This window comes from Ruegeria sp. AK11 (genome assembly GCF_056541095.1).
In genome coordinates this window covers 1-54,959 of record NZ_JBQFXU010000012.1, presented here as the reverse complement: position 1 = coordinate 54,959, position 54,959 = coordinate 1, and the positions used below count along the sequence as shown (strand labels likewise).

The window sequence follows — 54,959 nt, the reverse complement described above, 5'->3', positions numbered from 1 at the left end:
TCGGCATGACGGGCAGCATCCAGTCTCACACGCTGATCTACACGGTCGTGATTGCGGGCCTGCTTGCGGTGTTGTTCGACCTGTCTCGCATCGCCTCGTTGGGGGCGTTCTTTTACCTGGTGATGGACATGGCGGTGCATTGGGGTGTCTGGCGACGCTTGCGCGGTCAGATCAAAGCCCGTGGATGGGTCTTGCTGACCGCCCTGGCGCTGGACTGCGTAGTCCTGACCGCGTTCACAATACTCAAGCTGCGCTCCGACCCGATGATCGTAGTATATGCCGTTGCTGGCATCGGCTTGGTCTTCGTCTATGAGCGCATCTTTCTCAAACAATGGATCATCGAAAAGGAGACAAATCAGCTATGACCCAATCAAATTTCGACGAAACCCGCGCCACACAGGAGACGACCGAAAGGGTCAGCTCTGACGTAACGGCCGAAGCGCCCAAAACCGAAGATCAGACGGCCAACGGTGCCAAGCGTAATTGGCTCCCGGTTGTCATTGCGATCGCGTTGGGCGCCGCTGTTCTGGGCTGGGAATACCGCGAGACACTCTATCCTTTGCTCAGTTCTCCGTTGCTGTTCTTGCTGGTCTGCGTGGGCATGCATTTCTTAATGCATCGCGGCCACGGCAAACACTGAGAACGGCGCCCTGTATGGCTGGCGGCTTTGCGGCAAGAACACTGCGCAACAAGGAGCAGCAACGGCCAACTGATCAGAACAAATTTGTAACCCAATAAGGAAGGGAAATTGCCATGTTAGCAAATCCAATTCGGAGAGCAGCAACTGAACTGCACCTGACGGCCGGTGCACTAACTGTAAAGGCATTGCACGGTGACACCGACGAAGATCACTCTGATGAATAGGGAATGGGGCATCGCGGTGAAGAAGAGGACCAAGGCGACTGATCCACCTCGTCCGAGTCCTATCATTCGATGAACCCGTCCTGACGCACAGGAGGAACAATATGTCTGAATTTTCTGAAAGACAGGCACCTTCAGAGCCTGAAACTCGGCGCGATTTCTTATACTTCGTCACCGGCGGTGCCGCCATCGTGGCCACGGGCGCGGCGGTCTGGCCACTTGTTAACAGCATGAACCCCAGTGCAGACATCTCCGCCCAAGCCGTTGTCGACATAGATCTTGAAGGTGTCGGACCAGGAACGAGGATCACTGTTAAATGGAAAGGCAAGCCGATCTTTATCGACCACCGGACTAAAGAGCGGATCGCGCTGGCGATAGCAGAAGACGATGCACCAATGATCGACCCGCAACCTGACGCCGAGCGCGTACAGCGACCGGAATGGCTGGTAGTTATTGGCGTTTGCACCCATCTGGGATGCATACCACTCGGGCAGGGCGGCAGCGAACCCACCGGAGACTGGGACGGTTGGTTCTGTCCGTGTCACGGTTCACATTACGACACGTCTGGCAGAATTCGGAAAGGCCCCGCGCCCCGCAACCTCGATCTGCCCCCTTACGAGTTCGTCACCGACACACGGGTCAAAATTGGGTGACGGCGCGGTGAACTTTGTTCAGAGGCGCGTGCCTCACCAAGTTCGTTTGTCAGTCCTCGAATATCCCTCGATCAGCGCCGCGATGCTATGTGGCGGAATTCGACATGTACCCCGCTTTCTGGAGTTTTCGAGAAGAGACCTCGCCGTCATGTTCTGAACGGAACAATTCTAATCGCTGCGCTCAACGTTTTCTGCTTCGCCCATGTTTAGACATGCCATCTTGCCTTTTGACAGGATCGCATCTGAATTGCGGGTTGAGAGGAAACGCTTTGGTCCTGAACAAGGTGCTATTTCAACCCCGTGTCAGCCGCGCGGCGATCGCGACCTGTCCCAGCGCGGCCAGGATCGCAGCGATGAACACGGCTTCGATGGCGATCATGCTGACCACCACACCGCCCACAAGCGGCGCCAGCGCCGCCGGGGCCGCAAAGCTGTTGAACCACGCGGAATAGGCCGGGCGGCGGTCGTCGGGCGAGATCTCCAGCAAATAGCCGAGATAGCCGATGGTCACCCCGTTCATCATCGCGCCGATCAGGAAGAACAGCACCGCGAAACCGGTCAGCCCCGAACCCGTGACCACAAGCAGCAAAACCAGCACCGGAGGTCCGAGACGCACCAGTGCCACTATCCCCAGCAGGCGCAATTTGCCCGCCTGGTCTCCGATGTGGCCCCAGAGCGGATTCGAGGCCAGCGCGCCGACAGTCTGCGCCGCCAACAGCGTTCCGACATCCGCCGCCCCGAGGCCGCTGCGGCTGGCGGCAACGACATAGAACGGCAACGCCATCAGCGTCGCTGCACCAAGCCATTGGAAGATCAGGAACAGCCGGAACCGGTGGTCCTGCCGCAGCGTCGAGAAACCTTCGCGCAGAAATCCAGGCAGATTGGCAGGACGGTCCCGTGGCGCCCTTGCAGCGGTAGCGGCCTCACCCGCGGAGACAAAAAGCGTCGCAGAGACGATCATCAGCACCGCGCCGAGCCAGAATATCAGCGCATAGGCCCTGAGCGGCGGCATCACGTCGAGCGCGAGTCGCAGAACGCCCGCCACCAGAACCGCCAGAACACCGCCGCCGAAAAAGCGCCAGGCCAACATCCGGCTGCGGCGCTCGGACGGGATCGCCCGGCCGACGATGTCGTTGTAGGGCACCGCGACCACGCCGCTGGCAAAGGCATAGACCGTCCACAATCCCAGCATCCCGAGCGCCAGCGGAACCGGAGGCCAATCGACCTGAGGCCAGTCGGCCCCCCACCACAGAAGAATACCAATCATCGCGACCGTGATCGCCCGCCCATAGGCACCAAGGGCGTAGAACGGCATCCGCCGATCGGTGCGCTCGGCGAGGTAGCCCACCGCGAACTGGGGCAGCAGCCAGCCAAGACGCAGGACCGTGCTGGCATAGCCCACGGCCAGCGCGCTACCGGTCAGCATATGCACCAGACTGGCCACTACCGTCGCGCTGTCCACCGCCGCCGACCCGCCCTGAAACACCGCACCAGCACCGGCGATCCGCCAAAATCTCGTGTCTTCGGGATTACGCCTTGCCATTCGCCGCCTCTGCCTCCGCCCGGGCGCGGCGGATGTCGATGCCGCTCTGCCACAACACCGTCAGGCCGATCCCGACCACCAGAAGGATCGTCAGCACATAGTTGAACAGGATCATCAGAAGGGCGGTTTCGTCCGGAACGCCAAGCACCTTGAGCGCGAACCCCGCCCCAAAGACAAAGCTCGCCGGGATGCGCACGAAACGACCCAGAACCATGGCGAACCCGGCAAACACCATCAGGAACAGGTAATCCCACGCGCTCAGCACCACGCCAACCGCCAGCCCGGCCCACAGGAAATGGGTTGTCGCCACCAGCTTACCCGCAATGGCTGCGGCAATGGCGGCGATGCGGCGGGCCCGTGCCTGTGGCCAGACAATCCCTTCACCGAGCGCGGTGCGCAGATACGCGCCATCGGCCCCGATGCGGGCGGCAGCCCAGTCGAAGAGTCGGCAGACCAGAGGGTCTTCGCTCAGAAGTGACGCGCGGAACCGGAACAGAACCCAAAGCAGGCTGCCGAAAAGCATCAGGTTCAACAGGCCCGCAACGCTCAATCCCAGCCGCAGGTCACCCTCGATCTGTGGAATCTGGCCGGCGGCGGCCACCGCTCCGGCAAAAAGGGCGAAAACGACGCCGTCGAGGAACCGGGCGATGATCGCGGTTGCAAGCACGGTCGCCATCTTCAAGCGGTCGAGCCGGGCAACCAGCCAGGCCCGGACCAGCGGGCTGATGCCGAGCGGGACAAGGACATTTGCGCCATAACCTGCCAGTAGCGCCCCCGTCAGCCGCAGGGTGCCGACCGGTTTCACGTCGAACAGGATCTGCCGCCACTTCCAGCCGCTCATCAGCTGCTCCAGCAGGATGGTGGCGGCAAGAATCGCGATCCAGAACATGTTGGCTCCGCGCAGGCCCTGCAGAAACAGCGCAAAATCGAGGCTGCCGTAGAGCGCAAACACCAGATAGAGCGCCAGGGCGGAGCCGAATATCGGCAGCAGCCACCGTTTCAGGAAGATCCGCATATGACATCCTCGCAAGCACCAAGACCCCAATGTTTTAACCTCCGTATCATGATACGGTGTCAAGATGCCGGTGAAGGAGGGAGACCGCGATGCAACCACTTAAGATCGGCCAGGCCGCGCGCGAGACCGGGATAGGCGTCGAGACGATCCGATTTTATGAAAGGAAGGGCCTTGTCACTCAGCCGCCGCGCCCAATTGACGGCGGCGCGCGGGACTATGGTGGTGACACGCTTTGGCGGCTGAAATTCATATCCGGCGCTAAGAAGCTCGGATTTTCGCTGGCAGAAATCGCGGAAATTCTGGAGTTGCGCACGGTACCAAATACCGAGTGCGTCGCGATGCAGGCCAGAGCGCGCAAAAAGCGGGACGAAATTCAGGAACGGATCGACGGGCTTGTACGGTTGAGGAACAATCTGGACGAGCTGATAGCGGCGTGTCCGGGGCGTGGTGGAATTCAGAACTGTTCGATCGTGGGTGCCATAGAACGCAGCAGTGAGAAATAGGCGCAATTCCGGCCTTGATCGGAGGGTAGCGGAGTTGCTTGCGAACCGGGTTATTGCCAAGCAAGACCCAGAGTGGCTGGTGCAGCGAAAAAAGGAGAGCGAGGGTTCCGTCTCCGAGCAGAGTTTGCGCCAGATCATTGTGAGAAATCCCTCCGTCGCCCAGAAAGCCATATCTGATGAGTATCCGAGGGTAACGAATATGGCAGTCTCGTATCTGCGATCCGCATTCAACCCTGCCGGTGCGCTTTCACATCGGTTCAAGACAAGTTTTCCCCGGAGGGAACATGACGACGAATAACCTGAGCCGCCGCCGCGTGATGCAAGGAGCCGCGGCCCTTGCGGGAAGCGCGGCGCTTCCCGCCTTCGCGAAAACCGACCGTTTCATCCATGTCCTGAAGGATCCGAATTGCGGATGCTGCGGCTCGTGGATCAAAATCATGCGGGCGGAAGGCTTTGAATTAAGCGTGGAAAACAGTGCCTGGGAGGCCTTGAACGCTTACAAAACCGCCAACGGTATTCCAGAGGGCATGATGTCATGCCACACGGGCCGCGCGGAGGGCTACATGATCGAAGGACACGTCCCGCCCGCTGACATCCGGCGCCTGCTGGGCGAACACCCGGATGCTGTCGGACTGTCGGTTCCCGGAATGCCGTTCGGCTCGCCAGGCATGGGGCCGGAAAGCGAACGCGAAGCCTTTGACGTCTTCCTGATCCGCAAGGATGGAACCACAGAGGTGTTTGCCAGCTACCCGGCCGTATGAAGTCCCGACGGCGCTGGCAAGATCCTGAAAAACACGGCGCTCGCTTGTTCTGCCCGGTTTACGTGACATTCTTCACGGCAAACCAGTTGATCCGTGACTTCACGCCTGCCTTGTCCTACCGGGCAAGTTCCAGCCTACGGTGAAAAAATACCTGCGTCCGCCAAGCCTGATGACCGGCTTTGCGGACAAAACCGACATCCCGGTCGCCGTATCAACCGCAGCATTTGTCGCCCGCCTGAATTGGCGGGCATGGGGCCGATCCGTAGGAACAGTAGACGCAGCAATCGCCGGGAAGTGGCTTCAGGACTTTTCCGCAAGATGTGCATTCGTAGAACCACTGGCACGCATCTGTTGGCATCGTTTCAGGTCTTGAATGTCCACATTCCGGGCAGATGATCGTGCTGACAAGGTTCGGGCGTTCTTCACTCATGGCGTCACATTAAGGTTATCAGGAAATCATTTATTCGGATTTCGTTGAGTACGATAACCCAAGCGATGGTCGTTAACGCAAAACTGCCTGTCAGCCACCATTTGAGGCGGTCGAGTGAACCATGGCGGTACGCGACGATGCCAGAGAGAAACAGCAGGGCCGTCGAACCGCCGAGCACGTAATAACTCGCGGCGGCAATCTTGCCAAATACGGCCAGCCAGCCCCCTCCCAAGCCAAGTAAAATCAAGGCCATCGGCAAGATGCAGCAGGTCGCAACGCCAAATGCGGTAAACGATCCAAGAAAACTCGCCCCTACAAACTTGCTCATAGTCTGCTTTCTCCGACTTTGACGATCTTGAGCGGAAGCCGGTTCGGCTTCCTCGATTTTTGCTTCGTGCGGTTTGCGAAATTCGACATCATGACCGACAATATGCATCCTGTAGTGGCTACAGGTTCAAGGGAAAGGTCATCACATGATTGCGATTGGCGAAGTGGCGAGATTGACCGGCCTGTCGGTCGAGACGATCCGCTACTACGAACGGGAAGGCATAGTCGAGAAAACCGGTCGAACCGCCTCGGGGCGCCGCGCTTACACGGAACGGGAAATATCCGAGCTCAGATTCATCAAACGCTGCCGCGATCTTGGCTTCACTATTCAGGATGCATGCGCACTTCGCGAATTGTCCAAAGCGCCGGAGCAAGCCTGTCGTGACGCCGAAGACGTCGCAACAAAACATCTCGACAAGGTCAGGTCAAAGATCGCCGCTCTCCAACGGCTGGAGCAAGCATTGGTAGAACTTGTGCAGACCTGTACTGAAGGAGCAGCATGCCCCCTGCTAACGGCGTTGCTCAACGAGCCTGTCGTCAAAGATGTCATTAGCGGTCACTAATTGCAGCGCCCGGAAAAACCGAAACTGCCTGTCTCAGTTTGGGGAGGAGCGGCTTCATTGTCCCAGTATTTCGTAACCTTAAGCGATGACGGCCGATCTGTGTTGTATTTTTGTTGAATGAGAGAATTGCGATCAGCTTACCCTCTAGTTCGCGCTGTTAGCTATGCCGGACTGGTGATGGCGTGGATGCTCTGATGCTGTCAACTAAGGAAGAAATACCAAAGAATCTGCAAATTTTTGCCGCTTTACCCCTAGAGGCTAAGAAGCAGTTGCAATGCCTCAAGGCACATGAAGGCTTGGAATAAAATACATTGGCCCCGGAAGTTTGGATACCTTCGAGGAACGAGCATGGAGAAGGCAGATATGACAAATCCCACGTTAGTTCAGAGAATGTTATCGAAAAACCTGCTGGGTTATCTCCCAATGATCTGTTTTATATGCAGCTTTTTTGTGTCTGCCGCTACATTACAAGCCTCTGAGCTTCCCTCGATCGGTCTTGACAGAAAGATTGAAGCGCCATCCGGTGCCAAAACACTATGCAAAGATTACTCTTGGGCGTGCGCGAGCGCTCGTAGTTCTGGTCTGTCCGTGGCACAAGAAAATCAGATCGTTAAAACGATCAACACGCGCGTCAATCGGAGAATCCGTGCCGTTTCGGATCAAAGCCAATACGGGACAAAGGAATACTGGACACTGCCGACGCAAGGGTCAGGAGATTGCGAAGACTTCGCTTTGCAAAAGAAGTTTGAACTTGTGCAGAACGGTGTGGATCCTACGAAGCTACTAATCGCGACCGTCTTGGACACCAATCGCAATGGCCATGCTGTTCTAGTCTATCGCTCGAGTGAAGGCGATTTGGTTCTGGACAATGTTACCAACAGGATCAAAACGTGGAAGGAAACAAGGTATCTTTTCCTACGAATACAGGACCCGATTCACCCTGATCGTTGGGTACAGGTTTCTAGCGGCTAAACCATTGGGTAGACATTGGTTGCCTCTCGCAATTGATGTCACGACCTGCATTGTTCTGGGCGCATAGTTGAGTTTCGATGCTCAGTCCGACTCGTCCATCTGCTTGTGTTTGCACCATTGCGTGTGAACGAATTCGATCCGCGCGCCAGATATCTCGGAGGTGTCGTATTGGCCTACTGTTGGGATTCCGCAAGCCATACACGTAGACAATGGGCGCGTTTCCGCAGCGAAACCTTCCATTTGACCCGCTCAGATTGGAGTATCTCCGTCAAGTAAAGGCCACCGGGTCGAGCGCGTTACGGCGAAGATATCGAACGCCTGATTAGGACGACCATGGAGGCCGTTCATCTACTTTAGGGAAGAACGCAATTATCCCCCAAGGATAAGGGGAAATGCGACGGCTCCGGCACTGCGTCGATGACATTGGAGGAGTTCGAAGACTGGCTGCACCCGGAGATATGCCGTTATCACAACACCCATCACACCGGGTTGCGGCGAGAACCGATGGCGGCATGGGCGATCCTCGGTTGTAGTGACGCAGACAGAAAAGTTGTTAATGCCGAGGCGTTTCGCATCAGCGTACTTCCTTTTGAATGTCGTCGGTTGTCGCTACGCATTCAGTCCCATGATCGGTCGTGGTAACCGAAAGGTAACCATCAAGCACGAACCCCGCTATATGTCCCGGATCTAGACTGTAATTGACGATAGAACGAACCTAGTTACGCGCAACAAGAACCTGTCGCGTCTCGGAATTCGCCTTGGGAGGCGCGGTGCGCGCGGACCTGAAAATAGGCGTGTCATGGCGAGCCGATCCCGGAGGCAATGCTGTTTCAGATTATTGAAGAACAAAGATGTTTCGCGTGAGCTGTTTCCACTTCATCGCCTACCACCTGCTTCAGCTCAGTCTCACGTAGAAACTTAAAAATTTTTTCGTCTGATGGTTGCTTCTTCGCCCTGCCAAATCCCCGTCTCGCACTCGGTGTATTTGCAAAGTTTTCGAGGGCTAGGGCTCATGTGTCCTTCCTGCCTGAGTATGGACTCTTTTCCAGACTTAGAGTCAAAACACGTATTGAAACTGAGCTAACAACCGACCAGCAAATATGAAATCTCAGATGGAAGTTCTCGATCAAGGATCAGCCTGACGCATGTGCCTACCTAACCTCACGCTTTGCAGAACCTGCCGCGACGCGGATTCCACCCTTTATGATCAATTAGCCGCAACGCTGGAGGCATCGGGGGTGCAAGCCGAGTTGCAGCAAGTGGATTGCATGTCCGGTTGTCACCGACCACAGACGTTGGCGGTGCGACAAAGCGGCAAGACCGCCTATCTTTTCGGTGAGGTTACGGTTGTCGATCTTCCGGACATAATGATCTTCATGCGGATGTATGAGGACAGTACTGACGGCGACTTCGCTGACGCCAGGAAGCTAGGTAAGCTACGTTTCAAGGCGATTGCACGTATACCGGCACAAAAAAGATAGCCAACATGCAACTTGCCGACCAAAGCTCCGGTGTCGAGTTTTCAGCTTACAGTTTGTGTTTTTCGACTTAGCCTTCTGCACTGAACGGCTAAAATCTAAACCAAGCCTGCCATTACCTAAGATTGACCGCTGCAGAATACTATGATGTCGCTTTCGTACTTGACGGAACAAAGCACTATGGAACAATAAAGGCTTCTACGGTGTCCAAAGGTGCCTACGCACTGGGACTGAAACGGGAATGAGGACGGTGCACCAAACTACCGCACTGAAGCCTTGACCGCCCCCGCGACTGTGAGCGGCGAGCGGCCTTCCAATACCACTGGCGTAATGGCGCTGGGAAGGGGGAAGTCTGCTGTGACCTGCGAGTCAGGAGACCGGCCGTAGGATGGACACAACATATGCCGTCGGGTGTGACGGCGAGGAGGATTAAAATGACGACAAAAACGATCAAGGCATCCGCCGCTGGCGCATCCTTTCTGCCTGCAGTATTCGCCGTGGTTCTGGGTCTAGGGATCATTACCGTGACTGGCCATGTTCAGGCTTCTGGCCTGCATGACGCGGCTCATGATGTGCGCCACGCAACTGGCTTCCCCTGCCACTAAAACAATGTTCAGTCGTATTCTGACCAGCGGCTTGTTCGCTGGTGCAGCAGCGGGGCTGATTGCCGCCCTTCTGCAGTTGTATTTCGTGCAGCCAGTGCTACTTCACGCCGAGCTCTATGAGGGCGGCGACCTGGTGCATTTTGGCGCTGATCCCGTAACTGCGCATCCCGACCTGCCCGGCATGTTCGCCGAGCCGATGCGCGATGGTCTCAGCATTATCTTCACCATGCTTACCTACACCGGCTATGCGCTAGTCCTGGCGGCGCTGATGTCAGTAGCCGAACGTCAGGGGCATGAGATCAACGGCCGCACCGGCCTGCTTTGGGGTCTTGCGGGCTTTGTCGCCTTCCACTTTGCTCCTGGCTTGTCACTGGCTCCAGAAGTTCCCGGCGTAGCGGCAGCAGATGTGGGAGTGCGTCAGATCTGGTGGACGGTCACCGTTGCCGCAGCCGGCGTAGCCATGTGGCTGATTGCCTTTGGAGGTAACCTGGTAAGCTACCTGATTGCGGCCGTGCTGCTAATGGTACCGCATATTATCGGGGCCCCTGAGCCTGAGAGTTTCTCTGGGCCGGTTCCGACCGAGATCGGGGCGCTTTTTGCTGCCCGGGCCTTCGGCATCGGCATGGCCGCCTGGGCACTCTTAGGCAGTTTCACCGGCCACTTCTGGCAGACAGAAGGCAAGCGCGCAGGCGCTGCAGTCTGATCGCGCTCCTCCATTGCTACCCCGCTGGTTACACCGGCGGGTTTTTTTTATTGAGGATGACAAGATGTCCCGTTCTCTTGCTCTCTTTGCCATCGGACTTGTCTTTGGCGGCGGTGCTGGCTTTGTGATTGCCGCCAGCAGCGGTAGCACCTTTGAGAGCCATGACCATACTGACCCGGCCCAACACGGCGGCAACATGGAGATGGCAGCGCACGACCACTCCGCTGCCACTAATCTGCCTGCCGACAGCGACGCCCCCAGTGTGGCGATCCAGATGATTAAGGATCCTATGGCGGGCTGGAATCTGCGTGTGACACCGCAGAACTTTCGCTTTGCTCCGGAAAATGCCTCCACGGCTGACGTTCCAGGCGAAGGTCACGCGCATGTTTATATCAACGGCGAAAAGCTGGGCCGCCTTTATGCCAATTGGTTACACCTTCCGTCGCTCCCCGATGGCGATGTTGAAGTAAAAGTTTCTCTCAATGGCAACAGCCACAGCCCTCTGATGGTTGAGGGTGTGCCCGTGGAGGCCAAAGTGACCGTGCAGCCTGACGGCGATGACTCCTGATTGACATTCCTGGCTGAGAAGACAACTACGCGGATTCAGCGGGTCTAAGCGGCAAGTACAGCGTGCGCGCGGGTTTTTGCCGCTCTGTATCCAAGGACAGATAAGCTGTTGCAAAGCCGCGCCGAATTCCCGTCTTGTTCCTTTGGCTTGCATCGTCGGAAACCGAAAACATGAAGCAACTACAATGGGCATTTCGGTTCTTTCCATTGCTTTTTTGACCCAGTCCAAAGCAAACTCGATCAAATCAGAGTTCACGCCACCGCGCACCTGATCGACTGGATAAACTAAGCGTTACCTGAAACCTCTTGAAGCTCTAGCTGCTAGAGGCTTTAAGACTCGAATTTGATCGTGAAAATGCGATGCAAATACATTGAACTTGTGAACCAGGCTGAGATCTATGCTGACAAGGCGCTATTTCATTCAATCAACCACTGCGCTGTTTTCCGCGTCTGCGGCCAGTCCATTGATCGCCAAAACATGGCCAACCTCGTCGCAAAAGACCTATTGGGACAGCCAGGTCACGCCATTTGATTACGATCCAGCGACCTCAAATCCATGGGGCGTTCATGACCGTTTTTTACCACGACGTGTCGTAGCAAATGATGGTTTGGTTCCTGGTGACATCCATGTCGATGCGGTCGCGCGCTATCTTTACCATATCGAGGAAGGCGGGACCGCAATGCGCTATGGCGTTGCGATCGCGCGAGGGAACCTTTACGAGCCCGGAACCTATGCTATCCGGCGCAAGGTCGAGTGGCCACATTGGACGCCAACGGCTTCAATGATCGAGCGCAACCCCGAATACGCGGAATTTCGGGATGGTATGGAACCCGGGCCAAGTAATGCTCTCGGCTCTCGAGCCCTTTATCTATACGTTGGAAATCGAGATACATATCTCAGAATTCACGGCACGCCTCAGCCTAGAAGCATCGGTGGTCGCGCAAGTTCTGGATGTGTTAGAATGATCATGGCCCATATCAATGATCTCTACCCACATGTAAGAATCGGCTCGACCGCATATTTATACTCGGCCGAAGATAGCGTCACAGCCCGCTCATAAATTTTGGGCAGCGTAGGTGGACGTCGTCGCCCTCTTTTTTATCAGGCGTCTCGCGCGGCGCAGATCGGAGCGCCATTCGTCGCGCGCAATGGTACCAATGTCGTCTCGACAGGTCCGCTGTGCTCATACCAGAAGCAATTGTCTTCTGGCAAAAGGCGTGCCGTGGCCAGATCCTGCCCCGGCCCTGCCAGCGCAACGACTGAATCTGGCACGTTGCCTGGTTCAAGTGCTTTGCTTTTGGCCCCAGTGAACTGGGCTGAGCAACCGGCAGTAATCGAGACTAACGTGATGGTAATTGCGATCCGTTTCTGCATTGACCTGTTCCAGAATTTTTTGCGTCCTCTGCGACTAGATTGCATCCACGCGACCAGCCCGCAAGAAGGAATGGAGTGTCGGTATCACGCGCAAGGAACCCGGATGCTAAAAAATTCAGAAAGGTATTGAAGCTCTAGTTACTGTAGGAACTACTTACAAAGGACCATAGAGATTCTTGAGGTCCGATCATGTCATCCGATACCCATAGCCACGACCATGGCCACGAAAACAAACATGGTCACCACGCATGCAGTAGTGGCGGGTGTGGCGCCATCGCCCCCGCCGGTCCAATTCCTGACGGCGGTAGAAGCTTTCAGGTCTCTGGCCTCGATTGCGCCGAAGAGGTTGTGATCCTGAACCGGGTTATCGGCCCGAAAGTTGGTGGTGAAGAGCATCTCGCTTTTGATGTCATCAACAGTCGAATGACGCTTCTTGAAAGTGCTGCCAAGCTTTCTGACGAAGACGTCATGCTGCTGGTTGCCTGCACCGGTATGAACGCCAAACCTTGGGATGACGGAAATGCCGCCCTGGATCAGGCGGCGCATATTGCGCGTCAGCGACGGTTCACCACACTCAGCGGAGGTTTTTGGGCGGCAGGCTTTGGCTGGCACATCTTCGAAACAGGCATGGGCGGAGCGCTTGGACTGTTTTCGGGACATGGTGAGGTTCCGATGCCTTTGCCCGAGGCCACTTTGTTCGCGGTCGCGATCTTGTTTGGCGTCTGGCTGGTGGCCCCCAAGGCCTGGTCTTCGGCGCAGCGCCTTTCGCCGGATATGAACCTTTTGATGGTTGTTGCCGTCGCTGGTGCCATCGGTCTGGGTGAGTTTTTTGAAGCGGCAACTGTAGCATTTTTCTTTTCGCTCTCTCTTTATCTGGAAAGCTGGAGTGTCGGACGGGCTCGCAACGCAGTATCCGCGCTGCTTGATCTGGCCCCCCCGACGGTTCGGCTGGTTCGTGCTGACGGCTCAGAGGCAACGGTCCCGGCGGCGGATGTCTTTGTCGGCGACAGCTTCATCGTTCGGGGTGGGGATCGCATTCCACTTGACGGGGAAGTCATCGAAGGGGCCGGTGCCGTTGACCAGGCTCCAATCACAGGTGAAAGCGCACTGATCCCCAAAGAGCTGGGTGATGAGGTCTACGCCGGCACAATCAATGGTGAAGGCACCCTCAAAATACGTGCGACGAAAACAGCGTCCGATACCGTGCTTGCCAAGATCATCCGGATGGTCGGTGATGCTCATGCGCGCCGTGCGCCGGTTGAGCAGTGGGTAACAAAATTTGCGCGGATCTATACGCCCATCGTTATGGTCGTTGCAGTGGCCATCGCCCTGATCCCACCGCTTGCATTTGGCGCATCGTGGGGCTTTTGGTTTTACAATGCACTTGTTCTTCTGGTTATCGCCTGCCCCTGTGCACTCGTCATTTCCACGCCGGTTTCAATCGTTGCGGCTTTGACCGCTTCGGCCCGGGCCGGGGTTCTGATTAAGGGCGGTGCATATATCGAAGCCCCCGGGCGCACTACCGCACTGGCCATGGACAAGACCGGCACGATCACCATGGGCGAGCCTGAAGTGGCCAATGTCTATCCGCTGGGCGGCGCATCCGAGCGGGAACTGTTGGCAAGCGCTGCCAGCCTTGAGGTTCGATCTTCACACCCGTTGGCCCGCGCCATTCTCACCAGGGCAGAACAGACCGACATTTCGATATCTGCGGCTGAAGATATCCGAACCGTTCCCGGTCGGGGTCTTGAGGGCCGCACCGAGCGCGGAAATATCTGGCTTGGCTCTGACCGCTTCGCTGTAGAGAAGGGCTTTGGCGCGTCCATTCCTGCCGAATTGAGCAACCAGATCGAGAGCGCGGGAAGCACACTTGTGGTTGTCGGGGATGAGAACGGAGTCACCGGTTTGCTTGAGCTGCGGGACCGCATTCGCCCCGAAGCCAAGAACATCGTTGCCCGGCTTCACGCGCAGGGCGTGAAGTCAATCATCATGCTGACAGGTGACAACGAACAAACCGCGAGAGCGGTAGCAGCCGAAGTCGGCATCGACGAAGTCCGGGCCCAGCTTCTGCCGGAAGACAAGGTCGCTGCGATCGAAGAACTGGCAGAGCAACACGAGATGGTTGCGATGATCGGCGATGGCGTCAACGATGCACCTGCGATGGCTCGGGCACATTATGCGGTCGCGATGGGTGCAGTTGGGTCCGACGCTGCTATTGAGACCGCAGATATTGCTCTAATGACCGACGACATCGGTAAAGTACCCTGGCTGATCGACCATTCACGTCGAACCATGTCGATCATCCGTCAGAACATCGGCTTCTCACTTGCGACCAAAGCATTGTTTGTGACTCTGACGGGTTTTGGGCTGGCATCCATGTGGGGTGCAATCGCCGCGGATGTCGGAGTGTCCTTGCTGGTCGTGGCCAATGCCTTACGGCTTCTGAAAGCTCCGGAAGATCACACCGCCCAGACTGCGGCAAATACCCTTGGCTCGCACGGAACAGGCGCTGCGACCACATAAGAGTGGAAGCCGGACTTCAAGGTGTCCGGCTTTCGCCTCGCTTACTGGCGCGTTACATCAGGCGCACAACTGCGATCGAAAGAAAGAACGCCACCAGGCCAAAAGCGATGGCATATCCTGTAGCGTATTGAAGAATATCAAGGCTGTTGCCATTCCGGCGCTTTGCCAGGACCCCACCCCAAACGGCGCCAACCAAGGCCCCCGCGATTGCCATCATCTTACATCCTCTGATTTGGTTCTTCTGCAGTGCAGTTCGCTTCAGGTGCGCATACCCGCTAACTGATAGCCGCGCACCTGAAGCCGTTTTAAGAAACTCTCACGAACTAGATTCGCTTTTTTTGGCGACGGTATTGCCCAGCTGTTCCTCAAGCTGTGCCCGAGCATTTCTTAAGCGTTTTCGCGCTGCTTCGCTTTCAACCTCGTTGTTCGCAGCGGCAGCAAGTCGGTCGTCAGAAAGCGGGTCCGTTGGGCGCCCGTCAACCAATACTTCATAATGAAGATTGGGGCCGGTCGCGGTGCCGCTCGACCCGACACGGCCAACCATCTCGCCAGCCTCCACGCGCTGACCTTTGGCCAGACCATCGGCGGTTGCGCTAAGATGCGTATATCGCGTGACCGTATCCGATCCATGAGCGATTTCCACCACACGCCCATACCCCCCGCGCCAACCAACATAGGATACCCGGCCCGGAGCTGTCGCATGTACCGGCGTGCCGCGTGCAGCAGCAAAATCGACACCTGTATGCATCCGCACATTGCCGTAGACCGGGTGTTTTCGCCGACCAAAGACTGAACTCAGGCGCGCGCCTTCGACGGGTTGGGCAAAGACACGAAGAAGTTCACCATCAACATAGATCGTGGCGCGACCGTTGTCGTCGTCTGGCCATGCTATTTCGTAAAGCCGATCATCAACTTCCAGCGCCGCAAAAATGAGCTCGGACTGGCCCACCCTCTCGCCATCGATGCTCTTTTCGCGCCAGAGAAGACGGAGAGCTTCACCACCTGTCAGGTCCCTCCGAAAATCCACTGTCCCGCTCAGCATCTGAGCGAGATCCACCGCAAAACGAACCGGGATCTTTGCGCTACTCAGCGCATTTGAAATCGAAGTTTCGATCTCTGTTTTGCGGGCCAGAATGACAGTGTCGGGTTCCGGTGAGACCACGCGCGTGGACAACGTCTCGCTAAGTGTCACTTCAATTCTCACGCCATCTTCCACGGCGAGCTCCACACTCCACAGTTGATCCGCTGCCGTTGCAACGACTGTTATCGAGTGACCCGGCCGCAAGCGCCGCAAGTCGTATTCAGCGCCAAGTGCAAGTGCGATTTCGGCGCGATCGGTTGCGTCGATCCCCGCGTCAGACAGCATACTGTCGAGTGTGTCACCCACTGCAAGCTCGCGCGTCCATGTTCGTGAAGGTGGTTCAACAGGTGGCAAAGGTTCCTCTGCCTGAATGGGTTCCGGCTGAGCAGGTCGAAACGAAACGGGGCTTGGAGCGAGTTCTGCCGATGGTACATTCAGCAACGGAGCCGATGTGATCTGCGGTTCCGCAGGAAGTTTGGGCAGCTGAAAGACCGTGGGCGCAGGCGCCGTCATTTCAGACCTGTTCGAGGCAATGAACATGATCGAAGCAATCGAGACGCTGCTGATCGCGATCGCCGAGGTTGCTAGAAACCGTGCGTTCATGATGTTGTATCCGCTCCACTTTTCAAAGCGCGGCGGATCTTGGGTACAGCGAACTCTCTCTGCTCATGATAGTCGATGGTGCTGACAAATTCGCCTGTGGGGTTAAACAGAAAAACACTTGCGGTGTGGTTCATTGTGTAGTCGCCATCTTCCAGTGGAACTTTTTCATAATTGGCGCGAAAGTCGTCTGCGGCTTGCGCGATTTGGTCCGAAACGCCGACCCAACCGCGAATAGCCGGATGAAAGTAGCTGACATAATCGGCCATGGCATCGACCGTGTCCCTTTCAGAGTCTACGGTTATAAACACGACGTTCAACTCGTCCGCGTCATTGCCCAGATCATCCAGCCAGAGGGAAATATCCGAAAGAGTCGTCGGGCAAACATCCGGGCAGTAGGTAAAGCCGAAGAACACCATTGTTGCACGTCCGACCAGCGATTGCGGGGTGACGGTGATCCCTTCGTGATCAACCATGCGAAAGTTCATGTCCGACAACGCAAGGGGGCGAAGGCGATCGGATTGAGCCGCTCCCGGCCCATCCACTTGCCACCATCCGGCAAAGAGCGTCAGGCCGATTGCTCCAAGTCCAGCAGACCCGAATGTGAGAACGCGTCGCCGCTGCATCAGCTCTCGGGGCCTCGCGCCGCGATGCCAAATATCGGCACGTTGACGGTCTTTTCTGCGCCATCAGCAAAGATAAGAGTCAGCGTAAAGCGCTCGCCTTCGATCATAGGGCGTTGCAGCCGCATGAGCATTGCGTGGAGCCCGCCCGGCTCAAGCGCTACGAAACCACCCGGCGCAATTTCCAGCTCGCCAGCGGGTGCCATGGAACTGACGCCCTCTGCATTGGTCGATGTCTGATGGATCTCGGGCATCCTCGCAAGATCGGTGCGGATAGACGTCAGCGTGACGGCCTCATTGCCGGTGTTGCGGATCGTCATGTAAGCGACCCCAGGTCGGTTGGAGCCAATAGAAGCGCGCGACCAGGCATCTTCAACGACAACATCGTTGCCCCCTGCCAGAACCGGTGCCGAGAGAATGGCCGTCAGACCGAATGCACTCAGTACACCTGCCAGAAGAGTATTTTTTGCAGTGAGTCTCATAGTACCTCTCGCTACTGCTCAGCTTTGCAGTGCTGCAACTTCTGCAGCGACCAGGCGCCTCAATTCAGCCTCACCAAACGGATCCAGAGATTTGCCATTGACGAAGAATGTCGGAGTTTGCCTTATACCGGCCGCTTCGACATCAGCGCGATCCTGATTGAGAACACCAACTGTCTGGGGCGCAAGCATTTGTGCCTGCGCTGCCTCGGCATCCAGTCCCGCCGCTGCTGCAATTCGAATAATAAGACCAGGCTCAGGCGCACCATGCGCGGCCCATTTGGGCTGCTCTCGCAGCACGGCTTCCAGGACCGGTTCAAAGACCCCCTGCATGCGTGCCGCTTCAAGCACGCGGATCGCCTCCTCTGAGCCTTCGCCATGGAAAGGGGTGTACCGGATCACAACACGCACGGCGTCTCCATGCTGAGCCATTATGTCCTTCACGACCGGATGAAAGGCACGGCAGGCTTCACAAGCCGGATCGAAAAATTCGACAATTGTAACCGGTGCGTCTTTAGGGCCGAGAACAGGCGAGTAGGAACGGATAAGTGTTTCGGCGATTTCGGGTGCGACAGGCTCGGTGTTGCCTGAAGCAGTCGTTCGGTTCACGTACCAGGCGGCGGCCCCGAATCCGGCCCCACCGAGCGCGAGAACGGACAAGATCATGCCACGTCTGTTCATACTTGTTTCTCCTTGAGTGAAAGGGCGCACAGAACGCCGATCAGCGCGAATGAAACGAGCGCCATCAGCGGAATCGGGATGCCCAAAACAGATTGATTTGCGTCGGTGCAGGACGGACCACTTGCCGAGCATGGTTGGATTTTTTCCGGGATCAGACCAGCATACAGGCCCATGTGCCACAAGGCGACAACGGCGCCCCCCAATGCCAGTGCTATCCCGTATCGGCCCACGTTCTGGTCCTGCCACCACAGGCCAAGCCCCAGTACGATCGCCAATGGGAACATGAACGCGCGCTGGAACCAGCACAGCACACAGGGCGTCTGCCCCAGGATCTCTCCAATGAACAGAACAGAAAGAGAAGCAACCAAGGCAATCGCCCAGGCCAGGCCGAGAAGTGTATCTTTAGAAAACCGGGACATGGTGCTCAGAGTCTCTGTTTCAGATCCGCAAGAATTTCTTCGGCAGGCGTGCCATAGGACCAGGACTGGACGAATCCAGCGTCCTTGTTGAACAGAAACAGATGAGAGGTATGCCCCATCGTATATCCATCCGGCGCAGGGGTTTGTTCGATCCGTTCGTAGAATATCGGAAAGGTCTTGGACGTTTGCGCAATCTGTTCTGGCGTGCCTGTAAGCCCAATGATCCCCGCATCGAAAAGTGGCACATACTCGGCCAGGACGGCCGGAGTGTCGCGTTCGGGGTCAATTGAAATGAAGATAGGTTGCACTTGGTTTGATTGGTCGCCCAGCCCTTCCTGCACTGCTGCTACCTCAGACAGTGTTGTAGGGCATACGTCCGGGCAGTTGGTGAACCCAAAAAACACCAACATCCATTTGCCCGCAAAGTCGTTCTGAGTACGGACAACACCAGAGTGATCTGTCAGTTCGAACCTGGCTTCGAACGGGACAGACCCCTCCTCAATCCGCGCAGGTCTATATTCTGACCACAGCATCAGATAGGCAAATGCCGCCGTTGCGACACCAGCCATTACCCATAAGATTTTCTGAAACACGGTCAGTTTCAAAGTTAGCCGTCCGCCTGTGATTCTTGGTTCAGAACGGCATGTACACCCTCTACCTGCTAGAGGTTCAAAGGGGTTTTTGAGCCTGCGGCTGGGTGTCACAGGTCCACCGGCTGGAAGGTACTATTGTGCGGTGTCGACGCGAACCTACATAAGCTGTAACTTTGCAAGGAGACCCAGATGCTGACGATCGGAACGCTCGGAAAAAAGACCGGAACCAAGGTTCAGACGATCCGCTACTACGAGCAGATCGGACTTATGCCGGAACCGGGGCGCACCGAAGGTGGCCAGAGGCGTTACGGCCATGCCGAACTGGATCGCCTTGCATTCATCCGTCATTCCCGCCAATTGGGGTTTTCGCTTGAGGCGATACGCGAACTGCTTGATTTGTCCGACGATCCGGATCGCCCATGTCATGAAGCCGACAGTATCGCGCGCCGGCAACTCAAACAGATTGAGCAAAGAATGGCGCGGCTGGAAGCGTTGCGGACCGAGCTGGAGCGCATGGTGCATGAATGCAGTGGCGGCAACACCTCGGACTGTCGTGTTCTCGAAGTTCTGCGCGATCATTCCGAATGTCTTACTGATCACGAAGAAATCGGCGCGTAACCCCGGGCAGCGTTATTGCGAACTGGAATTAGCCTCTTGAAGCTATAGTCACTATAGCAGTTAAAAGTCTTTCTGAGTTGATTCGACGAGAGACCAAATGCTGAACCGAGACCCGTTGCTAACCGCCACACCTCTGCTTGATTTTGAAACACCCGCAATTTTGGGGCTCATAACGGAACGGAGCTGGCCCGATCTGCCTGTATTGGATCGAATTGGCGCTATTTATGATTTCGTGCGTAACGAGATTGCCTTTGGTTACAACCGTGCAGACGATATCCCGGCGTCAGAGGTACTCGCCAATGGCTATGGGCAATGCAATACCAAGGGCACTCTTCTGATGGCACTGTTTCGCGGCAGCGGTATCCGATGCCGTTTGCATGGCTTTACGATCCACAAAGAATTGCAGAGGGGTGTGGTTCCCGAGCTTTTCTATCCGATGGCGCCGATGGAGATTGTGCATTCATGGGTCGAAGTCGAAGCAGAGGGTACGTGGCTAAAGCTGGAAGGCTTTATTCTGGATGAGCTTTTCTTACGCGTGTTGCAGCAGACATTTCCCAAAACAGAAAGCCTGTGTGGGTATGGTGTGGGGACGGATTGCCTGAGCGATCCCCAGGTCGAATGGGAAGGCCGTGACACATACATTCAAAGAAACGGCATCGTGCAGGATTTTGGGGTCTTTGACTCCCCTGACTCCTTCTATGTCCGTCACAGGCAGAACTTTGGCTTTTTCCGTGAACTGATGTACCGAGTCGTCGTGAGGCATTGGATGAACGCACGTGTCAGAGCACTACGCACTGGCAGGCTGGTAGCAAATGTTTCGGCAACACATTCCCATGGAAACAGCGGTGAATCCGTTTGAACGCTAGATTGGCACCAAGAATTTTCCTCAACGCAGGCGACTTTCAATCTAGCAAGCTTGAGGCCTTAACAAACCAGCGTGAGGGGGTGTGTAGCAGACTACACCGGCCCGGTTTCAAGCGAAGCATCCAACCTTCAACCGCGATGGAAGAAAGGAAAGACACGAGCCTTTTCCTTGGAGAATTGGGAGATTCCGGCTTAGTTGAACCGTTTTTGCAAGGCCGTATTCAGCGCCTCTGACAATAAAACCAGAACAATGATTGCCAACGTCACGGTCGCAGCCTTTTCATACTGAAACGACCGTACATAGGTTTGCACATACAGCCCGATGCCACCGGCACCGACAATGCCCAGTATCAGGCTTTCGCGCAGATTTAGTTCAAACCGAAATACGGTATCGCGCATGATCACAGGCGCCATCTGCGGCCAGATCGCCCAACGCAACTGTTGAATTCTGTTGGCTCCCGCGCTTTCAAGCGCCGCCACAGGAGCGGTAGCAACGTTGTCGATGGCTTCCGCATAGAACTTTGCCAACATGCCAGTCGCGTGAAATGTGATTGCCAGAATACCGGGAAGTGGTCCCAACCCAACAGCGCCCACCATTAGCATGGCGACCAGGATCAGCGGGATCGACCGGATAACCGCCAGCAAGGCGCGGACGGGGCGCCAAATTGTTGGTGACACCATAGTTTCAGAGGCCAGAAGGGCCAGTCCCGAGGACAGGATTACAGCGAACAATGTTCCCAGAATGGCGATCCTCAGTGTCTCCGCCAGCCCTGTCAGAACCTCGCGCCAAACGGACAGGTCAGGTGGGATCATGCGCCCCATAAACTCTGCCAGACGGGGCCCTGCGCCTGGCAGCTTGCCCAATCCCATATCCCCGCTGGTCAGCGACCACAGGATCGCCAGAGCCAGCATGACCCAAATGACAGATCGGCCCATCAACTGACTACACGCAGCCCCGATGTGACACTGGCGCCGTGATACAGCTCGTCGATGTCCCCGCTGGTAAATTGAGCCGACGGTTTGTCGAACAATACCACGCCATCTCGCAGGCCTATGATGCGCTCGGCAAAGCGGCGCGACAGATCCGGCTGATGCGAGCTGAAAATGACGCCGATACCACGGCTACGTGCAGAGCTTGTGATCAGGCTCAGAATTCGTTCGGCGTGAGCAGGGTCCAAATTGCTGACGGGCTCATCCGCAAGGATCAACTCGGGTTCTTGTGCCAGACATCTGGCAATCGCAACGCGCTGCCGTTGCCCACCCGACAACTGATCGGCACGGCGGCTTGCCAGGTCTGACAGCCCCGTATCCTGAAGCGCCCGTGTCACGCACATGTGGTCCTCTTCCCGGAACCGCCCCCAAAGCGAAGACCAGATATTCATCCGGCCCATCCGACCGTTCATTACATTCTGATAAACACTCTGCCGATCAACCAGTGCGAATTCCTGAAAGATAAAGCCGGTATTGGCACGGTCCTCGCGGGATGGAACCCCAGTTGCCAAAAGTGGCTTGCCAAGCACCTGGGCTTCGCCGTGCCAACCACGCAAACGACCGTCCAACAAAGCCAGCATCGTTGATTTGCCCGCACCCGAAGGACCGAGTAGCGCGACGCTTTCACCGGGCTGCACTGATAGTGAAACTTCTGTAAGCGCCGCTGCACTGGCAAAGTGTTGCGATATCGCGTTGAGTGAAACTACAGGATTCATTTCAGAAACCCATACCGCCGCGCAGTCTCGCGCACGCCCTCGTAAACCGATGGATCAGCAGGAAGATAGCCATCCGGGCCATAGAGGTAGGCCAACAGATGACGGTTCTCACTCTCGTTGAGGCGCAGCATGGTTTCAATGAACTTTGCCTGCAGCCCGGCGTCCAGATCAGGGCGGGCAATGATTGCGTGGCTGGGAATTTGTTCTGATTCCGCCAGCACCTTGACCTCGGCCTGCTGATCCGGGGTCAGATAGAGATCGGCATACTGGCTTGCGCCTGCCGCATCGACCAGTCCGTTGGCCATGGCCTGCATCGCTTGCTGATATCCGCCAGCAAAGAATTTCTGCCCGAAAAAGCTGTCGGCATCGCCCGTGCCCGCGAACAGCCCGGCGCGCACAAACAGATCAAGCGGATAGATGTAACCGGATTCCGAGACCGGATCGGAAAAGGCGATGTCACGTCCCCGGAGATCGGCCAGCGCTTCGATTCCGCTGTCACGCCGCACGAAGACCCGGCCCGAATAGCTGGGTTGCCCGCGATAAACCTCGGACAATAGCGGTACGGCGCCGATCTGGTCTTCGGCCAACACAAAGGGCAACGCTCCCATGAACGAGATATCGGCATCACCGTTGCGCAGCGCCTCAACGGCAGCAGCGTGGTCGAACGTGACAAACCCCGTGACCGGGACGCCCATCTGCTCTGAAAGCCAGCCGGTGATGACGTTGATGTCACCCAACAGCTTTTCGGGGTTCTCCTGCGGGATGAAGGCCAGCTTCAGCCCCTGGTCAGTTGCAGCCATTACGGGCATGGCTGCAGATGCGGCTGCAGCGACCAGAAAATTGCGGCGCGACAACATCAGAACATCCTCTCGTCAATTTCGGCCTGCATGGACTTGAACAGTTCCCACTGGCGGATGGCTTCGGTCCAGTTTCCTTCGGCGCTGGCATCGCCAACCGCTCGCAGGATCGCGGCGAATTCGTAGATTTCGGGCTTGGCGTTCTGATTGACCATGACACTGGCATCCGCGGCCAGATCAGGAGCTACCGTGTCGATCAGAACCGCTATGTTTTCGGCATCCTGCATCGGCAGCAGGGTATCGAGCGTACTGGCGAATGTCGTCAGCTCTTCCCAGGACAAGCGGAATACGCTGTTGCGACCTTCGAATACTTGATAGGGGTCTTCACCGTCTCCAACAGCTTCGACGTAGGCCGTCAGATCTGCGCGCTGTGCTTCGTCCAAACCCAAATTTTTGGTATCATTGAACCAGTCAACAACGCTGGCCAGCGTCGGCAGCGATCCGTCATGCATGTAAGGTGCAGTGAAATTGACGTTGCGCAGCGTCGGGGTTTCGAACGCAGAAGCCGTGCCGCCGGGGAATGGTGGTTCAGCGCTGCCGATGTCGTAGGTCAGACCATCGCGGAACTGACGGTCAGGCGTGTGACACGAAGCGCAGGATTTGTCACCAAGTCCGGCAAATTTGGTGTTGAACAGCAACTCCCCGCGCTTGGCGGCATCTGACGCCAGATCGGTCAGCTTGCCGGACCGGTCGATCTTTGGGTTGGGAAGAAAGTCGAACTGTTTGACATAGGCTTCCAGCGCGTCCAGTTGGAACGGCGTTGGTTCCTTTCCCGCGAATTCGGTCACAATCACATTTCGGATGAACCGGCGCAGGCTGGGTTCGCGCCCGTCGCGGCCATAAGGTGCGGTAAAGCGGATGCCACGCATAGAAGGCGTGTCCAAGTGATCATCGGTCCGGTCATTGAACATTGGATTGAAAAACGATCCGTCCACATCCATCCCACCCGGATGGGATGAAAGGCCCGGAATGAAGAAATCCCGGTTCACGTCGGAGCGGTTGTGGCAGGTCGAGCAGGCGATGCCCAACTCACGCGCCGGGCCGCCGAAGATTTCGGGGCTGTCGAACAGCATGTCACCGTAGGCCACCAGCGGTAGATTAGCTTCATCCTCACCCGCCTCCTCAAACTGAAGAACCAGCCGCGGCAGCTGCGCCTGATCTCCGATGTTTGACCCTGGCGGCAGCGTGGCGGGCATTGTGATTTGTTCGCCGGAAAGCACAACTGTTTCAGGCAGCGGTGTTAACTTGTCGCGTTGGGCATACTCGGATGGCAGATAGTTGGCACGAATATAGGCAGCGACAATGGCCTGAGCTTCTGCAAATTGGTCGGCATCCACCGTTTGGGCGCCGTTGCCCAGTACTCCTGCGCTGCCAAGGGTGGAGTTCAGAACCAGCCATGCCCGGCCCAGGTCGCGAGCCGCCGACGTGTCCGCAGCCTTGATACCATCTTCGAATGCGCGGAACAGAGCAGCCGCTTGCGCGACCTCGCGGGCCGCCTCAGGCTGACCCAGCGCGGTCTTTGCGACATCCAGATGGCGCAGGATTCCCTCCGCAATGGCAGTTGTGCTTGCTTCGAACAGCGCCTGCCGATCTTCGGCTTGCATAGCTTGGTTGATCGCAAGCGCTTCGTTGTCGGAGACGCGTGATAGGGGAGCGACCTGAATGTCACTGCCAGGTGCGGGCGAAGTCCAACTCCTCTCAATTTCATCCCAGGGAACCGGGGTTAGATTTCCCATGAACAAGGTCAGTCGATACGCGGCAGCGCGCGGGGCCCAAGGAGATTCTTCAATCGCCGTGGCATCCGCGATCACTGGCAGTGCGCAAAGAAGTGTGGACGCTATCAGATGTTTCATAGCACTGTCTATTTAAGTTAGCCTTGTCTAATTTAAGGATGAAGGCATGCTCATTGTCAAGCTCGGCTTTCAGGTGCATACACTGGAGACTAGACCAGCGACGTAATCATGAGCCGATGACCGAAACAAAACCGGTAAATTCAGATCGTAGTATTGATACCCAGGCGAGCGGGTTTGAGGCTGTGCGACAGGCTCACCAAAGCGAAATGGTTGAAGACTACGTTGAACTTATCGCGGAGCTGATCCATCAGAATGGTGCAGCGCGCCCGGTCGAAATAGCCGAGCGATTGGGCGTGACCCAACCTACGGTTTCCAAAAATTTGACTCGTTTGAAACGAGAGGGTTTCATTGAGCAAATACCTTACCGCTCACTTCAGTTGACCGATGCCGGGCGTCAATTGGCGGAAGCTTGTAGAAGGCGTCACCGGATTGTCGTGGAGTTCCTGATCGCCTTGGGCGTTTCACCGGAAGTGGCAGAGCATGACGCTGAAGGTATTGAGCATCATGTAAGTGACGAAACTCTTGCAGTGTTTGAACGGTTCGTTGGGCGGGCCGATGAAGCAAAGTAGAAACAAATAGAGCCTCAAATATGTTTGCGAAATTTGGTAGATCTAATTTCAGATAGACAGAGATTGTCCTAAGTTGCAGCTAGACAGTGACGCTATCTGAGGGTGGGTGGCCCGGCGCGAAACTACGTGGTACCTGAAAATCGATACAGGTGCAGCGTAGTGAACGAACCCTTAGAACAAGAATCCAATTCGGTAGACGATCTGGCTCGCTTAATAATCGGCGTCAAGATTTCCAGCGGCAAAAAACCTGACTACAGCAGCGATCTCGATACTGAATAGGCGAAAACTGAAAGGTTGCGTAAGAATAACAAATGTCGAAATCAAAGTGTCACTCATTGCACTGCTGACGAGGTGGCCACAACTGATCACTTGGTTTTCGGTTCCTGTCCTAGTGAGATCCAATACACCTTTGTTCAACTGGCCTTTAGTGATATTCTTTTGAAAAAATCAAAATGAGCCGGGCAGTTCCTATGAAAAGACGTTTGTTTCTCTCTGGCTTCATAGCCGCCTTTTTGTCTGGCTGTGCAAACAAGTTCCGTACTTACAATGGGCCGGTTGTGACTCGGCTTCGGCTATACAAAGGGCAGCGCCTACTTATCCTCGATGGTAGTGAGCGTGTCTTGCGGACTTTTCCGATTGGACTCGGATTTGCCCCCGAAGGTCACAAGCAATTCGAAGGAGACGGGCGAACACCTGAAGGCTCCTATGTAATTGACCGTCGCAATCCCGAAAGCCTTTTCCATCTTTCAATCGGAATCTCTTATCCGAACGAGGCGGATTCTGCGTTTGCCCGAGCTCGGGGTCGTTCTCCGGGCGGTGATATTTTTATCCATGGCGGCCCTCGCCCTGGAATTGATCCCACGAACAAGCGTGACTGGACCGCAGGGTGCGTCGCTGTCACAGATCAGGAGATTGAAGAGATCTACGCTATGGTCAAAGACGGAACGCCAATTGAAATCTATTCATAGAGGGACAGGTTCCAAATAGACAACGATTGCGGATTTGCCTTAGCGCTACGTTGACGGCGTCAGAAGCTATTACTGGAGCTTTCACGGCCAACGCCAGACTCGCTGTTTCGGCGAACGGGTCAGCACCTCCTGTGAAACCACGCTGGGCAAGATCCTCCAGTATACCAGGGCATTGCAGAGATAAGGCCTCAATCTCCAATTTTTGGCTGTTCGAACGAAGGTGACAGCATCTGCTGCCCTCGCGTCTAAGGGCTCTGTAGCCAAGCTTTGAACGTGACGCGTTTTCAGCAGAATAGGAGATTTAGAAACCAGAGTTAGAGTGGGCTCTACTACGGTGGCACAGCGGCGTAAGCGAAATTACGTGAAACTTGCGCCTGCGGTCTTTTCAAAGACAAAGCAGTGCGTTTTAGCCGAATTCAGAGATACCTAATCCGCAATCTTTGATCAATGTTACGCGCAAGTTCCTCGACCACCTCGTTTGCACTCAAGTTAAACTCTCTCACGAGATCCGTGATCTGGACCGGCTGAAAGCTATCAGCGTTCCGAACCAGTCTGCCGTCTTCAAAAGCGATAAACTCGTGAGACCTGCCACCCCAACGGACGATCCCACCGCATAGTCGCTGACTTTCCATATTGACCAGTTCGGCCACAGGGTCGGCAAAGAAATCGCTCCACTTAAGAAATCCAGTACTGACTGCCCGCGCCACTGCCTGTTCAATCGTCCGGCTTTTGAGCTTGGTGGTGATCGAAGCAGTCAGTGCCTCTACCATTCGCGAAGAATGCCCCGTCTGCCTGGCAATGACAGACGGTATCAAACCCGACGCGAGCATCTTCAACACATCCAGTTCATCGCCAGACAGGGAATCCGAGGGAAAGTTGAATACGGTTTCAATGACATCTAGCGCAAGCAGATGCAGGACCTGTGCCTCATGGCGAAGGGCAGGGAGCATTGTAGCGACCAAGGCGTCCCACTCAGACCGCGGCAGATTGGACGTAACCGTAAAAACACCACGCTCACCAAACGGATTGATAGCCGGAATGGAAAGGCCGTTCTGACCCACACCAAATTCCCTTGCAGCCTCGAATAGCGGTGCATGTTCACGCTGGTCATCAAACACAGCCCAATCAATTGGTGCAATCATTGCAGCGCCAAAGCGAATGAGGGGATCGGCCAGAACCAGATCGTTGTCGACGTAATGCCTGACCCATTCGGCCGGGAACGTGGTGCAGCCGTGGACAACGTTGTGATACTTGTCGATATGGGCGTAGGACGCATTTTCCAGTCCAAACCTGGAGCAAATCTCCTGGAGGCGCGCTTCGCCTGTTTGCCTGAAATCCAGTTCAGAATTGCCAATATCCGCGATTTTCATAAGCTGTCTTTCTGTTCCGCGTTGCCGTTGGGGCCGATTAGCAACCTAAAGCTGAACAAACTACTCGGGAATTCCCGTAGCCAATCACAGATTTGAATACGGTTCTGTTCTGGAGGCGGAAACAGAGCGATATCCTGCCGATGAGACACGTCAATTTGAGCAGCTGGCGGGCATAATCCGACACAGCTAAAACCCGCTCTAGTGGTCTTGCGGAAGCCCGTCTTCCTCCTCTCGGGCTCTACGCGCCAAAAGCCCCATGAAACTGGAAATCAGGTTCAATTTACCCCGTTCTTCAGCTTGCACCATGCCGCGAAGGTATCCACCCGAATTAACCACGGGCGGCAACCGCGGATCACTCAGCCTCGCATCCGTGATTACTCCAGCCAGGATCGCTCCCATGATGGTCAACCGATCAATCGCCGCGTGCCAGGCGGAGACATTGGTGCCAATCTCCGAAAGTCGGGACCAAACACCGGTCTCAATCGCAAAGAGGCTTGGCTTGGAATTCTGATCTCCACCACCGGCGATATCGATATGCATGCGCAACTCGGGTGAGGCCAGTTCATAAAGGATGCGATTGTTCACCCGCGGTAGTTTTTGGGCCTTGCGTGATGCCGTATCTGTCGGATGATTGCTTTCTAAGCAATTCGGAGGGCCGTCAGGCCCGAAGCCGGAACAATCTGGTTCCGAGGCTTTTGCCGAGGACATTGAACTCTCGCCATCGGCGTTACAGGACAGAATTGTTTCTTCAATTTGGTCTTGTATATGGGACCCGAAACGGGCTTCGGGTTCACCCGAAATTTCACCGGGTTTTGCGACATGATCTTCGATCCATTTCCAAAGGTCATGAGCCGCTTGAACGTGTAGCTTGAGCGCCTCCAGCGACATGTATTTCAGCTTGTCTGCGCGCGGCCAGGACCGAAACGCGTCCATCTTCGCGTCGAAACCTTCAGGAGGGCAGGGGAGTGAGGCAAGCACGGCCAGGCTGTGTTTCACATATCGATACAGCCGTGATCGATCCCCGCGCAGCTCGTCATGTTCTTTCTTCTCGGCTTTGCTTTGCTCGTCTGCGTCGCGCATCTCTGAAATGAGGTTCAGAGCAGGGGTCAGAAAGAGGCCGAGCCCCTTGCGCTTACAGCGCGCCCCATTTGCACCAAGCCTGCGTTGGAGCAGGCCAATCAATTCCAGTTCTCGTTCGTGATTGTGGATTGTCCGATCTGTCACGCCACGCCCGGCAATCAGTGTTTCCTGGCGCGCGTAGCAAAAGGGTTCCTGAGACGGGTCTCGAAACACGCATGGCGAGATCATGTCGATGATGATCTCAAAGGTGCGAATACACTGGGCCGAAGCGCCCCTGATTTGCGCATAGCACACACAGAGCTGTCGAAACCTGTCTCGGTTCCAACCCTCGGGAAGGCCGTTGTGAAAAGGTATGTTTTCGTGGTGATGTGTGGATGCGATCTGCCGAAAGCTCATTGTTTTGGCTTCCCTTGGAAAAGGTCAGTATTGGCATCGCGTCTTTGCGGGGCATGGAATTCGGAATGGTTCAACGGTCTCATGTTCTACTTCTCATCGGGGAAGCAAAGCGGGTTGAACCTCAGCGAAAAGACACAGAAAAACCGTTCGCACAGATGCGTTTATCCTTGTCAGTAAATTGGGAGTTTCCTATAAATCAGGTGATCAAACGTGACTTAGGAAGATCCCCGCTGAGGCCCCGCCTTGCGGGGGTTTTTTGTTTTTGGGACTAGGGTGTTCCTCTGGCCCAGACGACCTCGGTGCCAATCCGGCTGGCAAGCTTATTGGCATCAGCAGGGGCAACGCATTCACCCACTAGACAAACAATGTCAGTATCGGATGAGCTCGTAATCGCTGAACCCGAAAATGTCGGTCCACTCAACACCAACGCCGCGGAAGAAGCTGGGAGGTTCACAACGATTGCCAAGGGGCAGCCAGGCTGGGATTGGCGCGGGGGCGTGATCGGACCATTGAAAGCTTACGTTGTCGTCATAGCTGCCAACGACCAGATCAAGCGAACGCTCGCAGTCGTCCTCTCGCGACCGACGGCGATAGCTGTAGTGGCGCACATCCCAAACCCTGATGGACCTCACAACGTCGAAATCGGAAGAGGAAAGATCGACGCTGATCGGGGTGGCTTGGAAACCGTCACCGTATTGGCCGTGATGTGACTGGATCTCTTCTATCGAGATCGATGCGTCTACCAGTAATGGCTTAGCGGTGTCATCCGATGGAAGTTCTGGAACTGGGCTAGCACTGGTGCGCTTGATGGCTTCCAACCGTTCCATAGGACCCAAGTCCGAGGGGCTGTGTGACGTATTCATCGGACAGCGCCAGAGTTGAAGCGGAGGTTCGACCGGGTAGGGCGTGATGCGCCGAATGAACTCCGCCTTGGCTGCGACGCAATCAGCCGAACTTGGCCAACCTCCGGCGAGGCAAAGGAATATGGCACAGTCAATTGGATAGGCACTGGCCTGCGTGGCTGGCAGTGCAGCGAGTGCAACTGCAAGGACCTTCGCGCGAGTTCTATTCCTGGATTTTGAGTGTTTCAAGATGGTCTCTCCTGCTTGCGAATCGCTTAAGCAATATCCGGCCAATATATTTCTGACAATCCAATATCGTAAATCGGCTGACTTTCTTATATTGACGTAGATTGTGTTTTAGTCCACAACTTTTGGATGTAGAAGACGGCCCATAGGGGGTCGTCATGGCGGACAACAAGAGACAATACACTGTGGTAACCATCGAGATGGTCCGGGGCCTGAAAGAAGATCAGGTTCCCTTTACATGCCGCTACGAATTTATCGGACTCGCTTCCCTTGGACGACCAAAGTACCACTGCATTTATAGCTCTCCGAACTATGTCGGGGCCTTGTGCAAGTCGAAGATCTCTCGCGCGGGCGCTGAGCCCAGAGAGTTCGATCTTTGGCCGGGGCTTTTTAAGCATCACCAGGAATTTGGCGACGGGCGCATTCTTTGCGTCAAATCGGACTACACAATCGAGTCGATCACTCCAGAGGGTCTGGAAGCGGCGCAGGCTCTGGACGCGAAATCCAAAACCTGATCTGGCACGTTCGAGAACCTGGCTCATCAAATTACTGGGGCAGGGCACATGAAACGGCTCTTGTTTCTCAGCGCTACACTCGCGTCTTTGTTCTTTGTTGCGGTCTGGATTGAACCATCAAAACAAACAAAGACCCTTAGCGCGTCCGAAGTGACTGCCGTTGACGGCGATACGCTCGATCATGGCGAACACCGATATCGGCTTGTTGGGTTTGATGCGCCGGAGACCTATCGGCCGCAATGCCGTGCGGAAAAAACTCTGGGATTGAAAGCGAAAGCAAGGCTGACAGAGCTCATCCAGTCGGCGGACCAGATAGAGCTGGTCATCCAACCAGATCTGGACGTGCATGACCGCTTCCTAGCGGTTGGGCGTGTCGCTGGGCAGGAGGTCGGGGCCATTCTGATTTCCGAGGGTCTCGCGCGCCCATACTATGGCGGCAAACGCCGGTCCTGGTGCGGCTGAAGGAAAGGATCAAACAACGATTTAGTGACAACAGAACAAAACCACCGAGCAGTGAGCGGTCCTGTCGATTGCGCCAACAACCGACAGGACAAGAAACGCCCCAAATCCATCCGGGCATTCCTCAAACATCAAGAGAGAACTGTACTATGGTAAAAACAGTAACCCTAGATGCCGATCTTAGATCGGACAGCACCGCGCCAGAGTCAATGGGTGCGACCCTGAACAACGTGTCTGCGCTTGCGACGGCGCAGCACTGACCAGCGACAGCGCCGAACAGGACATCCCCGACACTTTGGTCAGACCTTCCGGCTGATTGATCCAAGCTGAATGCTGGCTTTCTACGAAGCCCGCGAAGGGCTCAGTGCTGTGTCCCGGCATCCAATTTCCTGCTGCTCAGATGATCGGAACCTCAACCTCATAATAGTAATTATGTAAAAACTACTGACCTATTTTTTGAAAGGCGGAAAGGTGATCACAGTGGCGTTCGACACTATCGAAAGCAAGATTGATCGGCGCTGGGTGCCTGCCGCCCAGAGCTTCGAGCAAGCCCGCAAGGACATTCTCACCGTTATCCGTCACCTAGCCGGAGAGCGGCCAAACATCAAACGTGCGATGCGCGAATACTGGCTGGAAAGCGATGCCCGCGCTACTGCGTTCGGGATCGCGCTCGAAGTGTTCCACGTACTCGATGACCTTGGGCATGACCGTGCAAATCGGCTCTTTAAAGCCTTGAAGTTGCACGCTGACGTCAACAAGGCTCTGAGTCCGAAAGAACTGTTCCGCTTTGCTTCACCTGAAAAAGCCGCTGCACTAATTCAAAGCAGCAGCCGAGAAGATTATGCCAGCACCTACGCGACCCTGAAATTCGGTTGCGACCTGTCAGGCAAAATCGACACGGACACCGCACGCGACGTTCTGAACCGGCATGAAGCCCTTTGGTTCGTTTACCCAAATGCCACCTATCACGTTCACCTGATCCGCGAAGGTATCTGGCTGGACATCGTTATGCCGCTTGAGGTGGTCGATGAGCTGCGGCTTGACGTCGATTTCGCAACCCAGATCCGACAGGCGGAACTTGATGCGCAAGGGGTTTTGTCATGAACAGGCCCACGCGCAAAGTTCTTCCTGATCGTCGGCTGGCTGAAACACGCCGCGTAGAAACCCCGCAAGGACACACTGCCTTTGTCACCATCGGGTATGATCCGGCGTCGCCAATCAAACCCCGTGAAGATTTCTACAGCGGTGGTTTTCGGTCTGGAAGTGACCTCGAATATCATCTGCATGACCTGTGCGTTCTGATTTCGCTGTTGCTGCAGCACGGCGTAGCGGCTTCGTTTCTGTCGCGTTCTATCGCTCGCAAGACTTCGGCCCTGGGTGGCGAAGAATACGCAAGTCTCGCAGGCTGGTTGGTGGATGCTGTCAGCATTCCGCCGTCCTGGACTGATGAGTACGTGGCCGCGACCGGCGACGATCAGAACCCCTCCAATTCCTCGCCAACACAAGCAAAGGAGAAATCCGAATGATCGCAGCAATGCGGCCCCTTCTGCTCGTCTCCACGGCATTTGTGGCGACCGGCGCAAGCGCCCAGGTCATCGAATACGAGCCGGATGGCAGCGTGTTTCTGAACGGTGCGCGGGCAGAAATCGTCAATGGCGTCGTTCGGCCAATCCGGATGCGTGAGTACACGCTTGACGAAAAACCGGAAGCGCCGAAGGCCAAGCCACAGGAAAAGATCGAGATTGCGGGCAAGGCACCGCGGCCTCGCAGATCCTCGGGCGGCTGGTCGCAGGATCGGATCGTCAAAGAAATCCACGCAGCGGCGGAACGCCATGACATTCCGGCCGAGTTGTTCATGGCGCTGGTCTGGCAGGAAAGCCGGTATCGGGCTGACGCCCTGTCACCCAAAGGTGCCTATGGCTTTGCACAGCTCATGCCGGGAACGGCGAAAAACCTGGGCGTGAACCCAAAGAACCCTGCAGAAAATCTCGACGGTGGTGCCCGCTATTTGGCGGCGCAGTACCGCGAGTTCGGAACCTGGAAGCTGGCGCTTGCCGCCTACAACGCCGGGCCTCACCGCGTCGTCGAATATGGCGGCGTCCCCCCCTTCACCGAAACCCGCAACTACGTGCGGATCATCCTAAGCAAAGTGAGTAAAGACCTATGAAAAGAACCCACTTCTACCAGCAGATGGCGTTTTTCGCGATCACTGCGTTCATCATCACAGCAGCGCCCGCCTCCGCTGGCTGGCTGCAAGATGCCATTGGCGATTTCATCAACGAAACGCTGGCCGACTCGAAGGTTGTTGGCGTCAGCCTTGCCGCTGTCGGCTTCATCTGGGGCTGTCTCGCCTATGTGTTCGGCTGGGGTTCGCTGAAAGGCCCGGTAATCGCTATCGTCGTCGGCGCTGTTATCGGCCTCGCTGATACATTCATCGGAGGCTGATTGATGCCGCGCCGCAATACGGTCTTTCGCGGCCTGAGCCGCCCCGCAGAATGGGGCGGCTTACCCGCGATCTATCTGCTGGTGATCCTCGGGATGACCATGCTTTCGTTCTTCATGTTCGGGATAGCGCCAGCAATCATTGCGGGTTTTGTTTTCTACACCGGGCTTCGCCTTTTTTACGAATGGGAACCGGCTTTCTTCCGCGTCCTTTCCGTAACCCTTTCCAAAACTCCGCGCACCAAAAACCGCCAGCATCATGGGGGAGATTACTATAGTGCCTAAGCCTGCTGCACAGGATTTGTGGACCCTTGCCCGCTCGTTGATCGAGCCGAGCTGGCGCAAGGATGAAATGAGCCTCTTTCAGATGTTGCCGTATGGCTATGTCGTGGACGATGAGGTCATTTCCACACGCAACGGTGGCCTCATCGCCGCTGCAGAAATCACCGGAATCAACGCAAACACGCTAGACGAAAACGAGTTCGAGTTCCTGGCCGAACGGTTTGAGCGTGTGTTGCGCACAACACCTAATGAGGTGGCTTTTTATATCCATCGACTGACCGTCCCGGCTGAGACTGGTCATGTCATCACAGATCCAACCGGCTTTGCCGGTGCAGTGGCGCAGGCCATGCGCTCAGCGTCCGTCGATGCAGAGCTGAAAGAACGCAAGATCATCATCAGCGCCATTCTGCAAAAGCGGCAGGATGAGCGGGCAATACAGATGTTCGGCATGTCGTCTGGAACCATAGACGAGGAACGCCGCGAAATGATCGAACAGCTCGACGGTGTTTTCACAACACTGGCGGGCACGCTGGGCGAAAGCCGGGTGCGCCGGCTGAAGCTCAGCGAGGGGCGTTGGCTCGGCTATTATGGAATGCTGTTGAACGGTCGGTATCAGCCGATCATTCACACGAACATTGCAGAACCCATCGCCTTCAATATGCCGCAAGAGGATGTGCTGTTTCAGGGCAAGACTGGCAAACTGGTTACGGGCGACGATCAGGAACGCTCCATACGGGTCTATTCCCTGAAGAATTACCCGATGGCGTCGTTCCCCGGCATTTTCGACGGGCTGGACCTGCCGGTTGATGTCGTCATTTCGCAATCCTTCCTGCCGATCAGCCGCGCCCAGGCGCAGGAAATGGAACGCCGCAAGTCGGGACAAATGCGCTCGGCAGGCGACAAGGCAAAGTCTCTCGAAGAGGATTTGTCTATTCTGGCGGACGGCATTGCCTCCGGCACCATGTCACTCGGCAAGCACCATCTGTCGATCTGCGTGTTCGGGACAGAGGAAGATCTGAAAACCGCCGAAAAACACATCATCGGTGAAATCCAGATTTCAGGCGGCACAGTGAAGCGCGAAGCGATGTCGGCCCGTGCGGTGTACTTCGCGCAGCATCCCGGCAATTTCGCGTTCCGCGCCCGTGAAGAACTGATCACGGACCAGAACTTTGCGGATATGGTTGCGTTCCACATGCGCCCCAAAGGGTTGGATGCGGAAAAGCTACCCTGGCCGGGGCCATTGGCGACGTTCCCGACAACGCACGGGGACAGCTACGATGTTTCGCTGCACCTTCCCAAGACCAGTAACGACCCTGAAAACCTGCCCTCCGGGCATACGATCGTTCTTGGACCGAACGGCTCGGGTAAAACTGTGATCGCGATGCTGCTGGCAACAATGGCGGTTGCACAGGGCGCGCGGATCATCGCTTTTGACAAAGACCGGGCAATGGAGGCTCCAATGCGGGCGCTCGGTGCGCGGTACACCCGCGTCCGGGTGGGCGAACCCACTGGCATGAACCCGTTTCAAACGGAAACGGATGAGGCCGGTCAAAGCTGGTTGGCGAATTGGGCCACAGCTCTGATGAGTTACGACGATAAACTGGCAGCCGAACAGAAAGACGAGATTAAACAGGCGTGTCAGGCAAACGCGACGTTGCCGCCACAACTGCAGAACTTCGATTCACTGGTCGAGCGGTTCAGAGCCTTTGATGATGGCAAAGACCTCTTTAAGCGTGCAAGTGAATGGGCGGGCGAAGGCCGCTTGTCCTGGATGTTTGGCGAGGGTGGCTCAGATCCGTTTGCTGCTGGCGACCGTCATCTTGTTTTCGACATTTCCGAGGTTCTGGATGACGAATTGGTGCGGCTTGCCTGGATCAGCTACGTCATGCGCCAGATCGAACGCCGCTGCGCCACCAAGATACCCACTGTCTTTGTGATTGATGAAGCATGGGTAATTGCTGGCAACCCTTATGGCGCTGGCATTCTCATAAATGCCTACACCACGTATCGGAAGCTGAACGTCATGATGATGATGATGACGCAGATCCCCGATCACCTCCTGTCGTCGGCGGCAAGTAAGTCGATCCTGGAAAACACCAGCACGCAACTCTTGTTCCCCTCTCGATCCGGCAATGAAGCAGACTACCGGGCAATCGGCTTGAACGATTCAGAGCTGGGCGCGCTGAGGGCACACTTTGGCGACCGCGTAATGCTCATGAAGAAAGGTGACGAGAGTGTTTGGCTCGATGTCGATGTCGGCGCTCTCGGCCCGCTTCTCCGTGTTCTGAGCGGATCAGACGGAAAATCGTTCCCTGATCCTGATTGGCGACAAAACCCCAACTTCTGGAAGGAAATCACATGAAAACTCGCCTTGTAATCGCCCTTGTTGTTCTGGCCGCCGTCTCGGCCTGCACCAGCACCTATTCGGGCTATCGCAGCAAATGCGCCTGCGACTTTGAGCGCATGAGCTCTCCAGAGAACTTGGAGCTAGTCTGATGAATATTTCAAAGAGTTTGCGGACAACGATTGCCGTTTCGGTTCTCGCCGCCCAGCCCTCTATGGCGTCGGCCCAAGGTGTTCCGACCGTCGACGCCACAGCCATTGCACAGGACGCCGCCAATTCGGCCCGCGAAGTCGCAGAAATGGTCCGCCAATACGAACAGCTGATACAACAATATGAGAAGCTCGAGCAGCAGCGCGCGATGCTGGAGAACTCCTTCAAGGCCATTTCTGGTCTAACAGATTTGGACGAGTTCAACAGCCGCAGCTTCCTGAAACTGGCGACAGCAGCTGACACGCTTGGATACGCTCTGGACGCGACCGAAGACACGATCGGCGATCTTCCAGGTGTGGCCGGGCTCGCGATGGAACGCCGATCAATCAGTTTGGGTCTGAATAATGGCATCCTGAAGGAGTTCAGTACGTCAGACGTGCCAGCCCGGCGCATTCTCTCTGAGCGAGGTGGCGCTGGCTTGATGGCGTCCGCTCTGGGCGAACAGGGCTATGACATGGCGGGCAAACTCTCCGAAGACGCCGAAAAGCTGCGCGGTGAAATCGGTCAGCAAGAAGATCTGAAGGATGCAATCGACTATAACACAGCGGTTCTCCTGAAACTCCTTCAAGTTGAAATTGAAATCTTGCGAACAACTTCAGCTAATGCTCTGGCGTCGGGCACGGATCTGGCTGCAACCGCTGCCGATCTTTCGACACTCAGCAACTATGTACGAGGAACCTCACAATGAAACTGCGCTCAACTCTCATCCTGACCATTGCAGGCGCCGCCGTTTTCGCGGGGGCTGCATCGGCACAGGTGAAGCTGCGACCAACTCCAAATGTCGAATGGCCTTTTGGCGAGTATCGGGTGTGTTTTGGAAATACGGGCGTCAACAACGTCGCCAAACAGTTTGTTGAAGAAGATCAGGCGCGTATGGCCGATGCTGGTCAACCAGTGGACAAGCAATACCTGGTGAACAATTGGTCAGTCGTAATCCTTAATGAACAGATCATTTCTGCTCATGAGTATACAGCAAAACAGTGCGAATTGCGAAAGGCCGGTGAAGAGTTCGATACGGATTGTCCACTCGGAAACATGAGCCGTAGTGCTGCGGTGAAAGCTGTTGGTGCGGACAAACCTGAATTTTGGAACCAACCTTCATCGCAACATGCTGAACTCAAGAAAGAGCAAAAAGCTCGGCTGAATAATCTTGGCCCAGTGTTAGCGGAGGCATGTGGGCCGTGATTCAAGATTTTGTCAGCTCGATTGAAACAGCAATCAACAACTTCTCACAGAACGCCTTCAATAGCCTGGCTGCGGATCTCGCAGCTGGTCTCTGGGCCATCGCCGCTCTGATCTTCGTGGCAATGTTGATCAACGGTGTTTTGCAGATTCGAGAGATTGGGTTCGGTGGTTATGTCGGCTGGATCATTCGGGCGACGATCATCATCGGCATGGCCTCAAGCTGGAGCTTTTTTCAGCCGATCTATCAAGGCATCCAAACACTACCAGACAGCATTGCCGGGGCTCTTACCGGCACAACAAACGTATGGCAGGCGCTCGATGATATTGCGGACCAGTGCTTTACTATGGGGCAAACCGCCATTGAGAACGCCACATGGGGCCTAAGCATCACCGGGGCTGTTCTCTGGGTGGTCGGAGCAATTATTGTCGCATTCGGGACAGGGATCGCGTTGATCGCCAAAGGCGGAGTGGCGGTGCTACTCGGCTTAGCGCCGGTATTCATTGCCACACTGCTCAGCTCAGCAACGGCCAATATCTTCGCGGCTTGGGCAAAAACGACTGTGGGCCTCGTCATGGTCATCGTCGTGCTGACAGGGATCGTTTCGCTCATTCAAACACTGTTTGCCGCTGAGCTGGACACCGTTGAAGATGTGAACAACATGACGGCGAGTGGCCGTTTTCTAGCCGTGTGCATTATCTCAATTGTAATGCTTACGCAGATTCCTTCCCTCGCTGGGGGGATGTCAGGTGCAATTGTATCCGCATCATCGGGCCTAGCGGTTGCGACCGGTGCTGCAGCAGCAGCCAGAAGCGCACTGGGCACGGCAGTTGATGGCGGGCGTGGCGCAGTGGCCGGTGGAAAAACTGCCGCCGCCATGGCCTCCGCAGCCCGAGACGGGACAGGGGTTCGAGACAGCGCCTCGCGCGCGATGCAAGCGCGTCGGGACATTGCACACAGAGCCCGAAACCAGGATGGGGCATCTCGCCAGAGCTACGCCGCTGACCGTTACCGGCAGAGCATTCGAGCTGTCCGCGAAAAACCGCAACAAAAATCATCTTAATCCGAGGAACAGAGCAAATGTCGCACGTGACAGATCACGAAAAAGAACTCTTTCTGGGCGCCCGGCGCGATGCGTTCAAATGGCAGGTTTTCGGTATGGCCGGCATGGCTATCGGCACGGCTTCCATGATCGGATGGGCGTTGCTCCTTCCGCTGAAGGAAATTCGCGCGGTGCCCTTCTCCATTGATCCGGACACGAAACTGCCGGTCCTGCTGACAGAGAAAGTCGAAGAACTGGAGCCATCTGAGGCGATGGCCTTCCGTGAAGTCGCCAATTATGTGCGCGACCGGGAAACCTATGATGTCCAGGACAACAACGAGCGCCTGAAATCGGTGCTGCGTCGTTCTGATGAGCTGGCCGAAACGTCCTACCGCGAACTGTGGGATGGGTCGAACGACAACCATCCGGACGAAATCTATACGCCCAAGACAAAGGTGCAGACCGAAATTCTGGGTGTGTCGCCCGTCAACGATGAGACGGTGCAGGTCGAGATCCGCAAGTCCCTGATCGTGCCAAACCAGGCAATAGCCTCAGCTCGCTACGTAGTCACAGTGACCTACGGGTTTGAGGAGAAAATCGTGACGTCGATGGATGAGCTTCTGGAAAACCCATTCGGCTTCGTCGTCACCAACTACCGCGTAGACGCAATGGGAGACATCTGATGCAGCGTTCTTTCAAAACACTCACCGCCGCCGCAGCAGCAGTTTTGGCATTCTCTGCGCCTCTGCTCGCTGAAATCACACCGACGCCAGACGGGAAGAACGCAGATCACCGCATCACGCATTTCCATTACGTCGAGAACCAAGTTTACCGCATCCCTGTGGGTGAACGCCTGATTACCTATGTTCACTTTCCGCAGGGCGAAACCGTCCGCAGCATTGGTGCGGGCGACACTGAAAGTTTTCAGATCACTCGCCTGCAGGAAGGTCGCGTTATTGCGTTCAAGCCGGAAATCCTGAACTCGGATTCAAACCTGACCGTGCTGACCAATCGCGGGACATACAACTTCTATCTGGTTCCGGCCGAGAGCGCCACCGAACGTAAACGAGTACCGTTTCGGGTCACGTTCTATAACAAGAACAACAGCGGCGGGACCACAACGCGCCGTGGCACGGTGGCACGCAGCGAGCCGAAACCAACTGGCCGGTTTGTGAACCAAAACTACTCGCGGTCGGGCAAAGCGGACTTCGCGCCCACCGCCGTTTGGGATGATGGCGTACACACCTATATGCAGATCCCACAGGATGCAGAGCTGCCGGGCATCTTCCGTGTCCTGCCTGATGGACGTGAGCTGATGGTGAACACCACAGTCAAAAGGCGCGGCATTATCCAGGTGCAGGGCCTTTCAGATCTTTGGACACTGCGCATCGAGGACACTTCGATCTGTGTGCGCAACGATGGCGACGCGTTTCAGCAGGCAAGCGTGAGCGGTCGGCCCGTCACTTCACAGACAGTTAAACCGGGGGGCAGCAAATAATGAACCGCGATCAGACAATTGCGGCACGGGCGGCGGCTGAACAGCCGTCGCAACGTGTCCGGAAGAAGTTCGACCCTAAGAAGCTCTTTGTCGTTGCCGTAGGTGGGGCGTTTTTCGTGGGTTTCGCTTGGTTCGTATTGGGCGATGAAAACAAAGGCTCAAACACAGGCGTTCGCGTTGACGCTCTGCAACAGAGTGGTGGTGAGCGTTATGGGCTTTTGACGGCACGAGGGCCAGAGGTCGATGAACCGGAACCCGAAGCCTTGCCTGAGACAATAGCGGTAGCAACACCGGCATCAGTGCCGCAGGTCGATTCCGAAGGGCTGAAACAAGCCCTGAAAACAATCGAGCAACAGAATGGCCGGATTTCCGATCTGCAAGACGAGCTGACGGATGCGAAAGTTTCGCTGTCAGAAAAAGACGGTGAAATCGCAACGCTGAACCTGACCAATGAACGCCTTCAGGTCAGATATGATGAGCGAGAGAAGAAGTTCCAGACGGAACTTGCCCAGGCCATCGCAGATGCTGAGGCTCGGGCGCTTGCCAGCGTAAGCCACCTTCAGGCGCAAGGTCTGACCGATGACGAGCGGCGCAGGCTTGAAGAACTCAAGCGGATGCGCGAGCGCCAGAACCAGTCAGACGGCATCGTGTTCGATGAAAACCCATACGGCAGAAACTAATGGAGCTGACGATGAACAGAACAGCACTCACCCTCGCCCTGGTCGCTTTGGCGTCAAGCGCGATGGCACAGGAAGCACCCGGTCAAAACTACCAGCCGATCAATGGTGGATCGCAGCCGGTCATTTTCCAACCCTTCCCTGCTGCGCCGCAGCCGGTTCAAGTCCAGCCAGACGACACCCGCTTACCTGAAGAACAGCGCGGCTATCAGGAAAACCCGAATACGACGTGGCAAAATAATTTGGTCGAAGAATATCCTCCCATCGTCGGGGCCTCGATCATTGACGATCCGTCGCGCACCTTGACGCAAGGCACGGTTTTGTCGGCGGTGTTCGGTGGCGCTGTCAGCTCGGAATTGCCCGGTAGTGTGGTGGCGACGATTACACGTGGCGTCTACGCGATGGACGGCACTCGTTTGCTCCTGCCGCGAGGATCGAAGCTTTATGGCGAGTATCGAGCGGATACGACGTTGGCGCAAACGCGCATCATGATTGTTTGGAGCCGTGTCATTACGCCTGATGGCCTGTCTGCTCAGATCGGATCGGCGGGCACGGACGGACAAGGCCGCACCGGTGCGACCGGCAGGGTCAACACGCATTTTGGCAAACGCTTCGGCACTGCTGCATTGTTGTCCATCATCGGCATTGCGCCTGTGGCGCTGGTGTCTGACAACGATAGCAACAACTCGGTTCGCACGGATCTTGCAACCCAAGTTGGGTCCAACCTGCAGAACGCCACGGCGGCGGCACTTGATGAATACCTGCGCATTACTCCGACAATCTTTGTCGATCAGGGCAGTCGCATCAACGCGATCCTGCAGCGTGACGTTGTGTTCGATAGCTTCTGAGAGCGAGCCAATGAGCCGACCGCCTCAGCGGTCTTTCCGGCCGTTGCCAGCATGATCGAGTGCGGTAGCGGCCTTTTTTAACGCCAATTCAGCACTTTTTGGGAATCAGTGAATCATATGTGGGTGCGATCGCGTTCGAGGCGAAGCCGGGAGACAGCGAAGGCAGCCTACACTGTTCCAAAAAGTGCTCTACCAAGGAAAAGAACATGAGCGGGCGGAACGGTAATAGCCTTCTGGAATACTATACAGGCAAGATCGAGCATCTGCTGCACGATGAAAGCCTGAGCGAAATTTCTGTGAATCCTGACGGATCGGTCTGGGTCGAAGAAATGGGCACAACCCACATGACCAGGACAGACATCACTCTGAACAGAGACGATGTAGAAAACATCGGGCGCTGCGTGGCCGGTTTCAGCGACGTGACATTCGGAGAAAAGAAACCCATTGCGACGGCCAACGTGCCGACACATCAGGGCAAAGCGCGGGTGCAGGTCGTTATTCCGCCAGCAACAACCGGCGTCGGGTCCGTGGCGATCCGCCTGCTCCGCGTGAAAACCGTCGATCTTGGCGCGTTCAGCTTCGCCAGCAAAGAGGCCGCATTGGCGGAAAGCAACGATCACAGTGCGCTCGAAACTGCCCGCGCTGCCCTTGCAGCAGGCACGATGAGCTTTGACGAGCTGGCCGATCTTGCGATGCTTAGCAAATGGAACGTGATCATTGCGGGGGGCACGTCGTCTGGCAAAACCACCGTTCTCAATGCCATGCTGAAGCGCGTCGATCCGGGCGAACGGATCGTGACGATTGAAGAAGTGGCCGAGTTGGACATCGAGCAACCTAATTCTGTCGATCTGCTTGCCGACCGTTCCGAAAAAGATGGCCCTCGATCACCAACAAAGCTGCTTGAATCGGCGCTGCGTTTGCGGCCCGACAGGCTCGTATGCGGTGAAATTCGGGGCAACGACGCGAATATGTTTTTGGAATTGGTGAACACCGGCCACGATGGATCTGTCTGTACCATGCACGCCAACTCGCCCGTTGATGCCATTGGACGTATGAGCAAGATGGTGCGTCGCGGATCTCCGACCGTTCAAAAGTCAGAGGTGGTCGATGACATCCGGGCCACCATTCACATGATCGTTCACATGAAGAAAATCGGTGACGAACGGAAGGTCAACGGAGTGATCTTCCCACCCCTGATGACCGCTGATCAACTTATCTGAAGGAGAAATAGAATGAAAAAATTTGAGTATCGAGGCGGGCCTTTTTCGGAACGCGACGACGCCAGCGAGAAATTCGCAAAACTGGGCAAAGAAGGTTGGGAAATGGTTGGTGTCGCACGTGCCGAGTTTGGCATCGTGTGCTTCTTCAAACGCGAGCTGACCGATGGCTGAGTTTCAGGATCTACCAAAAAGCAAGAAGGTAGCGATAGCCGGTACAATGGGCTTTACCGCCACTTCGGCTTGCGCGGTGTTGGTGGTCGGTCTGGCTCTCGAATACATCAATACTAGGGGCTTTCGCGGGCTGGACATCTGGGCGATCCCAGAGAAGTTCATGGCACAGCCCGCAGAAACGCAGCAGATCATGGGTCTGGTGGCGGTGGTCGCGGTGGGTGTTTTGACCTTTGCATTCGTGGCGGCTGCGCTGCGTGGTCCCTCAACGAAATACGGTGATGCGAGTTTTGCAAAGGCCCCTCAGCTCGTCCAGGAGGGCTATGCTTCGGTGCTGAAGCTCAAAGACCAATTGGATAGTGAAATCGTGTTTGCCAAATTTGGTGAGCCAAAGGACAAAAACGCAATCTACTATAAGCCCGGTCCCGGCGTTCAAAAGCCACACGCGATGTTCATTGCCCCGTCTGGTTCGGGTAAAACCAGCGGTTTTGTGATCCCAAATGTTCTGCGTTTCAATGGGTCTTGCGTCGTTCTGGACATCAAGGGGGAAATCTTCCAGACAACCGGCGCACGGCGCGCGGCCATGGGCGACGAGGTTTTTGTGTTCGACCCGGAAAACCCGGACAAAAGCCACAGCTACAACCCACTGCGCCGTGCCGCACGCGCCAACAATCTGGACCGGCGATGGGAAGAAGTGATCCAGGTTGCAACCCAGATGTTCGACACGCCCAGCTCGTCCGCACAGGGCTTTATGGGTGGTGTCGAAGGCATGTTCTGCGCAATGGCGATGTTGGCGATCAAAAGAAAGCGGCCATACATTTCCGAAGTCCTGCGCCTGGTCAAAACGACCAAGCAAAAGGACTATGAGAAAATGGCTGAAGAAGTTGGATATGCGCGTGCAGCAGATGAGTTCCTGAATCTTGCAGCCGAAGAATCCAAAATCTTGCGGTCAACGATTTCGGTTATGCTGAACTCGGGCCTTCAGCTCTGGCGCAACCCATCTGTGGCAAGAGCCACGCAGGGCAATGACATCAACTTTGAGGATCTGCGTCGGCGCCCCACCTCGATCTACTTTTCTGTGCCAGGGAAAAAGGTCAAAGAGTTCCGGACACTCATTCGCCTGTTCTTCCTCGATCTGGTGAACACAATCGAAACCCACGAACCGGGCCCAGATGAGCCGTTCAAGGTTTTGATGCTGCTCGATGAGTTTCAGCGTCTCGGCCACCTTGAGCGCGTCGTTGAAGCGTATGACACTATGCGATCGTTCGGGGGTCGGATCATCGTGATTTCGCAAACGCTGTCGCGCCTGCAGGACATCTATGGGCATGAAGGTGTGCGGGCGATGCTGGCAAACGCCGGGACGCAGATGTTCGCGGCCTCTGAGGATTCAGAGGTACGCGAACACGTGTCTAGGTCCATCGGTGACAAAACAGTAATGAGCAAATCGAAGTCTCGGGCGCTCGGCAAAATGGAAATGGGCAGCATATCGGAACGCGAGGAAGGCATTCGCCTGCTCCGGCCGGAACACGTTGGCCGATTGCCGGAAAATGAGGTTGTGCTGATCCGCGAAGGCAAGATGCCGGTAATTGCAAACAAGATCCGTTACTTCGAAGATCCTTATTTCATGCAGTTTTTGGGCGGCGATAGTCCGAAGATCAAAGGCACACACCTCGATCTTGCTGCAGAGCAAGCCAGGGACACAGCAAAGGCATTGGCTGAAGCGAAACCGGCCCCTGCCCCGGTGAAAGAGGTTTCGGAAAAAGATCTGGAACTTCAGGCGGCGTTTGATGCACAGCGCACGGTCGCAAAGCGGAAAAGCCGGTCAGCGAAAGACATTGCGATGGAGAAAATGAGAACCAAACGGCCTGAAAGTAGCGCCTCCGCTTGACGGGGGTGCTGTATTGCAAAGTCCCGGAATCTCGAACAATCGAGCATACAATCTTATTGCGAGTGCGCGCGCAACGCCCAAGCTGTTTCAACAAGCAGTCGTTCGTGTCCCGCGCGGCGAAGCAAACCGATGAGCCCAACCCGTGAATTCGATTTTCGCGTTGCTTGCGCTCGCAGAGATATCATTGCTGCGACGGCTCGAAGGACGTCGCTGCAGCCCGGCGGGACAAGCCGCCGTTCATCGAAAGCGATGCAATTCTTTATGGGCGAAAGATCCAAGTGCGACCGACCGGCTAGAGGTTAGCCAACGCGCGGTGTGATCTAATACAAATTGTACGCCTCGGGAAAAGTAAGTGCGATCCACAAAAACGCATGGGATCATTGCTTTAGCGCAGACGTGAAGCACTGCCCGGTCTCTGAACTATAGATCTATTGGAGCGCCGCCCTGTTCCTCTCGCATTTTGACGAAGGCCTGAAGTGCTTCACTGGTCGAAGGATCCAGTTGAGGTTGCACATAGGCGTCCAGGGCTTTCTTGTATACGAGATGGGCGCGTTGTGTCGCGTCGAGGCTGCCATCTTCTTCCCACTGGCCAAAATTCTTGGCGGTGGCGACGATGGGCTCATAAAACGCGGTACTGTAATTCTCTATCGTGGTCTCTGTGTCGAAGAAGTGGCCGCCGTGACCGACCGCTTTGATCTCCTCGAATGCCAGCGTCGTATCGTTCACGGCAACGGGCTCCAGATACTTGACCATCATCTGAAGCATTTCGACGTCCAGTACGAACTTTTCAAACGATGACCGAAGCCCGCCTTCGAGCCAGCCGGCAGCGTGCATTATGAGATTGCTTCCGGACGTTATGGAAGCCCACAGCATCCCCATGGATTCATAGATCGCCTGTGCATCGGGGGCAGGTGACGAAGTGAATGTCGATGACCTTATGGGAAGGCCGTAAAACCGGGCCATCTGTGAACCAATCTGTAGGGATTTGTTTGTCTCCGGCGACCCAAACCCCGGCGAGCCGGTCTGCATGTTCACATTCATCGTATAGGCCGCAGACGCCACAGGCGCGCCCGGCCTGACCAGCTGTGTCAACGTAAGAGCCGCCAGCATCTCGGCCACGGCGAGTGAATTCGCAGCGCCCAGAGAGATCGGATGGGAGGCACCGGCGAGCGAAAACGGGGTGATCATCGACAACTGGTTATGCTTCGCCATTTCGATCAGGCCGCCCGCCATCGGTTTGTCGTATTGAAGAGGCGAATTGGAGTTGATGATCGTGAATGTCGATGACTCGTCCATCAAGCCGTTCCGATCCATGCCCTTGGCCATTGCAATCATGTCCAAGGCGTCATGAATCCGCTGACGGCCCTGGCAAAACACAAAAGGAACTTTATCCGAAAGCTCGAGAGTCTTGAGTGTGCCATACAGGTGCCGCGTCTCTAGGGGGATGTCCATGGCTTCGACCGGCGCACCCGAAATCATGTGGATGACGTTGAAATACTGCCCCAACCGCACAAAGTTAGAATAATCCTCCAATGTTCCTTGGCGCCGCCCTTTCTCGATATCCGAGCAGTAGGGGGGGCCGAGAACCGAAGCGAAGGCCACGTGATTTCCACCGATGGTAACAGCGCGTTCCCGGTTTCTGGGCGTCAGGACAACTTCTGATTTTACGGTCTTCAGGGCCTGTTCAACGACGTCACGACCAATACGGACAGTCATTCCGTCGTCGCCAATGAGGCACCCGGCGTTGGCGAAGATGGCTACTGCGTCCTCTGCCTGGAACCGGATGCCGATCTCTTCCAGGACTCGCAACGCATTGTCATGCGTTTTCAGCACGTCTTCATGCATCAGCGGTTCCACAAGCGGGAAGTGATATCTTGGCTGCCCCCAGGGCAACTGTGGAATGATCTTGCCACGCTTATTTGAAGAGCGACGTTTGGATCTTGCAGGTGCTTCAGTCATATCGGTTTGTTTCCCAGGCTCGGCTGAACAAAGGCTTCAAGACGACGCGATATCGAGGAATGTGTCTCGCGCAGTTTGCAGCGCGCCTTCATCCAGCGTGATGCCTAAACCCGGAGAGGCAGGCAGATGCATCCAGCCTTGTTTTGGTGCGAATGCTGGAGACGCCACTATGTCTTGTTTCAGAAGCTGGCACATGATCTGGTTTCCGTCGTCCAGATTGGGGACCAATTTACCGATCTGATACTCGGCGCTTGTGGTGATGCCCGTGGAAAAGGAACTGTGAATGCAGATTTTAAGTCCTGCCGCCTCGGCAATCGCCGCCGCTTTCAGCATCGGCTGAATCCCACCGGTTTCGACGGGGCCGATACAAATCATATCAGCCGCGCGCTTCTGACAAATCTCGTACACGTCATAGATCGTGAAGGCGGCCTGATCCGCAACAATCGGGATGCCGACGGAGTTTCGTACATGCGCAAGTGCATCAATCGACCAGCAAGGGGTCGGTTGTTCGATGAAGTCGATGTCGAAAGGTTCCAGCTTCCGGCACATTCGGATGGCTTCCTGAGGATCCCAGGCTTCATTCGCATCAAGGCGCAGGCGCGCATCGCCGATTTCGGCCCGGACGGCGCGCACCATGTCGATATCCAAAGCTTCTCCGCGTCCGACCTTCATGTAGAAGATACGCTCGCCTGCCTCGACACCCTCAGCGGCATGGCGTGCCATTGCTTCTGCGGTGCTTCCTTGCAGAAAGAAGAAATATCCTACTTTTTCACGGTGGGCACCGCCCAACACCTGATGGACAGGGCGTTTGTCGAGCTTGCCGATCAGGTCAAGAATCGCAAAATCAAACCCGGTCATCATCTGGTTATAGGCGCGCATGGTCCAGATTGCCTGGCCGATATAGGCATCGGCAAAGATTCGGTCTTTGAGGGCAACCCAATCGTAAGGGTTCTCGTCGATAAAACCCTGTTTTAGCCGGTTGAGGATGTGCATGGTTCCGATTTGGTCGGGCCCAACCGCGCACTCGCCGTAGCCGGTTGTCCCGTCCGAGGCTGTGACCTCGATCAGGTTCACCATGAAATGCTCCAGCATCGATTGTGACCAGATGTAGGGTTGCTTCAAAGGAAACGCCAATGGGGTAACCTTGACGTCTGTGATGGTGACGCTCATGTGAAAGCCTCCAATTTCTTGTAAAGATTGTGTTCCAGCTTCAAGCCTTCTTCGGCCAAGCGCAGTTTGTTTGCCTCACGCCGTGCATTGGGCAGCCGTGCACCGTCCTGTTCGGTAATTGATGCCACCAGCGTGGTGATCGTTTGATCGAACGTCCCGCCGGAGAACTTCTGCGGATCAAGGGCGATAAAGAACTGCCCGTTGTCGATTGGTTTGCCGTCATCGTCAGTGAAAGACCCCTGATCCGGTCCCAGCTTGCCCCCTGCAAGGGCGGCGCACAGAACCTCGACCAGAAGCCCGATGCTGAACCCTTTGACGCCTCCCGCAGGCGCCATCGACCCGGCCAACCCGGCCTCTGCATCTGTCGTTGGGTTGCCATCGGCATCAAGCGCCCAGCCAAGCGGGATCGACTCACCGGCTTCGGCGGCACGTTTCACGGCCGTCCAGGCCACCTGCGTAGCGGATTGGTCGACCAAAAAGGCGATTTCGCCGCCCGGTGCCGGAACGGCATATGAGATCGGGTTTGTCCCGATGATCGGCGTCTGACCACCCACCGGAGCCAGATTGGGGACGGCATTTGTCGCGCCAATCGCCAGAAGACCGGCGCGCGCCAGGTAGCCTGTGTGAAAACCCAGCGTGGCGGCGTTGTAGGAATTGTAGACACCCATCGCCGCAACCCCATGCGCCTTAGCCGCCGGGATCAGATGCTTGAAACCGGCCTCAATCGCCGGATGGGCAAAACCATGCCGCGCGTTCGCACGAAAACTTGTGCCGGATAGCTTCTCGACCTGCGGGACAGCCTTGCCATCCACCTTCCCGCTGCGCAGATGGGCACAATAGTATTGCAGCCAGTAGAACCCGTGCCCTTCGAGGCCGGAAAGTTCCGTATCCAGTATTGCTTCGGTGAAGTAAGCTGCATTCTCGGGTGAGGTGCCACTACCGATCAGCGCGTTCCGGATAAGATCACGAGCTTCGTCAGACGTGAGGACGACATTTTGTGCCAACTGAAACTCCAATAGAAATGCGTGCCGGTGTCTTGAGGCAGCGCCGGGCATTGATCGATTTTGCGCAAACCGGCAGGCCAGAGCAGTTCTTCTCGAGCCTGCCGCTCCAGGACCTGCCAGTCTCTGTTGCTTATGGTCTCAAGCAGTCAGCCGCTCGAAACACGCTCACGCGTCGATCCAGACTTTCTCAAGATGGATTTCGCGGAACTGGTGCCGTTCATAATTCTTGACGGCAGGAACGTGGTGCAGGAACTCGTTCATCCAGAATGGTTGAACTATCGCACCGCTGGATTGCAACATGGCTTGCAATTCCGACATCATTCCCCGCCGCTTGTCGGCATCGAAAGTTCCGACGGCTTCGTCCAGTTTGGCATCGAACTCAGGATTGGCATGCCCGGATTCATTCCACGCCTCGCCCGAGCGGTATGCCAGGCCAAGAACTTGCACACCAAGTGGCCGCGCGCCCCAATTTGTTGTTGAGAAGTCATACCCCGTCCAGTTGTTCCAGAACGACTCGCTAGGCAGGACCGTACGCTTGACCTGGAACCCGGCATCGCGCATCTGTGCCGCAATTGCGTCGGATGTGGTCGAGCGCCAGTCGCCACTTACGGAAATCAGTTCGAATTCCGTCCCGCTGTGCCCTGCTTCCTCCAGCAGAGACCTCGCCTTTTCCACATCCTGCGCGAGTTTGGGTAGTTCTGCGTATTCCGGATGCATGGGGCCGACATGATGGTTTTCGCCAACTGCTCCGTGTCCCGCATATCCCAGTTCGAGGATCACAGCATTGTCCACCGCGAGTTGAACGGCATTGCGGACCCTCTGGTCGTCATAGGGCGCGTTCTCCGGACGCATGCGCGCCACGATCGTGTTGGCAGTTGCCTTGTCTTTCCGAACAAGGCCCAACCCATCCATGACCTCGACAAACTCGGCGTTTGTCCAGTCGTTGACATGTATTTCCTCTGCTTCGAAGGCGGCCACTGTCGCCGCCGGATCGGTGCCGAAGTCGAGGAATTCAACCCCATCCAGATAGATGTCGCCGCCCCACCAACGACCATTCTCTCGGCGTTTGACCACAGCGGATCCGCTGACCTCATGGCTCACAAGCTCGAACGGGCCGGTTCCGACCGGCGCATTCTTCAGGCCAATTGCTGGATCATAGTCTCGATGAACGATCAGGGCCGGGTAGTCCGACATGCCGGGAATGATGGTGATGTCCGGGCGGTTCAGGTTCAGCCTGACGGTGTGCGCATCGATTTTCTCAATGGCACCCGCGCTTGCCTGCTTTGTGTCCGGATCGATCAATGCCGCCATGCGTCCGGCCATAGAGTTGCCTTCGGCATTCCCGTCACACCAACGGGTGATATTGAATACCACGTCATCTGCGGTGAAATCATCGCCATTGTTCCATTTCACGCCCTTGCGAACGTTCAGCGTGTAGGTCTTGGCATCTTCAGAGACATCCCAGCTCTCCAGCAGCATCGGTTTGAAGGTGAAATCCATGTCCCAACGCACAAGGGGTTCAAGGAACTGGCGAGCGACGTTGCCCATTTCCGCCTGGTCGAATGTTCGCGGATCCTTCAGATCAAAGATCAGCATCCCAATCTTGAGAACACCGCCCTGCTTGGGTGTCTCTTGCGCCATTGCCGGCAGCGGCTGCCCAAGCACACCGTATGCGAACGCTGCACTCGCGCCAAAGGTACTTGCTATCGCCAGGAACTCCCGGCGGTCGATCTTGTCAGCCTGGATATCCTGAATTGCTTGCTGCAGTACTGGGTGCTTTCCCTTTCCTTTCGTCATTGCCATGTTCTCCTCCCTTGGCGGCCAAACTATTATATTACTTTTGAGAATATTGCGTGATTTTCGGTCACGTCTCTTTCCCCATGCATGCCGTGCGCTGACATCTGTTGGCTAAGCGTATTCCGAGTGTCCAAGACGGAGAACGTTGAAATTTGTCCACAATACCCATAACCAATGGGAATGAAAAACTACCGAAAATCACTGCCGCCACTCGACAACCTTGTCTTTTTCCTGGCCGCTGCGCGCAACAAGAGCCTCACCGTTGCCGCCGAAGAGATGTTTGTGTCCCAAGCCGCAATCAGCAAGCGCATCCACCGGCTCGAGAATTGGCTCGGCGTCAAGCTCTTCTCCAGAGACGGACGAAATCTGAAGATCAGCAGTGCTGGTAAGGAATTTGCGTCGGACGTCGAGGTTGCGCTCGACTTCCTTGATCATGCGGTGCGCAAGATCAAGGCCCCGGAGGAACCGGCGGTCCGCATAGCGTCCAGCACAACAATATCCATGTATTGGCTCTACGACCGCCTTAAGGCATTTTCTCGCAGCGAAAGTGCGTGCAACGTCTGCGTGACGACCACAGACAGCACCACCGAACTCACATCGGGCTCACACGATCTGGTTGTCCTGTTCTGCGATGGTGACGTACCCGATCTGGAATGCGTGAAGATCTTCGACTGCGAATTGATCGCGGCTGCCAATCCAGCAATCGCTGAAATGGCTGATCATGGAGGCATGTTTTCGGGTGGCGAGCCGCGGTCGGACGGACCACCACTGCTTGAATACGTGAATATGAACCCCGACTGGATAAACTGGCAGCTTTGTTTGAAGCATCTCTGGAACTCCGAGATCAAAAACTGGCCGGTCCTTCAATGCGACAGTTATATCGAGTCTGTCGCCATGGCGCGGAAAGGGCAAGGCGTGGCACTCCTGCATCTGCCAATGATGCAACAGGAACTTGACGAGGGTGCATTGGCACGAGTCGGCACCATGAGTTTGAAAACCAAGAAGTCGTATCACCTATGCTACCAGAAGGGCACGACATTGCCCCACAACGCCAAAAGATTTTTGGAGTTCTTGACCGACCCAAAGTAACAGGAGCTTTTCCGCTGCAAACAACAGTTCCGCTCGGCACTGCTCTGCGATCGTCAACGACCGCTCTGGCGACGTGGGCTGCATCGTAGCGATAAACCTACTGCGCTCGCGAGCAAATGCCGCGTCAGCATACACTGGAAGCGGCAATGTCGGTAGAGTCCCGCTTTGCTGACTTAACACGTGCTGCGCTTAAAAGGCCGCTCTCGGTCCCAAACCATCGCGAAACCCACGCCGCTACAAACCATACCCATCATCCTCACGGCTGTGCACCACCTGCTCACGCGTATGAACAATCTCCTGCACGACCTCAGTGATCCTACGCGACGCAACCTGATGCAACTCACCAACAACGGTCTCAGCCCGTTGATAGCTATCCGGCACCCCTCGATCGCGAAAATGCACCGCAGCAGTTGAGATATCCGCGCCACGCCACGCCATCGTGGTGCCCAGCGTCACGGTCTCATGATCGTTGTACCGGGCCAGGAACGCATTGCCATCCAGACCAATGCGATTTGCTGAGCCGACAATCTCCTCCCTCACTGCCAACCATTTCTCGGCCTCGGTCGGATCCAGTGCATCCAGCGCCGCCGCGCTCAGCGATGTCGTGTATCTGCTGTCCTCGATGGTGAAGGCCTGCAGGTCCGGATCGTAGGGGCGCAGATCTGCAACCTCCCCTTTCAGCTCGCCGATCTGAACATCCATCGCAGCACGCAGCCCAAGGTCTTCAACCTCCCGCGCTAGGCTTTCCATATTGTCGATGGATTTGAGGATTTCTGCCGTCTGCTCCTGCAACGTGACAAAGGCATCTTTGCCCAGATGATCCTGCATGTAGCGAACATAGCGACTGGAGGCAGAGACGTAGTCATCGGATGTCCGGAAATCGCTGTCCCCCACCATATCCGCGAGCGCGGACAAATGCGGATGGCTTTGCTCATCACTTCGTACATCGGTGATATGGGCGATGACCTGAGTTTTCAGGTCGGGATCTAGCATCTCTATATCGGCCCCCGAACGTTGGTGCTGCTCCAAGGCATCCATGATTGGCCGGGATACGTAACTTGGACCTCCCGGCTCTCCATAATCGTCAAAATGATTGGCCTGGTTCAGTAAATATTCCAGTCTTGAGACCACAGGGGCGTCTCCTTCTATGAGTTGGATGGCAAACTCTTCGATCTTTTCTTTGACGGCGTTGGCGCGCGCATCAAAGAGATCAGACATACGGGCGATGGACAGCGCCATCACATCACCCGCCGCTTCGCGGGCCTTAATCTCGGTGTCAGATGTGGTCTCAATCATCGACATCCCGGCTTGAACTTTCCAGGTGTCGGTCTCCACTTCGTGACGCAAGCCACGTTCCAGGCGGGTGGTGGCGGCCAGCTCAATCCCGAACTGCTCTGCCACCTCGACCTGGATTGATCGCAACCGGTCGATATTCATCTCACTGGTCATGCCGGTCTTGAGCCAGTGCCCATGATCCACACCGCGACAATTCACCACCAGATGAACATGAGGGTTCTCGGTGTCGTTGTGGAACACCGTCAGGTAATCCCAGGTATCGCCAAATTCGCCGCTGCCAAAAACACGCTCTGCAAACTCGAGACCCGCCTCATGAGCCGCGTCCGCATAGGTGCCTTCCGGGAAAGACACGATCATATGACGGGTATATCCGTAGTTGGTTTTGCCCGAGAACCCATCCGCCCAGCTCTCGATGAGATCACCAACCTGATCACCATCGAGTGGCGTCACGCCGTTGTCCCGGATGTCCAGAACACCCTCCGCCCGGACGGTCAGGTAATTGATCTGACGACGCAGTTCCTGCGCGTTTTTCACCCCACCCTTGCGCACGATTTTGACAACCGCCTCCGGCTTGCCAAACACGGCCCCGAGCCGGGCTTTGATCGACGACGCGCGTGAGATCAGGAACTTCATGCGCTTAGCAGTTTGCAGCTGAACATCGACCCGCCGAGATTGGTCGATCCCTTTCTGAGCTTCCCGGAAGGCAAGTTCGAACAGATCAGCGGCAGTGAGATCAAGGGCTGCCATTGTCATGTTTCGACGCCCTCCCCTTCCTCGCGCAGGATCCGCCGAATGGTGGCTTCCGGCTCTCGGTTCCGGCGGGCAGCAGTGATCAATGCCTTCAGATCTTGCCGCTGCTGGATGATCGCACGATGGAGGTTTTCGACATCACGCCGATCATCATCCGTCCAGATGACGCTGCCGCGCTTGGCCGATTTTGCGAGCTGATTGAGATTCGTGTAACCCCCCTGAACCTGGCGCAAATGCTGCTGCCAGAGATCCACGAGGGCTGGGTCCGGATCGAGATACCCGATCAGCCGATAGATCAATCGCCGGATAATCTGGTTGCGGCTCTTGGCTCCGAGCGCGGTCACAGCCGCCTCCAAACGCTCCAGCGCATCCACTGGCAAACGTACGGAAAATA

General features: G+C 55.9%; 62 protein-coding genes and 1 riboswitch (1 of these 63 running past the window's edge). Of the genes, 37 read left to right on the top strand and 25 right to left on the bottom strand.

Annotation, left to right across the window (positions count from 1 at the left end):
* The 3 genes from ACR0D9_RS18490 to petA all read left to right on the top strand — a co-directional run.
* Nucleotides 1-365, top strand: the 3' end of a protein-coding gene (locus tag ACR0D9_RS18490; RefSeq protein ID WP_255612171.1) for an APC family permease. Its footprint begins 970 nt before the window's first position; 365 of the gene's 1,335 nt are visible here — the last part of the coding sequence; its start codon lies off the left edge, out of view; its stop codon occupies nt 363-365.
* Nucleotides 362-640 (top strand): DUF2933 domain-containing protein, encoded by a 279-nt coding sequence (locus ACR0D9_RS18485; RefSeq protein ID WP_170417934.1) that lies wholly within the window; start codon nt 362-364, stop codon nt 638-640. The genes ACR0D9_RS18490 and ACR0D9_RS18485 overlap by 4 nt, the downstream gene beginning before the upstream one ends.
* Before the next feature lie 325 nt (nt 641-965).
* On the top strand, nt 966-1,514 hold the full coding sequence (petA, locus tag ACR0D9_RS18480; protein WP_050605700.1) for a ubiquinol-cytochrome c reductase iron-sulfur subunit: 549 nt from the start codon (nt 966-968) through the stop codon (nt 1,512-1,514).
* A 292-nt stretch (nt 1,515-1,806) separates the two neighbouring features.
* On the opposite strand, the gene ACR0D9_RS18475 is transcribed toward petA, so the two are convergent.
* Nucleotides 1,807-3,057 (bottom strand): MFS transporter, encoded by a 1,251-nt coding sequence (locus ACR0D9_RS18475; RefSeq protein ID WP_480539778.1) that lies wholly within the window; start codon nt 3,055-3,057, stop codon nt 1,807-1,809.
* The gene (locus ACR0D9_RS18470) at nt 3,044-4,072 is read right to left on the bottom strand and encodes a lysylphosphatidylglycerol synthase domain-containing protein (protein WP_170634689.1); all 1,029 of its coding nucleotides are present in this window, start codon (nt 4,070-4,072) and stop codon (nt 3,044-3,046) included. Before ACR0D9_RS18470 ends, ACR0D9_RS18475 begins: the two co-directional genes overlap by 14 nt.
* Nucleotides 4,073-4,161: 89 nt before the next feature.
* On the opposite strand from ACR0D9_RS18470, the gene ACR0D9_RS18465 reads away from it, so the two are divergent.
* Both ACR0D9_RS18465 and ACR0D9_RS18460 read left to right on the top strand, forming a co-directional pair.
* The gene (locus tag ACR0D9_RS18465; protein ID WP_170634687.1) at nt 4,162-4,575 is read left to right on the top strand and encodes a heavy metal-responsive transcriptional regulator; all 414 of its coding nucleotides are present in this window, start codon (nt 4,162-4,164) and stop codon (nt 4,573-4,575) included.
* A 284-nt stretch (nt 4,576-4,859) separates the two neighbouring features.
* Nucleotides 4,860-5,336 carry a DUF411 domain-containing protein gene (locus tag ACR0D9_RS18460; protein ID WP_170634686.1) on the top strand — a complete coding sequence of 159 codons (477 nt, stop codon included), beginning with the start codon at nt 4,860-4,862 and terminating at the stop codon, nt 5,334-5,336.
* Between the two features lie 211 nt (nt 5,337-5,547).
* On the opposite strand, the gene ACR0D9_RS18455 is transcribed toward ACR0D9_RS18460, so the two are convergent.
* A complete protein-coding gene (locus tag ACR0D9_RS18455) occupies nt 5,548-5,766 on the bottom strand; it encodes a GDCCVxC domain-containing (seleno)protein (RefSeq protein ID WP_247748072.1) in 219 nt (72 codons plus the stop codon).
* 4 nt (nt 5,767-5,770) lie between these two features.
* Nucleotides 5,771-6,094, bottom strand: a complete 324-nt coding sequence (locus ACR0D9_RS18450) for a hypothetical protein (protein WP_170634684.1) — start codon at nt 6,092-6,094, stop codon at nt 5,771-5,773.
* 145 nt (nt 6,095-6,239) lie between these two features.
* Between ACR0D9_RS18450 and ACR0D9_RS18445 the strand changes: the two genes are divergently transcribed.
* The 7 genes from ACR0D9_RS18445 to ACR0D9_RS18415 all read left to right on the top strand — a co-directional run bounded on the left by ACR0D9_RS18445 (nt 6,240) and on the right by ACR0D9_RS18415 (nt 12,042).
* On the top strand, nt 6,240-6,656 hold the full coding sequence (locus tag ACR0D9_RS18445; RefSeq protein ID WP_170634682.1) for a MerR family transcriptional regulator: 417 nt from the start codon (nt 6,240-6,242) through the stop codon (nt 6,654-6,656).
* Between the two features lie 348 nt (nt 6,657-7,004).
* Nucleotides 7,005-7,628: a transglutaminase-like cysteine peptidase gene (locus ACR0D9_RS18440; protein ID WP_247748073.1), complete on the top strand. Its 624-nt coding sequence runs from the start codon at nt 7,005-7,007 to the stop codon at nt 7,626-7,628.
* A 1,145-nt stretch (nt 7,629-8,773) separates the two neighbouring features.
* Nucleotides 8,774-9,109 carry a DUF1636 family protein gene (locus tag ACR0D9_RS18435; protein ID WP_170634680.1) on the top strand — a complete coding sequence of 112 codons (336 nt, stop codon included), beginning with the start codon at nt 8,774-8,776 and terminating at the stop codon, nt 9,107-9,109.
* A 181-nt stretch (nt 9,110-9,290) separates the two neighbouring features.
* Nucleotides 9,291-9,506, top strand: a riboswitch (cobalamin riboswitch).
* 34 nt (nt 9,507-9,540) lie between these two features.
* A complete protein-coding gene (locus ACR0D9_RS18430; protein WP_170481539.1) occupies nt 9,541-9,711 on the top strand; it encodes a CbtB domain-containing protein in 171 nt (56 codons plus the stop codon).
* Nucleotides 9,712-9,715: 4 nt separating this feature from the next.
* Nucleotides 9,716-10,414 carry a CbtA family protein gene (locus tag ACR0D9_RS18425; RefSeq protein WP_170634742.1) on the top strand — a complete coding sequence of 233 codons (699 nt, stop codon included), beginning with the start codon at nt 9,716-9,718 and terminating at the stop codon, nt 10,412-10,414.
* Between the two features lie 64 nt (nt 10,415-10,478).
* Nucleotides 10,479-10,982, top strand: a complete 504-nt coding sequence (locus tag ACR0D9_RS18420) for a hypothetical protein (protein WP_170634678.1) — start codon at nt 10,479-10,481, stop codon at nt 10,980-10,982.
* 397 nt (nt 10,983-11,379) lie between these two features.
* Nucleotides 11,380-12,042 carry a L,D-transpeptidase gene (locus tag ACR0D9_RS18415; protein ID WP_170634676.1) on the top strand — a complete coding sequence of 221 codons (663 nt, stop codon included), beginning with the start codon at nt 11,380-11,382 and terminating at the stop codon, nt 12,040-12,042.
* Nucleotides 12,043-12,083: 41 nt separating this feature from the next.
* On the opposite strand, the gene ACR0D9_RS18410 is transcribed toward ACR0D9_RS18415, so the two are convergent.
* On the bottom strand, nt 12,084-12,356 hold the full coding sequence (locus ACR0D9_RS18410; protein WP_209251491.1) for a hypothetical protein: 273 nt from the start codon (nt 12,354-12,356) through the stop codon (nt 12,084-12,086).
* Nucleotides 12,357-12,545: 189 nt separating this feature from the next.
* Here ACR0D9_RS18410 and ACR0D9_RS18405 point away from each other — a divergent pair, with 189 nt between their 5' ends.
* Nucleotides 12,546-14,879 carry a heavy metal translocating P-type ATPase gene (locus tag ACR0D9_RS18405; protein ID WP_209251492.1) on the top strand — a complete coding sequence of 778 codons (2,334 nt, stop codon included), beginning with the start codon at nt 12,546-12,548 and terminating at the stop codon, nt 14,877-14,879.
* 52 nt (nt 14,880-14,931) lie between these two features.
* On the opposite strand, the gene ACR0D9_RS18400 is transcribed toward ACR0D9_RS18405, so the two are convergent.
* From ACR0D9_RS18400 to ACR0D9_RS18370, 7 genes are all read right to left on the bottom strand, one after another.
* Entirely contained in the window at nt 14,932-15,096 is a 165-nt protein-coding gene (locus tag ACR0D9_RS18400) for a hypothetical protein (RefSeq protein ID WP_170481525.1), read from the bottom strand.
* Nucleotides 15,097-15,195: 99 nt separating this feature from the next.
* Nucleotides 15,196-16,563, bottom strand: coding sequence for a M23 family metallopeptidase (locus ACR0D9_RS18395; protein WP_209251493.1), 1,368 nt, complete (start codon nt 16,561-16,563; stop codon nt 15,196-15,198).
* The gene (locus ACR0D9_RS18390; RefSeq protein WP_209251494.1) at nt 16,560-17,186 is read right to left on the bottom strand and encodes an SCO family protein; all 627 of its coding nucleotides are present in this window, start codon (nt 17,184-17,186) and stop codon (nt 16,560-16,562) included. Before ACR0D9_RS18390 ends, ACR0D9_RS18395 begins: the two co-directional genes overlap by 4 nt.
* Entirely contained in the window at nt 17,186-17,665 is a 480-nt protein-coding gene (locus ACR0D9_RS18385; protein WP_209251495.1) for a copper chaperone PCu(A)C, read from the bottom strand. The genes ACR0D9_RS18390 and ACR0D9_RS18385 overlap by 1 nt, the downstream gene beginning before the upstream one ends.
* 18 nt (nt 17,666-17,683) lie before the next feature.
* Complete coding sequence (locus tag ACR0D9_RS18380) at nt 17,684-18,343, bottom strand: DsbA family protein (RefSeq protein WP_209251496.1); 660 nt, start codon at nt 18,341-18,343, stop codon at nt 17,684-17,686.
* Nucleotides 18,340-18,762: a disulfide bond formation protein B gene (locus tag ACR0D9_RS18375; RefSeq protein ID WP_209251498.1), complete on the bottom strand. Its 423-nt coding sequence runs from the start codon at nt 18,760-18,762 to the stop codon at nt 18,340-18,342. Before ACR0D9_RS18375 ends, ACR0D9_RS18380 begins: the two co-directional genes overlap by 4 nt.
* A gap of 5 nt (nt 18,763-18,767) precedes the next feature.
* The gene (locus ACR0D9_RS18370; protein WP_209251500.1) at nt 18,768-19,331 is read right to left on the bottom strand and encodes an SCO family protein; all 564 of its coding nucleotides are present in this window, start codon (nt 19,329-19,331) and stop codon (nt 18,768-18,770) included.
* 213 nt (nt 19,332-19,544) lie between these two features.
* Here ACR0D9_RS18370 and ACR0D9_RS18365 point away from each other — a divergent pair, with 213 nt between their 5' ends.
* Nucleotides 19,545-19,973: a MerR family transcriptional regulator gene (locus ACR0D9_RS18365; RefSeq protein WP_170634659.1), complete on the top strand. Its 429-nt coding sequence runs from the start codon at nt 19,545-19,547 to the stop codon at nt 19,971-19,973.
* 97 nt (nt 19,974-20,070) lie between these two features.
* Nucleotides 20,071-20,832 (top strand): transglutaminase-like domain-containing protein, encoded by a 762-nt coding sequence (locus ACR0D9_RS18360; protein ID WP_170634657.1) that lies wholly within the window; start codon nt 20,071-20,073, stop codon nt 20,830-20,832.
* A 197-nt stretch (nt 20,833-21,029) separates the two neighbouring features.
* Here ACR0D9_RS18360 and phnE read toward each other — a convergent pair whose 3' ends face one another.
* Genes phnE through ACR0D9_RS18340 form a run of 4 tightly spaced genes read right to left on the bottom strand, consistent with a single transcriptional unit; the run spans nt 21,030 to nt 25,253 of the window.
* Complete coding sequence (gene phnE / locus ACR0D9_RS18355) at nt 21,030-21,773, bottom strand: phosphonate ABC transporter, permease protein PhnE (protein ID WP_209251502.1); 744 nt, start codon at nt 21,771-21,773, stop codon at nt 21,030-21,032.
* Nucleotides 21,773-22,543, bottom strand: coding sequence for a phosphonate ABC transporter ATP-binding protein (locus ACR0D9_RS18350; RefSeq protein WP_209251504.1), 771 nt, complete (start codon nt 22,541-22,543; stop codon nt 21,773-21,775). Before ACR0D9_RS18350 ends, phnE begins: the two co-directional genes overlap by 1 nt.
* A complete protein-coding gene (locus ACR0D9_RS18345; protein WP_170634651.1) occupies nt 22,540-23,400 on the bottom strand; it encodes a phosphate/phosphite/phosphonate ABC transporter substrate-binding protein in 861 nt (286 codons plus the stop codon). Before ACR0D9_RS18345 ends, ACR0D9_RS18350 begins: the two co-directional genes overlap by 4 nt.
* Nucleotides 23,400-25,253 carry a cytochrome c peroxidase gene (locus ACR0D9_RS18340; RefSeq protein WP_170634649.1) on the bottom strand — a complete coding sequence of 618 codons (1,854 nt, stop codon included), beginning with the start codon at nt 25,251-25,253 and terminating at the stop codon, nt 23,400-23,402. Before ACR0D9_RS18340 ends, ACR0D9_RS18345 begins: the two co-directional genes overlap by 1 nt.
* A 116-nt stretch (nt 25,254-25,369) precedes the next feature.
* Here ACR0D9_RS18340 and mntR point away from each other — a divergent pair, with 116 nt between their 5' ends.
* Together mntR and ACR0D9_RS18330 are read left to right on the top strand one after the other, a co-directional pair.
* Entirely contained in the window at nt 25,370-25,822 is a 453-nt protein-coding gene (gene mntR, locus ACR0D9_RS18335) for a manganese-binding transcriptional regulator MntR (RefSeq protein ID WP_170634647.1), read from the top strand.
* A gap of 470 nt (nt 25,823-26,292) precedes the next feature.
* Nucleotides 26,293-26,790, top strand: a complete 498-nt coding sequence (locus tag ACR0D9_RS18330) for a L,D-transpeptidase family protein (protein ID WP_170634645.1) — start codon at nt 26,293-26,295, stop codon at nt 26,788-26,790.
* Nucleotides 26,791-27,206: 416 nt separating this feature from the next.
* Here ACR0D9_RS18330 and ACR0D9_RS18325 read toward each other — a convergent pair whose 3' ends face one another.
* The 3 genes from ACR0D9_RS18325 to ACR0D9_RS18315 form a co-directional block, all read right to left on the bottom strand.
* The gene (locus ACR0D9_RS18325) at nt 27,207-28,160 is read right to left on the bottom strand and encodes a helix-turn-helix transcriptional regulator (RefSeq protein WP_170634642.1); all 954 of its coding nucleotides are present in this window, start codon (nt 28,158-28,160) and stop codon (nt 27,207-27,209) included.
* A 198-nt stretch (nt 28,161-28,358) separates the two neighbouring features.
* Nucleotides 28,359-29,636 (bottom strand): helix-turn-helix domain-containing protein, encoded by a 1,278-nt coding sequence (locus ACR0D9_RS18320; RefSeq protein ID WP_170634640.1) that lies wholly within the window; start codon nt 29,634-29,636, stop codon nt 28,359-28,361.
* Between the two features lie 368 nt (nt 29,637-30,004).
* Complete coding sequence (locus ACR0D9_RS18315) at nt 30,005-30,499, bottom strand: hypothetical protein (RefSeq protein ID WP_209251506.1); 495 nt, start codon at nt 30,497-30,499, stop codon at nt 30,005-30,007.
* A 383-nt stretch (nt 30,500-30,882) separates the two neighbouring features.
* Here ACR0D9_RS18315 and ACR0D9_RS18310 point away from each other — a divergent pair, with 383 nt between their 5' ends.
* From ACR0D9_RS18310 to ACR0D9_RS18220, 19 genes are all read left to right on the top strand, one after another.
* Nucleotides 30,883-31,239: a hypothetical protein gene (locus tag ACR0D9_RS18310; RefSeq protein ID WP_142638830.1), complete on the top strand. Its 357-nt coding sequence runs from the start codon at nt 30,883-30,885 to the stop codon at nt 31,237-31,239.
* 48 nt (nt 31,240-31,287) lie between these two features.
* Nucleotides 31,288-31,701, top strand: a complete 414-nt coding sequence (locus ACR0D9_RS18305; RefSeq protein WP_170634636.1) for a thermonuclease family protein — start codon at nt 31,288-31,290, stop codon at nt 31,699-31,701.
* 477 nt (nt 31,702-32,178) lie between these two features.
* Entirely contained in the window at nt 32,179-32,802 is a 624-nt protein-coding gene (locus tag ACR0D9_RS18300) for a hypothetical protein (RefSeq protein WP_480539773.1), read from the top strand.
* Nucleotides 32,799-33,224, top strand: coding sequence for a hypothetical protein (locus tag ACR0D9_RS18295; RefSeq protein ID WP_480539771.1), 426 nt, complete (start codon nt 32,799-32,801; stop codon nt 33,222-33,224). Before ACR0D9_RS18300 ends, ACR0D9_RS18295 begins: the two co-directional genes overlap by 4 nt.
* Nucleotides 33,221-33,865, top strand: coding sequence for a lytic transglycosylase domain-containing protein (locus ACR0D9_RS18290; protein WP_480539769.1), 645 nt, complete (start codon nt 33,221-33,223; stop codon nt 33,863-33,865). The genes ACR0D9_RS18295 and ACR0D9_RS18290 overlap by 4 nt, the downstream gene beginning before the upstream one ends.
* Nucleotides 33,862-34,143: an HAD family hydrolase gene (locus tag ACR0D9_RS18285; protein WP_152460685.1), complete on the top strand. Its 282-nt coding sequence runs from the start codon at nt 33,862-33,864 to the stop codon at nt 34,141-34,143. Before ACR0D9_RS18290 ends, ACR0D9_RS18285 begins: the two co-directional genes overlap by 4 nt.
* A 3-nt stretch (nt 34,144-34,146) precedes the next feature.
* A complete protein-coding gene (locus ACR0D9_RS18280) occupies nt 34,147-34,425 on the top strand; it encodes a VirB3 family type IV secretion system protein (RefSeq protein WP_480539767.1) in 279 nt (92 codons plus the stop codon).
* A complete protein-coding gene (locus ACR0D9_RS18275) occupies nt 34,418-36,784 on the top strand; it encodes a VirB4 family type IV secretion/conjugal transfer ATPase (protein ID WP_480539765.1) in 2,367 nt (788 codons plus the stop codon). Before ACR0D9_RS18280 ends, ACR0D9_RS18275 begins: the two co-directional genes overlap by 8 nt.
* The gene (locus ACR0D9_RS18270) at nt 36,781-36,918 is read left to right on the top strand and encodes a hypothetical protein (RefSeq protein WP_480539763.1); all 138 of its coding nucleotides are present in this window, start codon (nt 36,781-36,783) and stop codon (nt 36,916-36,918) included. Before ACR0D9_RS18275 ends, ACR0D9_RS18270 begins: the two co-directional genes overlap by 4 nt.
* Complete coding sequence (locus ACR0D9_RS18265; RefSeq protein ID WP_480539761.1) at nt 36,918-37,664, top strand: type IV secretion system protein; 747 nt, start codon at nt 36,918-36,920, stop codon at nt 37,662-37,664. The genes ACR0D9_RS18270 and ACR0D9_RS18265 overlap by 1 nt, the downstream gene beginning before the upstream one ends.
* Nucleotides 37,661-38,161 (top strand): hypothetical protein, encoded by a 501-nt coding sequence (locus ACR0D9_RS18260; protein WP_480539759.1) that lies wholly within the window; start codon nt 37,661-37,663, stop codon nt 38,159-38,161. Before ACR0D9_RS18265 ends, ACR0D9_RS18260 begins: the two co-directional genes overlap by 4 nt.
* Nucleotides 38,158-39,222, top strand: coding sequence for a TrbL/VirB6 family protein (locus tag ACR0D9_RS18255; protein WP_480539757.1), 1,065 nt, complete (start codon nt 38,158-38,160; stop codon nt 39,220-39,222). The genes ACR0D9_RS18260 and ACR0D9_RS18255 overlap by 4 nt, the downstream gene beginning before the upstream one ends.
* A 17-nt stretch (nt 39,223-39,239) precedes the next feature.
* Complete coding sequence (locus ACR0D9_RS18250) at nt 39,240-39,884, top strand: VirB8 family type IV secretion system protein (protein ID WP_480539755.1); 645 nt, start codon at nt 39,240-39,242, stop codon at nt 39,882-39,884.
* A complete protein-coding gene (locus ACR0D9_RS18245; RefSeq protein ID WP_480539753.1) occupies nt 39,884-40,699 on the top strand; it encodes a TrbG/VirB9 family P-type conjugative transfer protein in 816 nt (271 codons plus the stop codon). Before ACR0D9_RS18250 ends, ACR0D9_RS18245 begins: the two co-directional genes overlap by 1 nt.
* A complete protein-coding gene (locus ACR0D9_RS18240) occupies nt 40,699-41,379 on the top strand; it encodes a hypothetical protein (RefSeq protein WP_480539751.1) in 681 nt (226 codons plus the stop codon). The genes ACR0D9_RS18245 and ACR0D9_RS18240 overlap by 1 nt, the downstream gene beginning before the upstream one ends.
* A gap of 11 nt (nt 41,380-41,390) precedes the next feature.
* Nucleotides 41,391-42,224, top strand: a complete 834-nt coding sequence (locus ACR0D9_RS18235) for a TraB/TrbI/VirB10 family type IV secretion system protein (protein WP_480539749.1) — start codon at nt 41,391-41,393, stop codon at nt 42,222-42,224.
* A 206-nt stretch (nt 42,225-42,430) separates the two neighbouring features.
* Nucleotides 42,431-43,444, top strand: a complete 1,014-nt coding sequence (locus tag ACR0D9_RS18230; protein ID WP_480539747.1) for an ATPase, T2SS/T4P/T4SS family — start codon at nt 42,431-42,433, stop codon at nt 43,442-43,444.
* 12 nt (nt 43,445-43,456) lie between these two features.
* Complete coding sequence (locus tag ACR0D9_RS18225) at nt 43,457-43,615, top strand: hypothetical protein (RefSeq protein ID WP_480539745.1); 159 nt, start codon at nt 43,457-43,459, stop codon at nt 43,613-43,615.
* Nucleotides 43,608-45,500, top strand: a complete 1,893-nt coding sequence (locus ACR0D9_RS18220; RefSeq protein WP_480539743.1) for a type IV secretory system conjugative DNA transfer family protein — start codon at nt 43,608-43,610, stop codon at nt 45,498-45,500. Before ACR0D9_RS18225 ends, ACR0D9_RS18220 begins: the two co-directional genes overlap by 8 nt.
* A 420-nt stretch (nt 45,501-45,920) precedes the next feature.
* Here the strand turns inward: ACR0D9_RS18220 and ACR0D9_RS18215 are convergent, their stop codons facing one another.
* From ACR0D9_RS18215 to ACR0D9_RS18200, 4 genes are all read right to left on the bottom strand, one after another.
* A complete protein-coding gene (locus ACR0D9_RS18215) occupies nt 45,921-47,459 on the bottom strand; it encodes a trimethylamine methyltransferase family protein (RefSeq protein WP_480539741.1) in 1,539 nt (512 codons plus the stop codon).
* Nucleotides 47,460-47,495: 36 nt separating this feature from the next.
* Complete coding sequence (locus ACR0D9_RS18210) at nt 47,496-48,629, bottom strand: mandelate racemase/muconate lactonizing enzyme family protein (protein ID WP_480539739.1); 1,134 nt, start codon at nt 48,627-48,629, stop codon at nt 47,496-47,498.
* Complete coding sequence (locus tag ACR0D9_RS18205; RefSeq protein WP_480539738.1) at nt 48,626-49,633, bottom strand: Ldh family oxidoreductase; 1,008 nt, start codon at nt 49,631-49,633, stop codon at nt 48,626-48,628. Before ACR0D9_RS18205 ends, ACR0D9_RS18210 begins: the two co-directional genes overlap by 4 nt.
* 165 nt (nt 49,634-49,798) lie before the next feature.
* Nucleotides 49,799-51,430, bottom strand: a complete 1,632-nt coding sequence (locus ACR0D9_RS18200; protein ID WP_480539736.1) for an ABC transporter substrate-binding protein — start codon at nt 51,428-51,430, stop codon at nt 49,799-49,801.
* A gap of 180 nt (nt 51,431-51,610) precedes the next feature.
* On the opposite strand from ACR0D9_RS18200, the gene ACR0D9_RS18195 reads away from it, so the two are divergent.
* Nucleotides 51,611-52,519: a LysR family transcriptional regulator gene (locus ACR0D9_RS18195; protein ID WP_480539734.1), complete on the top strand. Its 909-nt coding sequence runs from the start codon at nt 51,611-51,613 to the stop codon at nt 52,517-52,519.
* Between the two features lie 234 nt (nt 52,520-52,753).
* Here the strand turns inward: ACR0D9_RS18195 and ACR0D9_RS18190 are convergent, their stop codons facing one another.
* Complete coding sequence (locus tag ACR0D9_RS18190) at nt 52,754-54,568, bottom strand: relaxase/mobilization nuclease domain-containing protein (protein ID WP_480539732.1); 1,815 nt, start codon at nt 54,566-54,568, stop codon at nt 52,754-52,756.
* Nucleotides 54,565-54,959, bottom strand: a 395-nt coding sequence (locus tag ACR0D9_RS18185; RefSeq protein WP_480539730.1) for a ribbon-helix-helix protein, CopG family, incomplete at its 5' end; no start/stop codon positions are given. The genes ACR0D9_RS18190 and ACR0D9_RS18185, both read right to left, overlap by 4 nt.

Bases quoted from the DNA above. Each gene is read 5' to 3' on its own strand.
- ACR0D9_RS18485 (WP_170417934.1), top strand. From the start codon at position 362: ATGACCCAATCAAATTTCGACGAAACCCGCGCCACACAGGAGACGACC.
- petA (WP_050605700.1), top strand. From the start codon at position 966: ATGTCTGAATTTTCTGAAAGACAGGCACCTTCAGAGCCTGAAACTCGG.
- ACR0D9_RS18475 (WP_480539778.1), bottom strand. From the start codon at position 3,057: ATGGCAAGGCGTAATCCCGAAGACACGAGATTTTGGCGGATCGCCGGT.
- ACR0D9_RS18470 (WP_170634689.1), bottom strand. From the start codon at position 4,072: ATGCGGATCTTCCTGAAACGGTGGCTGCTGCCGATATTCGGCTCCGCC.
- ACR0D9_RS18465 (WP_170634687.1), top strand. From the start codon at position 4,162: ATGCAACCACTTAAGATCGGCCAGGCCGCGCGCGAGACCGGGATAGGC.
- ACR0D9_RS18460 (WP_170634686.1), top strand. From the start codon at position 4,860: ATGACGACGAATAACCTGAGCCGCCGCCGCGTGATGCAAGGAGCCGCG.
- ACR0D9_RS18455 (WP_247748072.1), bottom strand. From the start codon at position 5,766: ATGAGTGAAGAACGCCCGAACCTTGTCAGCACGATCATCTGCCCGGAA.
- ACR0D9_RS18450 (WP_170634684.1), bottom strand. From the start codon at position 6,094: ATGAGCAAGTTTGTAGGGGCGAGTTTTCTTGGATCGTTTACCGCATTT.
- ACR0D9_RS18445 (WP_170634682.1), top strand. From the start codon at position 6,240: ATGATTGCGATTGGCGAAGTGGCGAGATTGACCGGCCTGTCGGTCGAG.
- ACR0D9_RS18440 (WP_247748073.1), top strand. From the start codon at position 7,005: ATGGAGAAGGCAGATATGACAAATCCCACGTTAGTTCAGAGAATGTTA.
- ACR0D9_RS18435 (WP_170634680.1), top strand. From the start codon at position 8,774: ATGTGCCTACCTAACCTCACGCTTTGCAGAACCTGCCGCGACGCGGAT.
- ACR0D9_RS18430 (WP_170481539.1), top strand. From the start codon at position 9,541: ATGACGACAAAAACGATCAAGGCATCCGCCGCTGGCGCATCCTTTCTG.
- ACR0D9_RS18425 (WP_170634742.1), top strand. From the start codon at position 9,716: ATGTTCAGTCGTATTCTGACCAGCGGCTTGTTCGCTGGTGCAGCAGCG.
- ACR0D9_RS18420 (WP_170634678.1), top strand. From the start codon at position 10,479: ATGTCCCGTTCTCTTGCTCTCTTTGCCATCGGACTTGTCTTTGGCGGC.
- ACR0D9_RS18415 (WP_170634676.1), top strand. From the start codon at position 11,380: ATGCTGACAAGGCGCTATTTCATTCAATCAACCACTGCGCTGTTTTCC.
- ACR0D9_RS18410 (WP_209251491.1), bottom strand. From the start codon at position 12,356: ATGCAGAAACGGATCGCAATTACCATCACGTTAGTCTCGATTACTGCC.
- ACR0D9_RS18405 (WP_209251492.1), top strand. From the start codon at position 12,546: ATGTCATCCGATACCCATAGCCACGACCATGGCCACGAAAACAAACAT.
- ACR0D9_RS18400 (WP_170481525.1), bottom strand. From the start codon at position 15,096: ATGATGGCAATCGCGGGGGCCTTGGTTGGCGCCGTTTGGGGTGGGGTC.
- ACR0D9_RS18395 (WP_209251493.1), bottom strand. From the start codon at position 16,563: ATGAACGCACGGTTTCTAGCAACCTCGGCGATCGCGATCAGCAGCGTC.
- ACR0D9_RS18390 (WP_209251494.1), bottom strand. From the start codon at position 17,186: ATGCAGCGGCGACGCGTTCTCACATTCGGGTCTGCTGGACTTGGAGCA.
- ACR0D9_RS18385 (WP_209251495.1), bottom strand. From the start codon at position 17,665: ATGAGACTCACTGCAAAAAATACTCTTCTGGCAGGTGTACTGAGTGCA.
- ACR0D9_RS18380 (WP_209251496.1), bottom strand. From the start codon at position 18,343: ATGAACAGACGTGGCATGATCTTGTCCGTTCTCGCGCTCGGTGGGGCC.
- ACR0D9_RS18375 (WP_209251498.1), bottom strand. From the start codon at position 18,762: ATGTCCCGGTTTTCTAAAGATACACTTCTCGGCCTGGCCTGGGCGATT.
- ACR0D9_RS18370 (WP_209251500.1), bottom strand. From the start codon at position 19,331: ATGGCTGGTGTCGCAACGGCGGCATTTGCCTATCTGATGCTGTGGTCA.
- ACR0D9_RS18365 (WP_170634659.1), top strand. From the start codon at position 19,545: ATGCTGACGATCGGAACGCTCGGAAAAAAGACCGGAACCAAGGTTCAG.
- ACR0D9_RS18360 (WP_170634657.1), top strand. From the start codon at position 20,071: ATGCTGAACCGAGACCCGTTGCTAACCGCCACACCTCTGCTTGATTTT.
- phnE (WP_209251502.1), bottom strand. From the start codon at position 21,773: ATGGGCCGATCTGTCATTTGGGTCATGCTGGCTCTGGCGATCCTGTGG.
- ACR0D9_RS18350 (WP_209251504.1), bottom strand. From the start codon at position 22,543: ATGAATCCTGTAGTTTCACTCAACGCGATATCGCAACACTTTGCCAGT.
- ACR0D9_RS18345 (WP_170634651.1), bottom strand. From the start codon at position 23,400: ATGTTGTCGCGCCGCAATTTTCTGGTCGCTGCAGCCGCATCTGCAGCC.
- ACR0D9_RS18340 (WP_170634649.1), bottom strand. From the start codon at position 25,253: ATGAAACATCTGATAGCGTCCACACTTCTTTGCGCACTGCCAGTGATC.
- mntR (WP_170634647.1), top strand. From the start codon at position 25,370: ATGACCGAAACAAAACCGGTAAATTCAGATCGTAGTATTGATACCCAG.
- ACR0D9_RS18330 (WP_170634645.1), top strand. From the start codon at position 26,293: ATGAAAAGACGTTTGTTTCTCTCTGGCTTCATAGCCGCCTTTTTGTCT.
- ACR0D9_RS18325 (WP_170634642.1), bottom strand. From the start codon at position 28,160: ATGAAAATCGCGGATATTGGCAATTCTGAACTGGATTTCAGGCAAACA.
- ACR0D9_RS18320 (WP_170634640.1), bottom strand. From the start codon at position 29,636: ATGAGCTTTCGGCAGATCGCATCCACACATCACCACGAAAACATACCT.
- ACR0D9_RS18315 (WP_209251506.1), bottom strand. From the start codon at position 30,499: ATGAATACGTCACACAGCCCCTCGGACTTGGGTCCTATGGAACGGTTG.
- ACR0D9_RS18310 (WP_142638830.1), top strand. From the start codon at position 30,883: ATGGCGGACAACAAGAGACAATACACTGTGGTAACCATCGAGATGGTC.
- ACR0D9_RS18305 (WP_170634636.1), top strand. From the start codon at position 31,288: ATGAAACGGCTCTTGTTTCTCAGCGCTACACTCGCGTCTTTGTTCTTT.
- ACR0D9_RS18295 (WP_480539771.1), top strand. From the start codon at position 32,799: ATGAACAGGCCCACGCGCAAAGTTCTTCCTGATCGTCGGCTGGCTGAA.
- ACR0D9_RS18290 (WP_480539769.1), top strand. From the start codon at position 33,221: ATGATCGCAGCAATGCGGCCCCTTCTGCTCGTCTCCACGGCATTTGTG.
- ACR0D9_RS18285 (WP_152460685.1), top strand. From the start codon at position 33,862: ATGAAAAGAACCCACTTCTACCAGCAGATGGCGTTTTTCGCGATCACT.
- ACR0D9_RS18280 (WP_480539767.1), top strand. From the start codon at position 34,147: ATGCCGCGCCGCAATACGGTCTTTCGCGGCCTGAGCCGCCCCGCAGAA.
- ACR0D9_RS18270 (WP_480539763.1), top strand. From the start codon at position 36,781: ATGAAAACTCGCCTTGTAATCGCCCTTGTTGTTCTGGCCGCCGTCTCG.
- ACR0D9_RS18265 (WP_480539761.1), top strand. From the start codon at position 36,918: ATGAATATTTCAAAGAGTTTGCGGACAACGATTGCCGTTTCGGTTCTC.
- ACR0D9_RS18260 (WP_480539759.1), top strand. From the start codon at position 37,661: ATGAAACTGCGCTCAACTCTCATCCTGACCATTGCAGGCGCCGCCGTT.
- ACR0D9_RS18250 (WP_480539755.1), top strand. From the start codon at position 39,240: ATGTCGCACGTGACAGATCACGAAAAAGAACTCTTTCTGGGCGCCCGG.
- ACR0D9_RS18245 (WP_480539753.1), top strand. From the start codon at position 39,884: ATGCAGCGTTCTTTCAAAACACTCACCGCCGCCGCAGCAGCAGTTTTG.
- ACR0D9_RS18240 (WP_480539751.1), top strand. From the start codon at position 40,699: ATGAACCGCGATCAGACAATTGCGGCACGGGCGGCGGCTGAACAGCCG.
- ACR0D9_RS18235 (WP_480539749.1), top strand. From the start codon at position 41,391: ATGAACAGAACAGCACTCACCCTCGCCCTGGTCGCTTTGGCGTCAAGC.
- ACR0D9_RS18230 (WP_480539747.1), top strand. From the start codon at position 42,431: ATGAGCGGGCGGAACGGTAATAGCCTTCTGGAATACTATACAGGCAAG.
- ACR0D9_RS18225 (WP_480539745.1), top strand. From the start codon at position 43,457: ATGAAAAAATTTGAGTATCGAGGCGGGCCTTTTTCGGAACGCGACGAC.
- ACR0D9_RS18220 (WP_480539743.1), top strand. From the start codon at position 43,608: ATGGCTGAGTTTCAGGATCTACCAAAAAGCAAGAAGGTAGCGATAGCC.
- ACR0D9_RS18215 (WP_480539741.1), bottom strand. From the start codon at position 47,459: ATGACTGAAGCACCTGCAAGATCCAAACGTCGCTCTTCAAATAAGCGT.
- ACR0D9_RS18210 (WP_480539739.1), bottom strand. From the start codon at position 48,629: ATGAGCGTCACCATCACAGACGTCAAGGTTACCCCATTGGCGTTTCCT.
- ACR0D9_RS18200 (WP_480539736.1), bottom strand. From the start codon at position 51,430: ATGACGAAAGGAAAGGGAAAGCACCCAGTACTGCAGCAAGCAATTCAG.
- ACR0D9_RS18195 (WP_480539734.1), top strand. From the start codon at position 51,611: ATGAAAAACTACCGAAAATCACTGCCGCCACTCGACAACCTTGTCTTT.
- ACR0D9_RS18190 (WP_480539732.1), bottom strand. From the start codon at position 54,568: ATGACAATGGCAGCCCTTGATCTCACTGCCGCTGATCTGTTCGAACTT.